Annotated in this window: 58 protein-coding genes (2 of these 58 running past the window's edge); 19 read left to right on the top strand and 39 right to left on the bottom strand. The window is 54.3% G+C overall.

Going from position 1 to position 56,841, the window contains the following annotated elements:
* The 4 genes from VH86_RS14430 to VH86_RS14415 form a co-directional block, all read right to left on the bottom strand.
* Positions 1-138 carry the beginning of an LLM class flavin-dependent oxidoreductase gene (locus tag VH86_RS14430; RefSeq protein WP_045833299.1) on the bottom strand. The gene continues 1,224 nt to the left of window position 1, outside the view, so the window shows 138 of its 1,362 coding nt (coding positions 1-138); its start codon is at positions 136-138; its stop codon lies beyond the left edge, outside the window.
* Positions 135-1,337 carry an SfnB family sulfur acquisition oxidoreductase gene (locus VH86_RS14425; protein ID WP_045833298.1) on the bottom strand — a complete coding sequence of 401 codons (1,203 nt, stop codon included), beginning with the start codon at positions 1,335-1,337 and terminating at the stop codon, positions 135-137. The genes VH86_RS14430 and VH86_RS14425 overlap by 4 nt, the downstream gene beginning before the upstream one ends.
* A 9-nt stretch (positions 1,338-1,346) precedes the next feature.
* On the bottom strand, positions 1,347-2,552 hold the full coding sequence (locus tag VH86_RS14420) for an SfnB family sulfur acquisition oxidoreductase (protein WP_045833297.1): 1,206 nt from the start codon (positions 2,550-2,552) through the stop codon (positions 1,347-1,349).
* 333 nt (positions 2,553-2,885) lie between these two features.
* A complete protein-coding gene (locus VH86_RS14415) occupies positions 2,886-4,307 on the bottom strand; it encodes a hypothetical protein (protein ID WP_045833296.1) in 1,422 nt (473 codons plus the stop codon).
* A gap of 226 nt (positions 4,308-4,533) precedes the next feature.
* On the opposite strand from VH86_RS14415, the gene VH86_RS14410 reads away from it, so the two are divergent.
* Together VH86_RS14410 and VH86_RS14405 are read left to right on the top strand one after the other, a co-directional pair.
* Positions 4,534-5,928, top strand: a complete 1,395-nt coding sequence (locus VH86_RS14410) for an amidase (protein ID WP_045833295.1) — start codon at positions 4,534-4,536, stop codon at positions 5,926-5,928.
* 118 nt (positions 5,929-6,046) lie between these two features.
* Complete coding sequence (locus VH86_RS14405; protein WP_045833294.1) at positions 6,047-6,988, top strand: helix-turn-helix domain-containing protein; 942 nt, start codon at positions 6,047-6,049, stop codon at positions 6,986-6,988.
* 40 nt (positions 6,989-7,028) lie between these two features.
* On the opposite strand, the gene VH86_RS14400 is transcribed toward VH86_RS14405, so the two are convergent.
* From VH86_RS14400 to VH86_RS14375, 6 genes are all read right to left on the bottom strand, one after another.
* Positions 7,029-7,619: an ANTAR domain-containing response regulator gene (locus tag VH86_RS14400; RefSeq protein ID WP_045833293.1), complete on the bottom strand. Its 591-nt coding sequence runs from the start codon at positions 7,617-7,619 to the stop codon at positions 7,029-7,031.
* A 148-nt stretch (positions 7,620-7,767) separates the two neighbouring features.
* Positions 7,768-8,472, bottom strand: coding sequence for an ABC transporter ATP-binding protein (locus tag VH86_RS14395; protein WP_045816696.1), 705 nt, complete (start codon positions 8,470-8,472; stop codon positions 7,768-7,770).
* Entirely contained in the window at positions 8,465-9,196 is a 732-nt protein-coding gene (locus tag VH86_RS14390) for an ATP-binding cassette domain-containing protein (RefSeq protein ID WP_045833292.1), read from the bottom strand. The genes VH86_RS14395 and VH86_RS14390 overlap by 8 nt, the downstream gene beginning before the upstream one ends.
* Positions 9,193-10,224, bottom strand: a complete 1,032-nt coding sequence (locus VH86_RS14385; protein WP_045833291.1) for a branched-chain amino acid ABC transporter permease — start codon at positions 10,222-10,224, stop codon at positions 9,193-9,195. Before VH86_RS14385 ends, VH86_RS14390 begins: the two co-directional genes overlap by 4 nt.
* Positions 10,224-11,093, bottom strand: a complete 870-nt coding sequence (locus tag VH86_RS14380; protein ID WP_045816693.1) for a branched-chain amino acid ABC transporter permease — start codon at positions 11,091-11,093, stop codon at positions 10,224-10,226. Before VH86_RS14380 ends, VH86_RS14385 begins: the two co-directional genes overlap by 1 nt.
* Positions 11,094-11,105: 12 nt before the next feature.
* On the bottom strand, positions 11,106-12,341 hold the full coding sequence (locus VH86_RS14375; RefSeq protein WP_045833290.1) for an ABC transporter substrate-binding protein: 1,236 nt from the start codon (positions 12,339-12,341) through the stop codon (positions 11,106-11,108).
* Between the two features lie 466 nt (positions 12,342-12,807).
* Between VH86_RS14375 and nthA the strand changes: the two genes are divergently transcribed.
* The 6 genes from nthA (at position 12,808) to VH86_RS14345 (ending at position 16,633) form a co-directional block, all read left to right on the top strand.
* The gene (gene nthA, locus VH86_RS14370; protein WP_045833289.1) at positions 12,808-13,392 is read left to right on the top strand and encodes a nitrile hydratase subunit alpha; all 585 of its coding nucleotides are present in this window, start codon (positions 12,808-12,810) and stop codon (positions 13,390-13,392) included.
* Positions 13,393-13,405: 13 nt separating this feature from the next.
* Complete coding sequence (locus tag VH86_RS26365) at positions 13,406-13,708, top strand: SH3-like domain-containing protein (protein ID WP_045816691.1); 303 nt, start codon at positions 13,406-13,408, stop codon at positions 13,706-13,708.
* 6 nt (positions 13,709-13,714) lie between these two features.
* Positions 13,715-14,086, top strand: coding sequence for an SH3-like domain-containing protein (locus tag VH86_RS26360; protein ID WP_082082864.1), 372 nt, complete (start codon positions 13,715-13,717; stop codon positions 14,084-14,086).
* Positions 14,079-14,537, top strand: coding sequence for a nitrile hydratase accessory protein (locus VH86_RS14355; protein WP_045816690.1), 459 nt, complete (start codon positions 14,079-14,081; stop codon positions 14,535-14,537). Before VH86_RS26360 ends, VH86_RS14355 begins: the two co-directional genes overlap by 8 nt.
* A 17-nt stretch (positions 14,538-14,554) precedes the next feature.
* Positions 14,555-15,541: a HoxN/HupN/NixA family nickel/cobalt transporter gene (locus tag VH86_RS14350; protein WP_052696616.1), complete on the top strand. Its 987-nt coding sequence runs from the start codon at positions 14,555-14,557 to the stop codon at positions 15,539-15,541.
* Between the two features lie 192 nt (positions 15,542-15,733).
* A complete protein-coding gene (locus VH86_RS14345) occupies positions 15,734-16,633 on the top strand; it encodes an alpha/beta hydrolase (RefSeq protein ID WP_045833288.1) in 900 nt (299 codons plus the stop codon).
* A gap of 41 nt (positions 16,634-16,674) precedes the next feature.
* Here the strand turns inward: VH86_RS14345 and VH86_RS14340 are convergent, their stop codons facing one another.
* The 8 genes from VH86_RS14340 to VH86_RS14305 form a co-directional block, all read right to left on the bottom strand.
* Positions 16,675-17,784, bottom strand: a complete 1,110-nt coding sequence (locus tag VH86_RS14340; RefSeq protein WP_045833287.1) for a lactonase family protein — start codon at positions 17,782-17,784, stop codon at positions 16,675-16,677.
* A 195-nt stretch (positions 17,785-17,979) separates the two neighbouring features.
* Positions 17,980-18,999, bottom strand: coding sequence for an acyl-CoA--6-aminopenicillanic acid acyl-transferase (locus VH86_RS14335; protein ID WP_045833322.1), 1,020 nt, complete (start codon positions 18,997-18,999; stop codon positions 17,980-17,982).
* Positions 19,000-19,020: 21 nt separating this feature from the next.
* Positions 19,021-19,743: a glutamine ABC transporter ATP-binding protein GlnQ gene (glnQ, locus tag VH86_RS14330; RefSeq protein ID WP_045833321.1), complete on the bottom strand. Its 723-nt coding sequence runs from the start codon at positions 19,741-19,743 to the stop codon at positions 19,021-19,023.
* Between the two features lie 2 nt (positions 19,744-19,745).
* The gene (gene glnP, locus VH86_RS14325; RefSeq protein ID WP_045816687.1) at positions 19,746-20,402 is read right to left on the bottom strand and encodes a glutamine ABC transporter permease GlnP; all 657 of its coding nucleotides are present in this window, start codon (positions 20,400-20,402) and stop codon (positions 19,746-19,748) included.
* A gap of 51 nt (positions 20,403-20,453) precedes the next feature.
* The gene (gene glnH / locus VH86_RS14320) at positions 20,454-21,206 is read right to left on the bottom strand and encodes a glutamine ABC transporter substrate-binding protein GlnH (RefSeq protein WP_045833286.1); all 753 of its coding nucleotides are present in this window, start codon (positions 21,204-21,206) and stop codon (positions 20,454-20,456) included.
* A 129-nt stretch (positions 21,207-21,335) separates the two neighbouring features.
* Positions 21,336-21,890, bottom strand: a complete 555-nt coding sequence (locus VH86_RS14315) for a carboxymuconolactone decarboxylase family protein (protein ID WP_197080219.1) — start codon at positions 21,888-21,890, stop codon at positions 21,336-21,338.
* Positions 21,887-23,215: an aspartate aminotransferase family protein gene (locus tag VH86_RS14310; RefSeq protein ID WP_045833285.1), complete on the bottom strand. Its 1,329-nt coding sequence runs from the start codon at positions 23,213-23,215 to the stop codon at positions 21,887-21,889. Before VH86_RS14310 ends, VH86_RS14315 begins: the two co-directional genes overlap by 4 nt.
* Positions 23,216-23,343: 128 nt before the next feature.
* Complete coding sequence (locus tag VH86_RS14305) at positions 23,344-24,201, bottom strand: MurR/RpiR family transcriptional regulator (RefSeq protein WP_045833284.1); 858 nt, start codon at positions 24,199-24,201, stop codon at positions 23,344-23,346.
* 195 nt (positions 24,202-24,396) lie between these two features.
* Here VH86_RS14305 and VH86_RS14300 point away from each other — a divergent pair, with 195 nt between their 5' ends.
* On the top strand, positions 24,397-25,035 hold the full coding sequence (locus tag VH86_RS14300; RefSeq protein ID WP_045833283.1) for a LysE family translocator: 639 nt from the start codon (positions 24,397-24,399) through the stop codon (positions 25,033-25,035).
* Here VH86_RS14300 and VH86_RS14295 read toward each other — a convergent pair.
* The 5 genes from VH86_RS14295 to VH86_RS14275 all read right to left on the bottom strand — a co-directional run bounded on the left by VH86_RS14295 (position 25,006) and on the right by VH86_RS14275 (position 31,207).
* Entirely contained in the window at positions 25,006-25,806 is an 801-nt protein-coding gene (locus tag VH86_RS14295) for an AraC family transcriptional regulator (RefSeq protein ID WP_045833282.1), read from the bottom strand. The two genes, VH86_RS14300 and VH86_RS14295, sit on opposite strands and share 30 nt — an antisense overlap.
* Before the next feature lie 158 nt (positions 25,807-25,964).
* Entirely contained in the window at positions 25,965-26,765 is an 801-nt protein-coding gene (locus VH86_RS14290) for an inositol monophosphatase family protein (RefSeq protein ID WP_045833281.1), read from the bottom strand.
* Positions 26,766-26,779: 14 nt separating this feature from the next.
* Positions 26,780-27,841 carry an ABC transporter ATP-binding protein gene (locus VH86_RS14285; protein WP_045833280.1) on the bottom strand — a complete coding sequence of 354 codons (1,062 nt, stop codon included), beginning with the start codon at positions 27,839-27,841 and terminating at the stop codon, positions 26,780-26,782.
* Positions 27,838-30,060, bottom strand: coding sequence for an iron ABC transporter permease (locus tag VH86_RS14280; protein ID WP_045833279.1), 2,223 nt, complete (start codon positions 30,058-30,060; stop codon positions 27,838-27,840). The genes VH86_RS14285 and VH86_RS14280 overlap by 4 nt, the downstream gene beginning before the upstream one ends.
* A 118-nt stretch (positions 30,061-30,178) precedes the next feature.
* Positions 30,179-31,207 carry an ABC transporter substrate-binding protein gene (locus VH86_RS14275; RefSeq protein WP_045833278.1) on the bottom strand — a complete coding sequence of 343 codons (1,029 nt, stop codon included), beginning with the start codon at positions 31,205-31,207 and terminating at the stop codon, positions 30,179-30,181.
* A gap of 215 nt (positions 31,208-31,422) precedes the next feature.
* Between VH86_RS14275 and VH86_RS14270 the strand changes: the two genes are divergently transcribed.
* A complete protein-coding gene (locus tag VH86_RS14270; RefSeq protein ID WP_045833277.1) occupies positions 31,423-32,457 on the top strand; it encodes a LacI family DNA-binding transcriptional regulator in 1,035 nt (344 codons plus the stop codon).
* A 60-nt stretch (positions 32,458-32,517) separates the two neighbouring features.
* Complete coding sequence (locus VH86_RS14265; protein WP_045833276.1) at positions 32,518-33,801, top strand: histidine-type phosphatase; 1,284 nt, start codon at positions 32,518-32,520, stop codon at positions 33,799-33,801.
* Here VH86_RS14265 and VH86_RS14260 read toward each other — a convergent pair.
* Entirely contained in the window at positions 33,776-34,696 is a 921-nt protein-coding gene (locus VH86_RS14260) for a LysR family transcriptional regulator (protein ID WP_045833275.1), read from the bottom strand. The two genes, VH86_RS14265 and VH86_RS14260, sit on opposite strands and share 26 nt — an antisense overlap.
* Before the next feature lie 133 nt (positions 34,697-34,829).
* Between VH86_RS14260 and VH86_RS14255 the strand changes: the two genes are divergently transcribed.
* Positions 34,830-35,510 (top strand): SDR family NAD(P)-dependent oxidoreductase, encoded by a 681-nt coding sequence (locus VH86_RS14255; RefSeq protein WP_045833274.1) that lies wholly within the window; start codon positions 34,830-34,832, stop codon positions 35,508-35,510.
* A gap of 90 nt (positions 35,511-35,600) precedes the next feature.
* Here VH86_RS14255 and VH86_RS14250 read toward each other — a convergent pair whose 3' ends face one another.
* Positions 35,601-36,524 (bottom strand): LysR family transcriptional regulator, encoded by a 924-nt coding sequence (locus VH86_RS14250; protein WP_045833273.1) that lies wholly within the window; start codon positions 36,522-36,524, stop codon positions 35,601-35,603.
* A gap of 102 nt (positions 36,525-36,626) precedes the next feature.
* On the opposite strand from VH86_RS14250, the gene VH86_RS14245 reads away from it, so the two are divergent.
* Positions 36,627-37,448, top strand: coding sequence for an MBL fold metallo-hydrolase (locus tag VH86_RS14245; RefSeq protein ID WP_045833272.1), 822 nt, complete (start codon positions 36,627-36,629; stop codon positions 37,446-37,448).
* A 4-nt stretch (positions 37,449-37,452) separates the two neighbouring features.
* On the top strand, positions 37,453-38,796 hold the full coding sequence (locus VH86_RS14240) for an amidase (RefSeq protein ID WP_045833271.1): 1,344 nt from the start codon (positions 37,453-37,455) through the stop codon (positions 38,794-38,796).
* 27 nt (positions 38,797-38,823) lie between these two features.
* Here the strand turns inward: VH86_RS14240 and VH86_RS14235 are convergent, their stop codons facing one another.
* The 4 genes from VH86_RS14235 to VH86_RS14220 all read right to left on the bottom strand — a co-directional run bounded on the left by VH86_RS14235 (position 38,824) and on the right by VH86_RS14220 (position 42,447).
* Complete coding sequence (locus VH86_RS14235) at positions 38,824-39,231, bottom strand: DUF2000 family protein (protein WP_045833270.1); 408 nt, start codon at positions 39,229-39,231, stop codon at positions 38,824-38,826.
* 34 nt (positions 39,232-39,265) lie between these two features.
* Positions 39,266-40,123: an AraC family transcriptional regulator gene (locus VH86_RS14230; RefSeq protein ID WP_045833269.1), complete on the bottom strand. Its 858-nt coding sequence runs from the start codon at positions 40,121-40,123 to the stop codon at positions 39,266-39,268.
* Between the two features lie 35 nt (positions 40,124-40,158).
* Positions 40,159-41,445: an SLC13 family permease gene (locus VH86_RS14225; RefSeq protein ID WP_045833268.1), complete on the bottom strand. Its 1,287-nt coding sequence runs from the start codon at positions 41,443-41,445 to the stop codon at positions 40,159-40,161.
* Positions 41,446-41,547: 102 nt separating this feature from the next.
* Positions 41,548-42,447 (bottom strand): LysR substrate-binding domain-containing protein, encoded by a 900-nt coding sequence (locus VH86_RS14220; protein WP_045833267.1) that lies wholly within the window; start codon positions 42,445-42,447, stop codon positions 41,548-41,550.
* 98 nt (positions 42,448-42,545) lie between these two features.
* Between VH86_RS14220 and VH86_RS14215 the strand changes: the two genes are divergently transcribed.
* On the top strand, positions 42,546-43,316 hold the full coding sequence (locus VH86_RS14215) for a 2OG-Fe(II) oxygenase (protein WP_045833266.1): 771 nt from the start codon (positions 42,546-42,548) through the stop codon (positions 43,314-43,316).
* Here VH86_RS14215 and VH86_RS14210 read toward each other — a convergent pair.
* The 8 genes from VH86_RS14210 to VH86_RS14175 form a co-directional block, all read right to left on the bottom strand.
* Positions 43,301-44,389: a DUF2817 domain-containing protein gene (locus VH86_RS14210; protein ID WP_045833265.1), complete on the bottom strand. Its 1,089-nt coding sequence runs from the start codon at positions 44,387-44,389 to the stop codon at positions 43,301-43,303. The two genes, VH86_RS14215 and VH86_RS14210, sit on opposite strands and share 16 nt — an antisense overlap.
* Positions 44,390-44,413: 24 nt before the next feature.
* Positions 44,414-45,184: an ABC transporter substrate-binding protein gene (locus tag VH86_RS14205; RefSeq protein ID WP_045833264.1), complete on the bottom strand. Its 771-nt coding sequence runs from the start codon at positions 45,182-45,184 to the stop codon at positions 44,414-44,416.
* Between the two features lie 181 nt (positions 45,185-45,365).
* Positions 45,366-46,229 (bottom strand): PfkB family carbohydrate kinase, encoded by an 864-nt coding sequence (locus tag VH86_RS14200; protein ID WP_045833263.1) that lies wholly within the window; start codon positions 46,227-46,229, stop codon positions 45,366-45,368.
* Positions 46,230-46,231: 2 nt separating this feature from the next.
* The gene (locus VH86_RS14195; RefSeq protein ID WP_045816843.1) at positions 46,232-47,089 is read right to left on the bottom strand and encodes a MurR/RpiR family transcriptional regulator; all 858 of its coding nucleotides are present in this window, start codon (positions 47,087-47,089) and stop codon (positions 46,232-46,234) included.
* Positions 47,089-48,060 carry an ABC transporter permease gene (locus tag VH86_RS14190; protein WP_045833262.1) on the bottom strand — a complete coding sequence of 324 codons (972 nt, stop codon included), beginning with the start codon at positions 48,058-48,060 and terminating at the stop codon, positions 47,089-47,091. Before VH86_RS14190 ends, VH86_RS14195 begins: the two co-directional genes overlap by 1 nt.
* A gap of 33 nt (positions 48,061-48,093) precedes the next feature.
* On the bottom strand, positions 48,094-49,596 hold the full coding sequence (locus VH86_RS14185; RefSeq protein WP_045833261.1) for a sugar ABC transporter ATP-binding protein: 1,503 nt from the start codon (positions 49,594-49,596) through the stop codon (positions 48,094-48,096).
* Positions 49,597-49,612: 16 nt separating this feature from the next.
* On the bottom strand, positions 49,613-50,653 hold the full coding sequence (locus VH86_RS14180) for a substrate-binding domain-containing protein (protein WP_045833260.1): 1,041 nt from the start codon (positions 50,651-50,653) through the stop codon (positions 49,613-49,615).
* Between the two features lie 50 nt (positions 50,654-50,703).
* On the bottom strand, positions 50,704-51,684 hold the full coding sequence (locus tag VH86_RS14175) for a TIM barrel protein (protein ID WP_045833259.1): 981 nt from the start codon (positions 51,682-51,684) through the stop codon (positions 50,704-50,706).
* A 251-nt stretch (positions 51,685-51,935) separates the two neighbouring features.
* Here VH86_RS14175 and VH86_RS14170 point away from each other — a divergent pair, with 251 nt between their 5' ends.
* The 3 genes from VH86_RS14170 to VH86_RS14160 are packed head-to-tail and all read left to right on the top strand — an operon-like array spanning position 51,936 to position 54,774.
* Positions 51,936-52,697, top strand: coding sequence for an alpha/beta hydrolase (locus VH86_RS14170; RefSeq protein ID WP_045833258.1), 762 nt, complete (start codon positions 51,936-51,938; stop codon positions 52,695-52,697).
* Positions 52,698-52,723: 26 nt separating this feature from the next.
* Positions 52,724-53,398: a heavy metal response regulator transcription factor gene (locus VH86_RS14165; protein WP_045833257.1), complete on the top strand. Its 675-nt coding sequence runs from the start codon at positions 52,724-52,726 to the stop codon at positions 53,396-53,398.
* Positions 53,395-54,774, top strand: a complete 1,380-nt coding sequence (locus tag VH86_RS14160; RefSeq protein WP_045833256.1) for a heavy metal sensor histidine kinase — start codon at positions 53,395-53,397, stop codon at positions 54,772-54,774. The genes VH86_RS14165 and VH86_RS14160 overlap by 4 nt, the downstream gene beginning before the upstream one ends.
* A 145-nt stretch (positions 54,775-54,919) precedes the next feature.
* Here VH86_RS14160 and VH86_RS14155 read toward each other — a convergent pair whose 3' ends face one another.
* The gene (locus tag VH86_RS14155; RefSeq protein WP_045833255.1) at positions 54,920-55,573 is read right to left on the bottom strand and encodes an oxygen-insensitive NAD(P)H-dependent nitroreductase NfsB; all 654 of its coding nucleotides are present in this window, start codon (positions 55,571-55,573) and stop codon (positions 54,920-54,922) included.
* A gap of 87 nt (positions 55,574-55,660) precedes the next feature.
* The gene (locus VH86_RS14150) at positions 55,661-56,662 is read right to left on the bottom strand and encodes a zinc-binding alcohol dehydrogenase family protein (RefSeq protein ID WP_045833254.1); all 1,002 of its coding nucleotides are present in this window, start codon (positions 56,660-56,662) and stop codon (positions 55,661-55,663) included.
* A gap of 143 nt (positions 56,663-56,805) precedes the next feature.
* On the opposite strand from VH86_RS14150, the gene VH86_RS14145 reads away from it, so the two are divergent.
* Positions 56,806-56,841, top strand: partial view of a LysR family transcriptional regulator gene (locus VH86_RS14145; protein WP_045833253.1) — the 5' end (the start) only. Its footprint extends 870 nt past the window's final position; only the first 36 of its 906 coding nucleotides appear in the window; its start codon is at positions 56,806-56,808; its stop codon lies beyond the right edge, outside the window.

Here is a 56,841-nt window from a genome sequence, read left to right as displayed (position 1 = left end):
CAATCGCGCCAAATCCAGCCAATAGGACAGCGAATTGAAATCCACGGAGCGATCTTGTGGATGCGTCCACATGCCATGATGGATGTGCCCAACACAGTTCATGTTAAAAGCATTAAGTAAGATCTGCTTCTGACTCATATTGTCCCCCGACGCGGCGGCAGTACGCCGTTAAGCAGATAGTTGCCGATCGCCGGATATTTCCAACGCACCGGATCGTGTAGCGTATGAGTTCGCGCATTACGCCAATGGCGATCCAGATTGTGCTCACGCAAGCTGGATCGCGATCCGCCCAACTCGAACAGTAAATTTCCCGCTTCCAGCGACACCTCTGTGGTCCAGGCCCGTGCTTTCGCTACCTCCACCGAGGCAAGCGCAACGTTTTCAGCACTGCTGTCGCGCTGTGCGGCATCGACGGCATCTCCGGCGATTGCCAGGAGCGCATCACCCGCGCTGAGTCGTGCCGCCAGACGACCAATGCGATCCAGCGTGAGCGGATCCTCGCTGGCTTTCTCTAGCCCGCTGTCCGGCCACGGCCGCGCGCGTTCACGGACAAAACGGAGTAGGTCGTTAAACGCCTCGCGCGCGATTCCCTGATCAACCGCGGCATGCATGATCTGCGCAAACGGGCCAACGGTCGTCGGGCGTTCAAACGCCGTCTGGAATGGCACCACATCTTCTGCCGCAATCACGACCTCACGGAACTGCACGCTGCCGCTGCCCGTGGTTCGCTGACCAAAACCGCTCCAGTCATCAATCACCACAACGCCCGCTTGCTGTCGCGGCACAAACACCAGTTGCTCTTTACCGTCATCGGCTAGCGCTAGCGTAGGGATTCGATCGGCAAACAGCGCGCCAGTGGCATAAAACTTATCGCCATTGAGGCGCAGTCCCTCAGCTTGTTGCGCGATCGCCGTGGTGCGTTGGTGCGCGGAGGGCGAGCTAAACTCCGCTAAGGCATTGCCCAGATGCACTCCGGCTAATACTTCAGCGTACAGTCGCTGCTGTTGCGCCTCGCTGCCGTTAATCCGCAGCACTTCCAGCGCATAAAAATGATTCTGAGGTACCTGCCCAATTGATCCATCCGCCGCGCTGAGTATCACAAATATCTCAGCCAGTTCGGCCGAAGAGATAGCAATGCCACCATAGGCTCGAGGCACGGTGATCGCGCCGAGCCCTGACTGGAAATAGAGCTGCAACTCTGCATGCGGCAATTCCCGTGCATGGTCGCGCTGGGCTGAACCGCTGCGAAAGCGTGTTGCCAGTTGCTGCGCCACATCCAGCGCCTGTGCCGCACTGCTGATGCGCTGTGCCAGCTGCTTTGGGGAAACCTGCGTCATGTTGACTCCTTAAATCCAGGCATGACGCGCAGGTAGCACGTCGTTGAGGTAGTAGTTACCGATGGCGTGATGTTTCCAGCGGACGGGATCGTGCAACGTATGGGTGCGCGCATTACGCCAATGGCGATCGAGGCCATGACGCAGTAGCGTGGCGCGGCTGCCACCCCATTCCAGCAATTTCTCGCTGGCGCTCAGTGCGATTTCTGTTGTGAGCACTTTGGCTTCTGCTACCGCAATCGAGGCGCGCGCGCAGTTTTCAGCGGTGAGTGACTGCTGGTCAACGCTGTCAATCACGCGAGCGGCGCGTTTAAGCAGGGCATTCGCTGCGCTTAGCTCGGTGCTAATGCGCCCGACATCGGCGAGAATATAAGGATCGTCGGCATTGCGACTCACTCCCGCATCGACCCATGGACGGGAACTGCTGCGCACAAACGCCAGTGCCTCATCCAGTGCACCTTGTGCGATCCCGGCATCAATCGCAGCCTGAATCAGCTGAGACACCGCACCGCGCAGCGTGGGTTTATCAGTGACAGGCAGCGGCATGGTCAGCGCCGCATCCGCCCTGACCTGCTGCAATTTCACCGTGCCGCTGGCGGTGGTGCGCTGTCCGATACCTGACCAGTCATCAATAATTTCCACCCCTTCAGCGGGCAGTGGAATAAACGCCATTACCGCCTGTTCGCCGTGAATAGCGGTGGTAGCAAGGACGTCCGCAAACAGCGCGCCGGTGGAATAGAACTTTTCGCCTGTCAGCTGCAAACCCTGTGACGTTGCCACCAGTTGTGCCTGTACATCTCGCGTGTGTTTGGTGTTTTTCTCCGGCCCGCCATTACCCAAACGTTTACCCAGTACCACTTCGCTCAGTAAAAACTGCTGCTGTTCTGCGCTACCTTCGCCGAGAATGAATTGAATTAAGCCAAAATGATTTTGTGGAATTTGACCCAGTGAGGGATCGCTGGCCGAGATCACACGAAAAACTTCTGCCACGGTCTGGAACGACAATCCGCCGCCGCCAAACTCGCGCGGCACGCTGATACTGCCCAGCCCCATCTGGGTGAACTGATTAAGGAGTTCTCGCGGATAAATGCGCTGCTGGTCGCGATCTACCGCACCCGCCAGCGCTTGTTCGGCCAGATGCTTTGCGGCTGCGATGGCTTCGGCATCCGAGGTTATCACCGCAGCATGTGGCTCATAGACGTGACTTTTTTGCGTCATGGTTGATTTCACTTCTTTATCGCTCAGTGAACAACAAGCCCGCGTTTAAATATGCAGCGAGCCGTAGAATTAATAACGAATTGATCGCGATAATAATCAGCGGGAATAAAGCAAGTAAATAGCGGGGTTATGCTATATCCAGCAATCCGTTTTCATTAATCAGATATGGAAAAAGGAAGGCTTGAAGAAGGGCGAAATAGAATGTGAGTGGCTGATAGTTAGCCAGAAAAAACTGAAAATAACCTTAATAGCAATTAACGCTATGTATGGTTAAAAAACGCATTAAGTTAAATTAATGCCCAACGCCGATATAGAGTACGCTGGGCATCCTGCTTAATTCTCTCGCTCAAACAGCGCACGAGCGTAGTTCAGCGAAGAGACCTTTTTTTCGCTGTGTGGTATTTCGATACTGTCGATCAGCTTCGCCTGCTGATAGCTTTTTACCGTTTCATGCTGGGTGAGTTGCTGCGTGGTTTGCGCTGTCAGCTCCCCCTTTTTGTTCTGCGAAACCGCGGTCTGGCTACGCTCTTCATCGTCAATCAGATGGTAGCGGTAATTCTGTGATGACTTAAGTGCAGTCAGTTTCGCTGCCCCGTCAGAATCGAGTGCGGTGTGGAAACTGGCTTTGAGTTTGAACAGCGTATCCTGTGTCAAATCCTGGGTATCAGTATGCTGCTGCGAGCGAGTTTGCTGCGCAACCTCTAATGAAAAAGTGTCCTGCTCTTCCGGCTTATAGGGATTATCAGAGCGTGGCGTCTGCTGATAGCTGGCAGAGAAATCGGCTAACCCGCTAATGGCACCGTTTTTAGCAGCATTGGCATCAATGGCGATCACTCGCTGCGTGTTTATGCTGTGGCTTGCCTGTCCTTCCGTGGTATTCAGTGCGCGGAAACTGGCCTTAAAGAGGTCCAGCATGTCGCGATCGCCGTGCCCACGCGCTGCTGCCTGATCAAATTTGGCGGACCACTGATCGAGTGCGGCCGCCTGCTGTTCGGCGCTGCCTGCCTGAGTCAGCTTTGACACATCAGTATCGAGTTTGATACTGACATCCCCATTGTGAAAACCGAGCCAGCGCTCTTTATCGTCCGCGTGAAGGTTGAGTGATTGCGTCACATTGTTGCCATTGCGCAGATCGGTCTTCAGATCGACGCTTTTCAATTGCGCGCTATCAAACTTCATCAGGTCGCTGATATCTAATTGCGTGTTCCCTGCATCCAAACCGTCCAGCGCTTTTTGCAAGCCGTCGGAGAGCTGGCTGATGGCTGCAGCTTCATCACGGTTGAGTTTACCCCCGCTGGTATTCAGCTCCACCACCAATCCGCCCTGTTGGCGCGTCATTTGCAGACTCACCTCAATCCCCGATTGTGTGGTGACAGTGAGTGCCACTGCACTCTGGCTGCTGCTGGCGACGCTGGTCGCTGCGGTAGCGGGCACACTCAAAGTGACGTTGTCACTACTCTGTTTTAAGCCCTTGAGCAAACTGCTGCCGATACCACTCATGCCAACGCCACCCGACTGCGACGCCGCGTTGAGTTGCGCCTGTAAATTGCTGCTCAAAGCCCCACTGTTCTGCACCTGTGCCGGCACAATTTTATAAATTGCCGCTATTGCTTCACTTACCTCACTGAAGGTGACTTTAGTCGATGCCTCTGCCTGCAAGTGACTTTGTGCTGCTGTACTGTTCGCGGTGGTGTTTACGTTTGAACCTACGGAAATCAGGTTGCGTAATACGCTGTTGCCAATCCCATTTAGCATTAAAATAATCCTTCTTGTGAACTATTCCTTAGGGTTATCGGCACCACTTTTCCAGGCTTTAATCTCCATTCCATCCGCTTAACGTCAGCAGCCGAATATGCCGCTGGCACTTCTGGCACAGCATCTGTCTGCTTAAACACAGCCGAGCCCGTAAGTCTGATTTAGGTTGTTGATCAACACATTGTCTGCTTTACAGGCAGCCCTTTTCCCCGGAGGAACGGTCGCGATGAACAACCTGCACTACAAAAGCTTGCTGGAAATTGGACGCCTGATTCAATCAGGTGACATCACCTCAGTGGCAGTCACGGAAGCGATGCTGGCGCGTATCGATATGCTTGATAGTGATCTGCACAGCTTCTTCTATGTCATGCGAGACAGCGCGTTGAAACAAGCCGCAGAAGCAGATAAAGAAATTGCCGCCGGACAAATGCGCGGCCCGCTGCATGGCGTTCCCATTGCCTTGAAGGATCTGATTTGGACCAAAGATGCGCCCACCAGCCACGGCATGATCATCCATAAAGATCATTACCCGGCAGAAGACTCAACGGTGGTTGATCGTTTTCGTGCTGCCGGAGCCGTGATCCTCGGCAAACTCACGCAAACAGAAAGTGCCTTTGCCGATCACCATCCCGACATCACTCGCCCGAACAACCCATGGGGGAGCGCACTCTGGACGGGCGTCTCTTCAAGCGGTTCTGGCGTGGCAACCGCCGCTGGCCTGTGCTTTGGTTCGATCGGAACGGATACCGGTGGTTCAATTCGCTTTCCTTCCAACGCCAACGGCCTGACCGGCATCAAACCGACCTGGGGGCGCGTCACGCGCCACGGTGCCTGTGAACTGGCTGCCTCGCTTGACCATATTGGGCCAATGGCGCGATCAGCCGCCGATGCGGCGGCCATGCTGCAGGCTATCGCCGGGCGTGATGACAAAGATCCCACCTCGAGCAGCGAACCCGTGCCCGATTATCTGGCGATGATGACACGCGGCGTCAGCAAAATGCGCATCGGCATCGATAAAAACTGGGCGCTGGAGAAGGTGGATGCGGAAACACGCACCGCACTGGAGTCAGCGATTGCGACTCTGACGTCACTGGGTGCGACCATGGTAGAAATCACCGTGCCGGATACCGAAAAGGCCGCAGCCGAGTGGAGCGCCCTTTGTGCAGTCGAAACCGCGCTGGCGCATGAAGAAACGTATCCCGCGCAGAAAGAGAAATACGGTCCAGGTTTGTCGGGTCTGCTCGATCTAGGTCATCAGGTGACCGCGCTGGAGTATCAACGCCTGCTATTAAGCCGTGCCGCGCTGCGTGGTGATATTTCCGCCCTGTTTACACAGGTTGATTTGATCCTGGCACCGGCCACCGCTTACGCCGGATTAACCTGGGATACCATGACCCGTTTTGGTACCGATCAGGCACTGTTTAATGGCGTGTTGCGCTATACCAGTGCATTTGACGCCAGCGGGCATCCCACCATCACATTGCCCTGTGGCATGACGGCGGCGGGTGCACCGATTGGCTTCCAGTTAGTCGCCGCGCATTTCGATGAAACCGCGATGATTCAGGGGGCCTGGGCGTACCAGCAAGTGACTGAATGGCATAAAAAACATCCTGCCCTGTAACACTCCCCGCGCCAGCCGCGTTGATTAATCAACGCGGCTTTTTTATGTGGTTATGGCCTGAAATTTGCTTGATTTGTCCTGATTTCGCCCTTTTTCGCCAGGTTTAGGGGACGTAACTATGAAAGAAACTTTCACCACCGATCATCTGGATAATCGCCATCGTTTTGATGCCTGGCGCGATGCTGTCTGTTCGCGCCTGATTAAAGCAGAAGCACGGCAGACCCACGCAGGTGCATTCTCCGGTAGCTTTAGTTACTCCATGCTGGGTCATGTCGATATCGCCCATCACGTGTCACAAACCGCACTGGTGTGGCAACGAACACCAGAGTGCATTCGTCGCCATCCTAACCATGACTTTTATCTTGGCTATGTCCGTTCTGGAAGTGGCACGTTGCGTCAGAATGAAAATCAATCGCGCGTCAGCGCGGGTGATGTTGTGATCTACGATGCCGCCACACCCTTTGATTTCACCATGGATAACGTGGCAATCAATATTGTGCATCTTCCACGACAAATGATTGAAAAAGAGGCACCCGCCATCACCCGGTTGGCAGGGAAAACGCTGGATCTGCAACGCCCCGGCATGACATCGCTTAAGCAACTGTTGCAGGAAGCTTTTATTTTCAACGCCGAATGTGAAAATGGCTTTCTTGCCGAGCAGTTCGCTAACACGTTGATCAATATGATCTCGGTTAGCGTCAATCTGCAGAAAGGGGATGATGCGCTGAAGCCGGATCTCTATTCGCGGGTTGTGAGCTATCTGCGGCAGAATCTGCACGAAGCCGAGCTTACAATGGCGCAAATTGCCAATGCACACCATGTTTCCCCACGCACCATCAGTCGGGTATTTGCCGCGCACGGTACGACGCCGATGAATTTCGTCTGGCAGGAGCGCTTACTGTCATGCCGCAGAGCACTGGCAGAGGGTAAAGCGCGTAACATCACGCAGGTGGCTTTGGATCATGGCTTTAGCGACATGTCGCATTTCAGTCTGGCGTTTCGCAAAGCCTTTGGTTATACCCCCAGCAGCCTTTTACGCCAGACTGAAGCGTCACGATAAGCTGTCGGATGCGGCCTTCAGGCCGCAAGTCCCACCAGCCTTACCCTTTTTCAAGCTGATTAATCACGCGCTCGGCCGTGAATTCCAGGCTGCTGCGTGTGTTCATCGCTTCGGTGCGCATCAACCGATAGGCGCCGGATTCATCCAAACCAAAATTTTGCATCAGCACGCCTTTGGCCTGCGCCAGGCGTTCATTTCTTGCCGTGCGCTGTTGTCGTGCCAGCAGTTCATGACGCAATTGCACCTGTTGCTGCGCGGATTGCCAGGTACCAATCATCTGCACAATCAGAGCAAACGGATTGAGTTCTCGCTCAGCAATCGCCATGGGTTGTAACGTTAATAACAGCGGAAACAACCGTGCATCATGGCAATTCGCCAAAGCAATGGTCGGTATGTGAGAGTGCTTCAGTGCGCTAAACAGGCGCGTCAGCACCGCTTCATGATGATTTTCAATCGCCACCAGCAAAAGCTGCCTATCCGCCGGAAGATCTGCCACCGGCGGCCAGCTTTGCTGTGCATGACAGCCGAGTTGTGCCAGAGAGGCGCAAAAGGCCCGCACGCTCTGTGAGTCAGGATGGAAAATATGCAATCGGACACCTGCAAGAGAGGTCAGCAGTGATGACTCATTCATGTTTCACCTGTGTGCATCCTGAAAGAGGAAGCATCACGTTAAATGAGTCAATGCGGTGGTGCTGTGTTGTCACTGCCGGATGTTGTGTCGATAGCGACAGCGGAGGCGAATCCGCTCACCCGCACAGCCCGTGCAGGTGAGCAAACCCTTAAACATGAAACCCTAAATATTGCTCGGCAACAGCCGCACTTGGTTGGGTGCGCGGATCAATCTGCTGCACAATCTGACCTTTTTCAATCACATGGATCCGATCCGAGAGCGCATACAGAAACTCAATATCCTGCTCCACCAGAATGATCGAGATATCCATTTCATGCCTCAGCCGTTGCAGCGTCTCGATGATCTCCTCACAAATATTCGGTTGAATGCCTTCGGTGGGTTCATCCAGCAACACCAGTTGTGGCTGCCCGCAGAGACAGCGCGCCAAAGCCAGCAACTGCTGCTCGCCGCCAGACAACGCGCCGCCCGGTTGGGCCAGTAAACGTTTCAGACGCGGAAAAATCTCCAGCATCTGTTCGATGATCTGACCCGCGCGGGAAAAATGCTTCACGCAGCCCATGCGCAGATTCTCCTCCACTGTCAACAGCGGAAAAATTTGCCGCCCCTGCGGCACAAATCCAATGCCCGCCGACGCCCGTTGGTGCGCCTGATAGCGCGTGATATCAATGCCGTTGAGCGCAAGGGTCCCTTGCCAGGCCGGGAGTTCTCCCATAATGGTGCGTAACAACGTGGTTTTTCCCATGCCATTTCGCCCTAACACGCCGGTGAAGGATTTCGCCCCAACAAACAACTCGGACAGGTGCAACACCGGAATTTTGTTATAGCCCGAGACCATCTCTTTAATTTCAAGCATGTTTAATCTCCAGATTGCCGAGATACGCCTCTTTCACCAATGGATTCTGCGTCACTTCGCGGAAGCTCCCTTCTGCCAGTACCGCGCCCTGATTAAATACCGTGACCTGTTGCGCGATCATGCTGATGAACTCCATATCGTGCTCCACCACCACCACGGTGCTCTGCTGATTGATGGCTTTAATCAGTTGCGCGGTTTTGCGTACTTCCTGATGTGTCATGCCGGCGGCGGGTTCATCCAGCAGCACCAACTGAGGACGTGAAATCAGGATCATCCCTAATTCCACCCACTGACGCTGCCCGTGCGCCAGCTCAGAAAGCACGGCATCCTGATGATCCTGCAGTCCGATATCGTGCAACACCTGATCAATCGCGGCGGGTAGCGCCGCTTTCGCCAGCTTGTTCGCCGCTGCTTGCCAGAGATTCTCCCGTACGCTTAACCCTTCAAATACGCTTGGCACCTGAGTTTTGATGCCGATGCCCAGCCGTGCGATATCCCAGGGGCGTTTACCGGAGATCACCTGATCGCGGTAGCGGCATTCCCCGCGCGTGGCCGTCACCTGGCCGCTGAGCATTTTGAAAAAGGTGCTCTTCCCCGCACCGTTAGGGCCAATCAGACAGCGCAGCTCTCCCTCATGCAGAGTGAAATCCACTGCTTTAACGGCATGCACACCGCCAAAACTGACGCCCATTTTGCGGGTTTCTAACAGGACTGTTGCCGTCATTGTTTCACCTCACTCACCTGCGTGCGGGATGGGGTTGACGTGGTCAGGCGCTTACGCCGCCCCAATCGTTGTAGGGTCGGCAAAATGCCTCCGGGGATCAGCAGCACAAACACCGCCAGAATGACGCCCAATACCAGATTGACGTCCACCGTCTGCTGCGCTCCCAGCCGCGTCACCATCCACTGCAACAGCACACAGCTGATCACCGGACCGATCAGCGTGCCGCGCCCTCCGACAATCACCCAAATGATGATCTGTGCCGACTGGCTGATACTAAACACGCCGGGGCTGACAAAGGCACCCCAGTTGACGTAGAGGCATCCCGCTAACCCGGCCATTGCCGCGCCAATGGCAAAGGTGACGAGCTTATGAGCCGGCACGTTGTAGCCGAGCAGACCCGCGCGCTGTTCGTTTTCCCGAATGGCCACCACCGTTTTGCCAAAGCGGCTGAGCAGCACAAACTTCAGCAGCGCATAGCAGAGCGCCAACGCACCAGCCGTCACCATAAAGATCGCCTCCGGTGACAAAATGGCATCTGGCTGGAATGGCAAGTTAAGTGTCGGCACTGACGGAATACCATTGAATCCACCCAGTAGCGCTTCGCCAATGTGGTACTCACTGCCCGAGGTGGAGTTCACCCAGTTAAACAGCACCAGGCTCACGGCTAACGTGATCGCGCCGAGGTACACATCACTGACGCCGCCGTAGAAGATCACGTAACCAAGCAGCAGCGAGAACAGCGTGGGCAAAAAGATCGCCATCACCACCGCCCAGGTGGAATCACCCCAGTTAATGGCGCAAATGGCGTAGGTATACGCCCCCAGGCCAAAAAATGCCGCCTGACCAAAACAGAGGATGCCGCCGTAACCCCAAATAAAGGCCAGGCTCAGTGACAACAAACCCATCACCAGAAACACCGTGATAGAGAGCAAGGTGTAAAGCTCAATCACGCCAGAGAGCCAAAATGCCAGCAGGATCAGCATCAGCGCACTCAGCACGATGCGCACTTTTTCTGAGAACAGTTTCATTAAAGCGATCTCCTGAAGAAGCGGCCGGTGATGCCCTGCGGCAGCAGACGCAGCAGTACGATGGCACTTAACAACAACGCCACCGCTCCAAACACGGGTGTGGAGAGATAGGTGACCAATTGCGAAATGGTGCCGAACAGCGTGGAGGATGAAAGCGTGCCGGCAATAATGGCACTCCCTCCACCAATCACCGTAATAAAGGCTTTGGCGATAAAGCTGACACCAATCGTCGGGATCACCCCGGTGATCGGTGCCAGCAACGCGCCACCCAACCCCGAAAGTGCCGCGCCAAGGCCAAATGTCAGGCTGTAAATTTTGCCGGGATTACTGCCGAGTGCCGCCGCCATACGTGCATTTTGCATCGTGGCACGCGCGCATAAACCCAGCGTGGTAAAACGCAGCAGCAGCCACAATGCCGCCACCAGACACAGCGCAAACACAATCATAAATAGTGAATAGCCGCTGGTACTGTAGCTGCCGACACTGACGCTCGGCAGCGGCGAACTGATACCCAGCGTGGTATTGCCAAACAGCATAGTGGCAGCGCCAATCAGCGCCAGGCTCAAACCCCAGGTGGCCAGCATGGTGTCGATCATCCGGCCATACAGATGGCGAATAATGACGCGCTCAATCACGATGCCAAAAACCCCGACGCTGAGAGGTGCAATCACCAGCATCGAAATCCAGATCGGCACGCCAAAGTGGTTGGTAGCCATGATTGCGCTATAGCCGCCCAGCATCATAAATTCGCCGTGCGCCATATTGACGATCTTCATCATGCCAAAGACCACCGCCAGGCCCAGGCTCATAATCACCAGTACCGCGATGGCATTCAGCACTTCAATGCCATAGATAATCGACAGATCCATACAGGGCTCCCGTTACAACTCGATCTGATACTGTTTGGTATCGCGTGGGTTTTTCTTCAGGTCGCACACCATTGCCGTATCAACCGGTGCCTGATTGGTGAAGGTTTCCAGAATTTTCATCTGATGGTTCTCTACCTCGGCAATGTGCACATCCAGCGAGCAGTGATGCGTGGTGGGGTCGACCGTTAACTGGCCGCTTGGAGACGTCAATGTGACGCCTGATTCCAGTGCCTCGATCACTTTCATGCGGTCAATATCACCCGCCTTACGCACCCCTTCGGCCCAAATCAACATGCCCTGATACGCGCCCATCGCCAGGTCGCTGATGTACATGTCGCCGTAACGTGCATGGAATTTATCCACGAAGGCTTTATTCTCAGCAGACGGGATCTCTTGCATGTAATTTGCCGCCACCAGAATGCCGTTGCTCTCTTCAGGTGACAGGATGATGTGTTCATTACCGCCGCCAAACACCGTGGAAGCGATGGGGATTTTGTTGCTCATACCTGCGGCGTGCCACTGGCGATAAAAGGAGATATGCGCACCACCGACCAGGGCTGACCACACCATGTCAGGTTTAGCGCTCTGGATTTTTGAAATCGCGGCACCAAAGTCAGTCACATCCAGCGGGAAGAACTCCACCGTCATCACTTCCCCGCCGTTATCACGTACCGACTTCTTCACCCACGATGAAACAATCTGGCCGTAGTTATAATCCGCTGCCACTACATAGACTTTTTTGCCCCACTTTTTCATCGCATAAGGCACCAGTTTTTCCACGGTCTGCGCAGGTGTGGAGCCGGATGAGAAGTAGTTGCGGTCACACACACCGCCTTCATACTGCGCAGGATAAAAATAGAGGGAACGGAAACGATCCAATACCGGACGAATCACTTCGCGCGATGCGGAAGTAATGCCGCCGTGCACCACCGCCACTTTGTCTTTCAGCGCGGCCTGCTGGGCGTATTGCGCGTAGAGCTGCATGTTGGATTGCGCATCGTAATTGATGATTTGCAGCGGTCGGCCTAATAATCCTCCAGCGGCGTTAATCTCATCCGCGGCCAGATTGATGGCGTTGGACATGGGTTTGCCGTAAATATCCAGTCCGCCCGAGAGGTCAAGAATGCTCGCCACTTTGATAGCGTCTTTGCTGTCAGCGGCTAAGGTGAATGTTGGTGCAACCCCTGCTGCCAGGCCTAATGCCGATACGGCAGATCCCTGAAGAAATGAACGACGACTAATAGCCATAGCACCCTCGCAATGAAGTTATTGGAATGAATAGAGATGGAGTATTCCGGGAACCGGAAGAAACAGAGATGAGCAGCAGACTGCACTGTCTGCATAAATGGAAATCAAGAGCCACAGCATTGGGGCATGTCATTGAGATTAGCAATAACCGGGCCAGAAATTAAAAATGAATGCCCAGGTTATTTATATACTGGCTCCACTGGCCACCAGCGAGTTCAGAGCTGGGCTTAATCCGCCAGCCACTTTAAAGAGCACAATCAAATAGCGACATTTTATTTATTCACTGACTTGTTTAATGCACTTAAACACAGCAACAGGCACTCTTTCGGTGCAAATAAAATTCAGTCACTGACGCTGTCCGATAAAACACAGCAGATGGCGGTCTGAACAAAGATGTAATTTACAGATGGATTACCGTTTTAAATCCTGATCGTCCTCACCCCTATCATCTTATTGAGGAGTCACAATGTCGGACCATTCCGTATTACCATCTGATGCTGCGTTAAAGATCCGTGCTATTCAGTCCCTCTTGTCAGAAAAAGGTTTCCTGAGCCAGGACGTGACTGACACCATCGTGGACTATTTCGAAACCAAAGTCGGCCCACGCAATGGCGCGCAGGTGGTAGCAAAAGCCTGGTGCGATCCCGCGTTCAAAGCACGTTTGCTGGAAAACGGTCGCGATGCAGTTAACGAACTGGGCTTTGCCGGGTTTGAAGGGGCCACACTGCATGTGCTGGAAAACACAGATAGCGTGCACAACATTGTGGTTTGCACACTGTGCTCCTGCTACCCATGGCCGGTACTGGGTTTGCCTCCCATCTGGTTTAAATCCACGCCTTATCGCTCGCGCGTAGTCATCGACCCGCGTGGAGTCTTAGCGGAATTTGGTACGGATATCCCCGCCAGCAAAGAGATTCGCGTCTGGGACAGCAACGCAGAAATCCGTTATTTCGTCCTGCCACAGCCGCCTGCTCACAGTGAGGGGCTGGATGAAAACGCCTTAGCCCAATTAGTCACCCGGGATTCAATGATCGGTACACGTATTCTTTAAGCGGGGAGCAGCCATGAATAATATCCACGATTGCGGCGGCATGCAGAATTTAGGCCCCATTGAAATGGAGGCCAACGAACCTAATTTTCACAGCCAGTGGGAAAAAGATATTTTCGCCACCACGCTGGTCTTTTTCATGAGCGGAAAGATCGTATTGGATGATTTTCGCTATGAAATCGAAAAAATGCCGGTGACCGAATATTTGCAGTCGAGCTATTACGAGCACTGGTTGTTTGCGATTGAACAGTTGATGTGTAAGACAGGTGTATTTACCGAGCAGGAATTACAACAGCGTCTCACTGAACTCTCTGCCTGAGGACTTATGATGAACACCTATTCACCGCAAGGCTATCTCGATTTAATCACCACGCCACCTAATTATCATCGTCCGGTAGATGTCGCTCCTGAATATCAACCCGGCGACACCATTATTACGCAGAATCTGAATCCGCTCAGTCATACACGTTTGCCTCGCTATGCGCGCGGTAAAAAAGGGGTGATTGTCGCGAACTACGGTGCCTGCGTGTTTCCCGATGCACTGGTCGCGCATCAGCAGGAAAAGCCGCAGTATGTCTATCTGGTGAAATTCAGCGCCGCTGAATTATGGGGAGAGACCAACGATAATTTCAGTGTTCATCTCAGCGTCTGGTCCGACTATATTCAGGGCAAAACTGAGGAGGCGACGCATGGATGAGTTGCATGCCATCATCGCTCAAGTCACAGAAGCCGATCCTGCTTTCGCACAACCGTGGGAAGCCGATGCCTTTGTTATCGCGGTGGCGCTATCACAGCGCGGCTATTTTAGTTGGCCGCAATGGGTGGAACAATTTGCGCAGGAGATTCATCACGCTCCACAACGCAGCGATGAAAGTGCTCACACCGCTTACTATCGGCAATGGCTGAGTTGCCTGGAAAAGATCTTGTCCCAGCATCATCTGATCCCGCGGTCCGAATTATTGAGTCGTGAAGAGCAATGGCGTCAGGCGTTCCTCAACACCCCTCACGGCAGCCCGGTGGATCTCGCCGCCGCCAGCTGTCCGCCCGACCATTTACATGACCATGATCATCATCATCACCACCATCATGATCACCACGCAATGCCGCCATCAATCCAGCCGCTGCGGGTCTTCGCCGCCGTTGGATAATCATTTGGGGAGCATCTATGAAAGTGCTGAGTAATAAGCAGAAAGGCATGGCGGTGATAAGCGGCGCGATGCTGTTCAACTTGCTGGTGATCGGCACGGCGTTGGTGACGTTTCAGCATTCACCCGCCGCGCTCAGCGTAGCGCTGTTGGCGTATCTGTTTGGGTTACGCCATGCCGTCGATGCCGACCATATTGCCGCCATCGATAATGCCACGCGCAAGCTGAGCAATGAGGGGAAGAGCCCTTTCACGGCGGGAATGTGGTTTTCGCTGGGGCATGCCTCCGTGGTGCTGATCGCCTGCCTGATATTCGCCTTAACCACTCGACCGCTGCAACAGATGTTTCCGGGCGTCAAGGAAGTCGGCGGTATGATCAGCACGCTGATCTCCGGCGCGTTTCTGTTGTTGCTCGCCTGGGCTAACAGCCGAACGCTGTGGCAATGTTTTCGTCAACGTCAGAGGTTGCTGCGCGGCGATGCAACCCCTGTTCCGCAGGCAAGCCATCACCATGGCGTGTTGACCCGGCTGTGCGCCCCGCTGTTTCGCATGGTGAGCAAAAGCCATCATCTGTTCCTGATTGGATTTCTGTTTGGCATTGGTTTTGATACCGCCACCGAAGTGGCGATTTTCGGCATGTCGGCCAATCATGCTGCGGGCGGCGAAGCGATACTCCACATTATGTTGATGCCGCTATTGTTCACCGCGGGCATGATGCTCATCGATACCACTGATGGCGTCATGATGTTGAAGCTGTATCGCTGGTCGCAGTTCGATCCAATGCGCAGTCTCAATTATACCCTCGCCATTTCGTCGCTTTCGATTGTGGTGGCTTTTGCGATTGGCTGTTACGAAGTGTCAACGGTGTTGCAGCTCAACACGCTGATCTCTCCTGCACTGGACGGCATTATGGAGGCAGTGATCAGCCAGATGGGTTGGGTGCTGATCGTCACTTCGATGGGCGTATGGCTGGTGTTTTTCCAGCGGGCAAAGCGTCGTACGTTATAGAACGGTGGCGGCTTCGTGCCGCCCTGTTGATTGGAACTGATCGAATGAATTCCTACCGATAATGACAGACCTTCCTGTCAAAACATCCCTACTGACACATACTGCTGAGAGTTAAAAATCATTGAAATTAATAATCATTCTCATTATGGTGCGGAGTGATGTGCACCAACAAATCAGATTATTAGGATTTCAATGCCTTATAGATTTTCAGCGATAAACCGTTCCATTGGCCTGCTGTTATTGTTACTTGGCAGTGTCGCCACCAGCGTTGTTGCACGCCCCAATATGACGCCACTCGGCCCCAATATCGCCGACAAGGGCTCCGCTTTTTACCAGTTCTCTCTTCGCGGATTTGATTCGGCGGATGGCCTGCGGCATTACAAGGTTTGGACTGCCGTGCCAGATAAAGCCCCTCCACCTTCGGGCTATCCAGTCATCGCGATGCTGGATGGCAACGCGGTGATGGACAGACTCAGTGACCCGCTGCTGCAAAAACTCTCGTCAGGTAACCCGCCGGTTTTGGTGGTGGTTGGGTATCAAACCACCCTGCCGTTTGATGTCAACGCGCGAACTTTCGATTACACCCCGCCTGATAAAGAACATGGCGATGCAGGATACACCTTCAGCCGCGGTCGCAAGGGCGGCGGAAGCATCGCATTCCGCGAATTGCTTGAGCAGCGTATTTTGCCCGCAGCGGAGAAAGGTTTGCATATCAATCATCAGCAACGTGCGCTGTGGGGACACTCCTACGGCGGGTTGTTTGTACTCGACAGCTACCTCTCCTCTCCGGTGTTTACGCGTTATTTCGCTGCCAGCCCGTCGATCGGCCAGGGGTACCATTCTTTATTAGGTGAGATGCAGACCCGAAAAGCCAGTGATAAGCAGATCACTCTGATGGAAGGGAATGGCGACCGCCGCAGCGATAGCAACACGGCAGAGCCTGAAGTGTTGCGCGCAGTACGCACCACTATCGAGGATATGGCAGAGAACGGCGCGGTTGCACGCTACCAACTCTTTCCAGGACTTTCCCACGGACAAATGTTTGGTGCTTCAATGGAAGAGGCGCTGCTGGAAATGTCGCAGATAAAATAACATGACGAAGTGGGCGCAAAACAATGCGCCCACTTCGTGGCTTAATTAAAAAACTTGATATCCGTGGGCGTGGATATTTTCGCTGCATCGCCCGCCGCTTTCAGCGCACCGCTAGTCGCATCGAAATGGAATAGAGAAATATTGTTGGTGAACACGTTTGTGACATAAAGATATTTTCCGCTGGCATCAAATGAGAACGCCCGAGGTTCGATACCATTCGCTTTATAACTGACCGGCTTGCCTAACTGGCCATCTGTCTCAATTTTAAACACCAATAGTTTATTATCTGAGCCACGATTCGCCGCAATCACATATTTACCGTTCGGACTAAGAATAATTCCGCCGCCGCTACGGTATTCAGCACTGTTATTTTCAGTGTTCAGTTTCACAGTAGCGCTGCGATCAAGGCGATCATCTTTCACGGTAAACACCGCGATCTCACCGGCCATTTCCGTGGTGACATAGGCATGTTTGCCATCCGGTGAGAACACCATATGACGCGGGCCAGAACCTGCGGTAAAGATTACGTCACGCGCGTTGTCCGCTTCCAGTGGCTCAGACTGAGTGGCGTGATAACGGTAGGCATGGAGTTTGTCACCGCCGAGATCGGCAGCGTACAAATATTTGCCGTCGTGGGTAAAGGTGGTTGAGTGCGCGTGGCCACCATCCTGACGCCCTTTCACCGCGCCCGTGCCCTGATCAAAGGCAAAGTGCTGCACCTGCTCACCCAGTTTACCGTCATGATGAATCGGGAACACCGACACGCTCGCGCCGCCTTTCGCCACCGAATAGTTGGCGACAAACAGGAATTTTCCATCCGGGCTGATGGTGGCATGCGTCGGCTGCTGGCCATGGCTATCCACCACGTTCAGCACCTTCACCTGACCGTTTTTATCAACGGACAGTGCGGTGACGGCCCCAGCGTTTTCTTCATTGGTGGTATAAGCAAAGCGTCCATCTTTGGATTTTACAATCCATGACGGGCTTTTCATTTTGATCACATCAAGTGGCGTTAAGGTGCCATCAGCATTCACCTTGAGCCGATACAATCCTTCGCTAGGGTGATCCGGTTTTTGCTCTAATGGCGCATCCGGAATTGACGTCCAGGTACCCACTAAAGCGATTTGATGATGTTCCGCGGCATTTGCCATAGCGCTCCCCGCCAGTGAAAAAACAGCTAGCGATAATGCCACGGTTATGTTTGATGCTAAACCGCTGAATGCGGCTTTTTTATTTCTATTCATTTTAGTACCCCACCATAATCGGAATGTTTAACGACTATAGTGGGATTAAATTGAATAGCGCCCGGCCATGGTGACCGGGTTCACAATATAGCAGAATAGTTTTTAGGAAATCGTGCCTTTAAATTCTGGCTCATCACGATTCAAGGTAAATATCTGCCAGTCAACCTGTTTGGCATGCAAGGTAAATACTGCTGTTGCCAGGGTGTTCTCTTCATCCGGATCGTTCGGCGAGAGGCGATAAATCGGCAGTTCCGCATCATGCTGGTCAGAGAGAATCGCGATAGCTGCATCCCCATCCAGCTGCGTTTGTGTCTCCAGCCATGCCATTAAACGCTGCTGGCGTGAGCCGGAACTGGCCGTAATCACCTGTTCGACGTCATCAAGCTGCGGATGAATCAGATGATTAGCATGGGCAAACACTGCGGTCAGTGGCGTCACCGAGCAACCCGAACCCGTGGCTTCCACGCTAAACAAACGGCTGTCGCCCATTTGTCCCAACGTATGATGGAAAGCCCCTGCGCGCGGTGATGTGGTGAGAATGCTGATGGCCTCATCCAGCGTGGCCGCATTCAACGCGGCGCGAGCCAGAATCTGACGCGGCACGCCTTCAGGACGATGCAGCGCACGAATATTATTCACCGTATTCACCACGCCCCGATCATTAACGGCAACGGTATGACCGCAAATCGAACCCGGATAAGCAAAGCTGGTAAACCCCATCCCGCTATCCGGACGGATGCTCACGATGGCACAGTCATTTCGTAATTGCGGGAAGCCATCTTCATTGTGCGCGATGATCAGCACACCATCAGCACGCTGCCCCGCCACGGTAGTGCAGCCATCCGAAGTTGAACGCACTAAGTCACCGCGACAGTTCCAGGCAAACACCTCCTCAATCGGTGCCTGTAAACCTGAGGCCAGCCCTTCCAGCTCTTGCCAGATCAGTGGATAGCGCGTCTCGACCAACGCGCGCAGGGTCAACGTTTGATCGGCGTCTTTCATGCCGGTCACCGTTTGCCAAAGGGTGGTGAGCTTCAGTTTTTGGTGCCACGCCTCACGGCCAAATTCACCCAGTTGCTGACCGATTTCAAAGGCGGAACCACGGATTGCGAGTTTTTTCATGTTGTTATCGTTCACTTCTGTTCAGGAGACGTGCTGCAAGAATTCTTTCAGACGCGGATTGCTGCTGGCTGTCAGCAGCATATCAGGTGGGCCATCTTCGGCAATGGTTCCGCCATCAATAAAGATCAGACGTGAGGCCACATCACGCGCAAAACCGATTTCATGTGTCACGATCACCATTGTCATGCCTTCATCCGCCAACGAGCGCATCACTTTCAGCACTTCATGACGTAATTCAGGGTCCAGTGCCGAGGTGGGTTCATCAAACAGCATCATCTTCGGCTTGACGGCCAGTGCACGCGCAATCGCCACTCGCTGCTGCTGGCCGCCAGAGAGTTCGGAAGGATAGTGATTGGCGCGCTCACGCAAACCCACACGATCCAACAGTGCCATCGCCTGTTCACGAGCCGCGGATTTGCTCAGCTTGCGCACACGAATTGGACCAAACATCACGTTTTCCAACGCGGTGAGATGGGGGAACAGATGGAACTGCTGAAACACCATACCCGCCTCGCGGCGAATATCGCACTCATTGGCGTGCGGATCGGTAATGTGCATGCCTGCCACCAACAGCGTACCAGAGGAGATCTCTTCGAGTTTATTGATGCAGCGTAACAGCGTCGACTTACCGGAGCCTGATGGCCCAATAATCACCACCACTTCACCGCTTTCAATCTTTAAATTGATGTCGTGCAGTACCTGAGTGGTGCCGAAATTTTTCGACACCGCGTTAAATTCAACCATGCTCATAGAATATGAATCCTTTTCTCCAGTTGTTTCAACAGGAAACTCAGGCACAACGTCACCAGCAGATAAATCATTGCCACTGCTGTCCAGACTTCCAATGCACGGAAGTTACCGGCAATAATCTCCTGGCCCTGGCGAGTTAATTCCGCCACACCAATAACGATAAATAATGAGGTGTCTTTGATGCTGATAATCCACTGATTACCCAACGCGGGGATCATACGACGTAGCGCCAGCGGCATGATAACGTGCCATACGGTACTGCGTTGTGATAATCCCATGGCCAGGCTGGCTTCTTTAAAACCTTTATTAATGGAAAGAATCGCACCGCGTGTAATCTCCGCAATATAGGCGCCAGAGTTAATGACAATGGTCACAATCGCAGCCGTGACCGGATCGATACGGATCGGCATGACCATCGGCAGTGCAAAATAAATGAACATCACCTGCACCATAATCGGCGTTCCGCGAATTAACTCAACGAAAATCAGTGAGAGTGTTTTTGATATTCTACCGCCCAATGCACGACAGGTGCCCGCCAACAAACCAATAATAAAACCACCCAGCAATCCTGATAGCGAAATAATCAGCGTTAACTGTAATCCCTGTAACAGCAGTGGCAGGGACTCCCAAATATATTTACTTTCGAAATTCATCTTTCAACCCGTAAAAGCGAAACGAGGCCGATTCTCACCGGCCTGGCGGGATTATTTTGGCTGCTTAGCAAACCATTTCACGTAGATTTTGTTATAGGTGCCATCCGCGCGCAGTGCCTGCAACGCAGCATTCACTTTTGGCGTTAAGCTGCTGTTCTTCTGCATCGCAAAGCCATACTGCTGTGGCAAAATGCTATCGGTTTCACCGGTGGACTTCACTTTGCCATCGCCTGCCGTTTTCACGTAATAGAGCACGTTAGGTGAGTCATGCACCACGGCGTCGAGGTTGCCGGCTTGCAGATCAAGATAGGCATTATCGATGTTCGGAAATTCGACGTAGTTTGCTTTATATTTGCTTTTCATAAAGCTGGCAGCGGCTGTGCCTTGCTTCAGGCCCACTTTTTTGCCAGATAAATCGCTAAATTTAGTGATGGAATTATCAGCGCTTTTCACCGCCATCAATAAATCGGCGTCATAATATCCTTCACTGAAATCGACAACTTGTTTACGCGCATCGGTAATGGTAATGCCCGCCATTGCCACATCCAGATTACGCGATTGCAAGCCAGGAATTAAACCACCAAAATCCATTGGGCGTAATTCGTAGCTGACGTGCATTTTCTTAGCAATGGCATCCCATAAATCGATATCAAAGCCTACATACTTGTCGCCTTGTTTAAATTCAAACGGTACAAATGCGGTATCCACACCGACGGTTAATTTATCTTGTGCTGCTGCAACAAAACTGGCTGAACAAGCAACCAATGCTAACGTAACTTTTAATTTAGAGAATAATGCAGACATAATAACCCTCAGCGTCAGTGAAATAGTGTGCGATAAATGTCACCCAGCGAAATATTTCGGCGGGAGTAAGAAGATAAATCCATTTGATATTCAGGGCGCATCCGATCACGCCCTGATAAAAACGACGGCTTATGCCGGGATAATAACATCCCGTGTTTCGGGTACCGGCGTCTGTGCGCCGTTCATGATCATCGAGAGGAAACTGTAATAACCATTGATGCCAATTAGATCGACCACGCCCTTTTCGCCCCATAAATCGATGGCTTGTTGCCAGGTGGCGTCAGAGACTTTTTGCTGTTGATGCAGCTGCTGACAAAAGTGGTAGATCACCCACTCATCGGTCAGCAAGTCATCGGGCAGACGTTTTTCATTAATGGCCTGTACGGCAGCGGCGGATATGCCCTTTTCACGGGCGATGGGCGCATGAATCGCCCACTCCACCGGCTGCGACCAGTGCCGGGCGGTCATAAGAATCGCCAGTTCCGATAAGCGCTGACCGAGCGCACTCCGGTAACGCAGGTATTCCCCCATGCGCTGCGCGTGCGCCATCAACTCCGGACTGCGCAGTAGAGGTTCAAAGGGTGGAAGCAGCGCACCACGTGGCCCGTTTATGATCTCTTCTGCCAGTGGACGTTGCTGCTCATCCCACTCATGCTCCGCCAGCGGCGGCAAACGATTGATCATAATTTACTGATCTCTTCGAGAATAACAGTGGCCAGCGTATCCACCACAAAATCGAGCTGGCTAGGGGTGATGATAAAGGGCGGTGCAATCAGGATATGATCGCCATACTGCCCGTCAATCGTGCCGCCCATCGGATAGACCATCAGGCCGCGAGCCATGCAGTTGGCTTTGATACCGGCATGCAATTTCAGCGCGGGATCGAACGGGGTTTTACTCTCTTTATCACGCACCAGCTCCACGCCTGCAAATAAGCCGCGTCCACGCGTGTCACCCACATGGGGTATTGCTCCGAGCACTTCACGCAGTGCATTTTGCAGGTAAGCGCCCTGCTGCTTCACGGCATCCAGCAGGTTATCGCGTTCAATAACCTGCTGCACCGCCAATGCCGCTGAAGCCGCCGTCGCGTGGCAGATGTAAGTATGACCATGCTGGAAAAGACCACTGCCCGACTGGAGTGCTGAAACGATCTTTTCACTGGCCAACACGGCGCCAATTGGCTGATAACCCCCGCCCAACCCTTTGGCGATAGTGACCAAATCCGGCACCACATCATCTTGTTCAAAGGCGTGCAACGTCCCGGTGCGGCCCATACCGCACATCACTTCATCAGCGATATACAGGATGCCGTATTTATCACACAGCGCGCGCACGCCTTTCAGATAGCCCGGCGTTGGCGGTGTCGCGCCGGTGGTGGCCCCCACCACCGTTTCAGCACAGAAGCCAATAATAGTTTCAGGGCCTGCATCAATGATCGCCTGTTCCAGTTCATTGATCAGACGTGTGGTGTATTGCTGTTGTGTTTCATCAGCACGACGATCGCGATATTCATTACAGGCTGACACGCGAATCACGTCGATCAGTAACGGGGCAAACTGACGACGACGCCACTCATTGCCGCCGACGGCCAGCGCGCCCAGCGTATTGCCGTGATAGCTCTGTTTGCGCGCAATAAATTTGGTGCGTGACGGTTGGCCGATTTCAACGAAATACTGACGTGCTAATTTCAGCGCGGTTTCCACGGCTTCCGAGCCGCCGGACACGAAATAGGTATAGTTGAGATCGCCAGGCGCCGTGCGCGTCAGCTGTTCGGCAAGCTGTTCTACGGTATCGCTAGTGAAGAAGCTGGTGTGAGCGTAAGCCAGTTGGTCAATTTGACGATGCATGGCCGCTAACACATCAGGATGTGCATGGCCTAAGCAGGAAACGGCGGCACCACCGCAGGCATCAAGATACGGCTTTCCTTGTTTATCGAAGATGTACGCCCCTTCGGCGCGTGCGGCTACGGCGGGCGTGCTACGCAAACTGCGGTGAATAATGTGGCTCATACTGGGTACTGCTCCTGAATACGCGACGGTCATTAAGCGCATCTTGCAGGATTCATTTGGATCACGTCAACGCAATAATGATTCACATGCATTCTATTTTCTTATGACGGATGCAAATGAATCATTTATCAGGATTTGCCTGGCACCACATAAGCGCCCGATTCGATCAGATAGCGTTCGGCATTTTCGATTTTATGCACGGCATCACGGCCATGGCGCGCCACCAGCATTGCCAGTAAGCACTCTGCCAGCCCCATGCCAGAGACCACAGAAGGGAAGAACGACGGGCTGTCGATAGAGAATAACAGGGTGCAGTCGGCGGCCTGTGCCAGCGGGGAAACCGGTGAATCGGTAATCGCGATAATCTTCGCGCCAGCCTGCTGCGCGGCGTGCAGCACATCCAATGACTCGCGGGAATAAGGCGCAAAGCTGGTCAGCAGCACGCAATCCTGCTCGGTGAGTTCACGGGTAAACACTTCAATATTGCTGGCAAGGCCATCAATCAGTGAGACCTGGCGATTGAAGAGTCGGTAAACATAAAACAGTGACCAGGCGATGGGAAAACTGGCACGAAAACCACAGATGTAAACGTTGTCAGCGGCATCGAGTAAAGCGACAGCCTGCTCCATTTCTGACTGGTTTTCGTTTTGCGTGTAGGCCAGATTGGCCTGATGCGCGTTGAACACCTCATCATACAGCTGCGGCTGGGTGCCTTTCGCAATCAGTTTTTCGGCTTTGGATACGTATGTATCATTACGCAGGCCGATATCATCAATAAAAGCATCTTTCAGTTCGCCCCAGCCTTGATAGCCCAAACGTTGCGCCAGGCGTAACAGGGTTGCGGGTTTGACGCCGGCTTCCACCGCAAATGCGCGCATCGATTGCACCACCAGTTGATTGGCGTTTTGCAGTGCGAATTCGGCGGCGCGCTGCAGTTCCGGTGACAGCTCACTGAACTGACTGACAATTTTTTCCCGAAGATTCATAACGTTTGGTCGTTGATGGCAGATGGATGCATATAACCATAATTGCAACGATGAGAAAACCAGGCGCGATGACGATTCCTCATGTTGCTATCTCCCCGGTAGAGCAGCCACGAAGGCGCAATTCTTTCCAATACAGTTGATCCTTGCCGTGGTTTAATCACGCCCACAGAAAAAAATAAGGACAGGCTCGTTGCTATGCTGCAGTTTTCAAATGGCTTTTTGCTGAGTTTATCGCTGTGCCTTGATATTGGATTGGCCAATATCGCCATGATTACCCTCGCGATGCAGCGCGGCTATTTTCACGGCTTTTGGCTGGGAATAGGCACCTGTATTGGCGACCTGATTTATGCGCTGCTGGCGCTGGCAGGCATGGCAGTGGTATTGCAGTTTACCGCGGTACGCTGGGTGTTGTGGATTGGTGGCGGAGTTTTACTGCTGTGGTTCGCGGGTAAAATGCTGATCGCCGCACTGCGTAAAGACGCGCCGTTACCTACCGCAGAGCAACAGCCTTATCGCTCATTGTTGCGCGAGTTTAGTCGAGGCGTCGTGCTGGCGATGTCATCGCCCACCGCGATTTTGTGGTTTGCCAGCGTGGGCGGCGCACTGATTGCTCGTATGGGGCACGGCAGCGTCAAGGCCACCTCCTCTTTCCTCGGCGGATTCTTTATCGCGGGAGTGGTCTGGACTTGTGTGCTGTGCCTGGTAGGCAGCATGGGCGGTAAGCTGCTGGGTCAGCGCCTGTTGAAATACTCTTACCTCGCCTCCGCACTGATCTTCTGTTACTTCGCCGCCTATGTGATGGTGTCAGGCTATCGGGAGTTTGTGCTGGGCTGAAGCAATTTGCTGGGCGTAATGGTGTGGCGTGGTACCCATCACTTTGCGAAAGGCATTAATGAAGTGGCTCTGATCGTAAAAACCGAGTTGCAGCGCGGCTTCCTGCGGATGTATCCGACGACGCAACAGTTCCCGCGCCTGCTGTAGCCGCAGTTGCATATGATATTGCAGCGGCGGCAGCCCGGTGAGCTGGGTAAAACGGCGCACCAGATGATATTTACTCAGCCCCGCCCGTTGCGCCAGCGCATCCAGTTGCGGCTTCTCGTGCAAGTGTTCACCAAGAAACTGCTTCACCTGCTCGATAATCTGCACTTCCCCCTGATGCACGCTCTCTTTGTCGTCGAGGAGTTCACCACACAGCCACAGCAACTGTTGTTCCAGCAGTAACTCATCTCCTGCGCGCGCGGCCTGGTCGAATTCAGTGATCGCTTGAAACAATCGCGCGTCCTGGAACACTCCTTCGCGCAAAGCTGGCGCAGCGGTGCTGCCAAACATTTCGGTTAAGATCGCCTGCGGCAAGTGGATGCTGATAAAACTCACCGGATCATTGCTGAACAAAGATGATTGAACCGCGACGGGATTATAAATCGTCACCTGCCCGGCAAACACGTCAGAGACCTTGCCATCGAGCCAAATCTCTTCACGCCCGCTGAGATTAGCGCAAATCACATATTCGTCATGCAGATGACGCGGAAAGCGGCTGCCAGTGGCGTTAACGAGCGAACATTCAATGCCATTGCGGCTGAACCATTCAGATGAGGAGAGGGACACATGATGCTCTGGTGAATAGGATGATGCGTTATAACAGCATCGCCAGTTTTGAATTGCAATGCTACCGGTTTGTTGCGGACTGATTAGCTTTAGTGGCGTTTTAAAGTGTTTGCCGGGAGCGGCGTAGCAACAACGGCTCCCGACAAAGAAGGCAGCGTTTAAATTCCCGCAATCCGTTTCAAATCAGCTTCAGCCCCAGGCGCTACCGCCAGCACCTGAGCGCCTTTCAGCAAACGTTCACCTTCGGTATTAAACGGGTGATACCACCCGCCTGCCTCTTTCACCAGACAATAACCCGCCAGGCAATCCCATGCGTGCATATAGGGTTCGTAGTAGCCCACCACCCGACCCGCCGCCACCCACGCCAGCATTAATGCGCCGGAACCGATACGGATGAAGTTACCCCCGGCTTCCAGCAATGAGGCCAGAATTTTACCCACTTCAGCAGGGCTAACGTGGCTGTTAGCACCAAAGCCTGTGACATGGTTTTGTAGCGTGCGGCTTGGATCAACCTGCAAGCGGCGACCATTTAAAGTCGCGCCTTGCCCCAGCGCCGCCACATAGCACTCCTGATAAGTGGGGGCAAAAATCACGCCAATCACCGGCACGCCGTCATGCAGTACCGCCACTGACACGCACCAGTTAGGCATGCCATTGAGGAACGGGCTGGTGCCATCAATCGGATCCACCACCCAGGTGTATCCCGATGTGCCTTCCTGCAATCCGTACTCTTCCCCCAGAATACCGTCATCGGCAAACTGATCGCGAATCTGCTGGTCGATCATCTGCTCGACTTCGCGGTCAGCGCGCGACACCACATCCTGCAGGTCATACTTGGTCTCGACCACCAGCGTGTCGCGATGATGGAAATACTCCAGCGCCTTTTCGCCCCCTGCGCGTGCCACTTTCTCTGCCAAAATCAAACGTGATAGCAGTGCGTCATTTACGGTGTCACTCATTATCTGTCCTTACATTAACCGGCAATCAGGGCTAATCCCTGAGGTTTAAAATCAATCGCCACGGCAGCAGCCAGCGGCAGACGCTGCTCCATCTGCGCATCAACGATAAACAAGGAACCGAGCGGCGTGGCCACTTCATATTCGATGTGATCACCCAGCCATGTGCTGTGGGTCACTTCGCCTTGCAAGGCTCCCTGCCCATCGCTATGCAACGTAATAAACTGTGGACGCACCGACAATTGGGCCGCGCCGGTTGGCACGCCGTTACCGCGCACGCGATAACGCAGATTTCCCAGCCGCACCAGCGCATCGTTGCCCTCCACCTGCTCGACTTCGCACGGCAGGATGTTGGCTTCCCCCATAAAATCAGCGATGAACACCGAATTCGGCGCGTGGTAGAGGCTTTCAGGTGCGCCCTGCTGGGCAATATCCCCCTCTTTCATGACAATAATTTTATCAGACACCGCCAGCGCTTCTTCCTGATCGTGCGTGACGTAGACGGCAGTAAAGCCAAGTCTTTGTTGTAATTCACGAATATCTGTACGGACACGGCGGCGCAAACGTTCATCGAGGTTAGATAACGGCTCATCCAGCAGTAGCACCTGGGGTTCCAGCACCAGTGCACGCGCCACGGCGATGCGCTGTTGCTGACCGCCTGAAAGCTCGGATGGCAATCGTTGCCCCTGGTTTTCCAGCCCAACCAATTTCAACCCTTCGCGGGCACGATCCAGCGCTTCTCGCTTGTTCATTCCCGAGGACTGAAGCCCATACATAATGTTGTCGAGGGCGCTCATATGCGGAAACAGCGCGTAAGACTGGAACACCATTGCCACATCGCGCTCGTTGGCAGGCAGATGCGTCACATCTTTACCGCCAATCAGAATGCGCCCGGAGGTGGGATGTTCCAACCCCGCCAGCAAGCGCAGTGTGGTGGTTTTGCCGCAGCCAGAGGGGCCAAGCAGCGTGACCAGCGTACCGGGTTCCACCGTCAGCGACAGATCCGGCAAGGCGTTGAAACCCGCAAAACGTTTGGTGACATGCTCAAATACCACGGAACCCGCATTGATACTGGTCATACGGTTCTCTCCTGAGTTAACGAAGTTGAAGAAGGCTGCATGGCGATATCAACAGGGCGGGCAGCGCGGCGCAGTTTTCGCTCACCGACCAGCCACTGAAACACGCCAATGATCAGCAGCATCACCACAATCAATACAGTGGAGTAAGCAATCGCCACGCCGTACTCACCGTTTTCCACCAGCCCGACAATGTAGGAGGTCGCCATGTTGTACTGCGCACTGACAAGGAAGATCACGGCACTAATGGAAGTAATAGCGCGAACGAAGGCATACACTAACGCGGCGCTGATCGCCGGTTTGAGCAACGGCAACACCACTTTGCGCAGCGTGCGGAAACTGTTGGCACCCAGCGTCAGTGAGGCTTCATCAAGGCTTTTATCCAGTTGGCTCATGGCCGCAATGCCCCCGCGCACCCCCACCGGCATATTACGAAACACAAAGCAGGCAATCAGAATCAGAGCCGTACCGGTGATCTCCAGCGGCGGCAGGTTGTAGGCCATCACATAGCTCACACCGATCACCGTGCCCGGAATAGCGAAACTCAGCATCAGCAAGAATTCAAACGTCTGACGGCCGGCAAACTTCTGCCGCACAATCAGCCAGGCGGTGAGCAAGCCGACAATCGCGGTGAGCGGCGCAGCAATCAGTGCAATCTCCAGCGTGGTCCAGAACGAGTTCCACGCCACGCCGGTCCACAACAGATGCCCGTCACTGACGCTGACACGGAAGGCCCGCACATAATGCTCGACAGTGAGGGCGTCATTTAGCCCCCATGACTGCACAAACCCACCGACGACGATCATGCCGTAAATCACCAACGTGAAGAGCCCCCACGGAATCACCATGCCGTACACGCCGTAGCGTAACAGTCTGGGCAGTTGACCATGTTTGCCACCATCGCCCTTACCGGTGACGGTGGCGAAGTTTTTGCCGCCCAACCACCAACGCTGCAGTACGAACGCCGCCAGAGTGAAACTGAGTAAAATCATCGCCAGCACCGCCGCCCGACTGGGATCATTCTGCGCTCCTACTACCGAGAAGAAGATTTCGGTGGAGAGCACACCGTGACTGCCACCCAGCACCATCGGGTTACCAAAATCAGCCATGCTTTCGATAAAGCTGATCAGGAAAGCGTTGGCCAGGCCGGGCGCCATTAACGGCAGAGAAATACGACTAAAGGTGCGCCAGCGGTTAGCGCGCAGCGTTTGTGAGGCTTCTTCCAGTGAGGGGCTTACCCCCTCGACCACACCAATCAGCACCAGAAACGCGATAGGCGTGAATGACAGCACCTGCGCAATCCAGATGCCGGTTAAACCATACAGCCATCTTCCGGGTTCGATGCCAAACAGTGCCGCCAGATATTCCGTGACCACGCCTGAACGGCCAAACAGCAGAATCAGCGCCAGACCAATGACAAACGGCGGCGTGATAATCGGCAAAATGGTCAGCATACGCAGCGCTTTTTTACAGGGCAGTGGCGTGCGCGTGGCGGCCAGCGCAAAGGCCAGCCCCAATAACGTTGAACCAGAGGCCGTCATCAGCGCCAGCCACAGCGTACGCCAGGCGGTGCCGCAGGTGCCGCCTTTCAGACAGGCCAGACTCCAGATCGAAGGGTCCTGAATGTTGCTGATCAGTCCGTCGGGTTTAAAACTGCCATCAACATCCTGTACCGATACCACAAACATGCTGAGTACCGGATAGAGCACAAATATGCTGACCAGCGCGGTCAGTAATACCAGGGAGGCCACCACAAAGGCATCGCCTTTCAGCACGCCCCGCTCGGCCAGCGCAAAAGAGAACAGCAGTAAAAAGGTGGTCAGCATCAGCAACGCACCCGCGCCCATCGCCGGTTGGCCCTGATCCAGTGGCCCGAAGCGATTTTCCAGCCACAGCCAACTCCAGCCGCTGTAACCTATGGCATGGCCTTCAATCACCAGAAAAATGACGCCCAGTGCGCTAAATAACAGCATCAGGCGGCTGCGCGCGCCAGATGGAAGTAATCCACACGCGGCACACAGCGCGAACAAGGTCAGCGCAATCGCCAGCCACGGATGTGAGCTGACCTGCCATAAGGCGGGTGCATTGGCTGGGTCGCTCCACAGATTGAACAGCCAGCCGCCATCAAAAAAGCCGGCTTCCAGGCTGTACCAAGGCAGCAAGAGTAGTGATGCCAGGCCGATCAACAGTGCGCCGGTAAGCCGACGATTATTTGCATGCATAAAACACCTCAAGAGGGAGAGTCTGGCTCTCCGGCTCGCAGTGGAATGATGTGTTGAAAGGCGCCACGGCAAGGAGAGGATCTCGCAGGGTGTGGCGCGGGTTCACGTAGTCAGGCCATCACTGTGCGCTGGCACCAATCTCTTTATCCCAGCGGCTGAGGAGCGCTTTGCGTTTGGCTGAGTCGCCATAAGTTTTGAAGTCGTAATCGATCAGCTTGATGTTCTCGAAGCGCGGGGCGTATTCCGAGACTTCTGCGTAACGATTTGACGGCAGCTGGAAGGATTTCGCTTCCTTCATATGAGACTGCGCCTCTGCGCTGAGCGCCCAGTCGTACCAGACTTTGGCATTCGCCAGGTTGCGTGCCCCTTTCACAATCGACATTGAGCCAATCTCATAGCCTGTACCTTCACAGGGCGCCACGGTTTTGATCGGGAAGCCATCCACCTGCATTGCAACGGCATCATGCATGAACACGATACCGACCGTGGTTTCACCTCGCGCCGTGGCTTTTACCGGTGCAGAGCCAGACTTGGTGTATTGCGAGACGTTGGCATTGAGTTTTTTCAGGTAGTCGAAGGCCTGATCTTCCCCCATGATTTGCACCAGGGTGGCCAGCGTGTTGTAGGCGGTACCGGAAGAGTTAGGGTTGGCGATTTGGATTTCCCCCTTAAAACCGGGATCCAGCAAGTCCTTCCAGCAGAGGGGTTCTTTCAGTTTTTTATCAGCTAACAGTTTGGTGTTATAGCCCCAGCCCAGTGCTCCCGCGTAAATTCCCACCGTGCGATAGCCCGAGTTTTCAGCCTGTTTTTGTGCCCAATCCTGCTGCTGGTCAAGCAGCGGTGATTTATACACTTGCGTTAACCCCTCATCGGCCGCCTGCATATGCGGATCGCCGGTTCCAGCCCACCAGATATCGGTACGCGGATTACGCGCTTCGCTGCGCAAACGCGCATACGCTTCCCCCGCCGACAAACGCACCATACTGACTTTGATATCCGGATGGCTCTGGCTGAAGATGCGTGTCATATGCTCACACACCACCACGTCAGCGGAACATACCATGTTGAGATTGCCCGCCGCAGAGGCAGCAAAGGGCAGTGCTGTACAAGAGAGGGATAGTGCGACGGCGATTGAGGTAGCTCGCATGGTGTTCTCCTTGGATTGTAGGGTGGTGCTTCACCGGCACCTTTTTGCACATCTGTGCAAAGTAGTAATGAACAAAAAAACAGCTGTCAAACAGCTTGCAATGCAATTGACAGGTTGTGTCACAAAAATGCAACAAATTAGATCCCGAACGGTTTGCACAGCTTTGCAATTTGAGGCAGACTCTTTTTCAACCGATGTTTGCGCAGGAGTTAAGCATGCAGAGTGAGAAAACCGTGGTCAGTGCGCAGGATGTGGCAGAACGCGCTGGCGTATCACGCTCAGCGGTATCACGCGTGTTTACACCGGGTGCCAGCGTGTCCCCTGCCATGCGAATCCGCGTCATGAAAGCCGCGCAAGAACTGGGCTATCACGTCAACCATCTGGCGCGCGGTCTGGTGCGTAATCGCAGTGGAATTGTGTGCTTGATTGTCTCGGAAATCGCCACACCCTATCGCGCCAGCCTGGTGCGCTGGCTGACCCAGTTCCTGCAGGAAGCGGGAAAAATTGCCATGCTGATCAATACGGATCGTTCCGACAACAGCGTGTCAGCCGCGTTACAGCAGGCGATTAACTTCCGTGCGGACGCCTCGATCATCCTTTCCGGTATGCCGGATCGCACCATCACGCGCCAGTGTTATCAGCATGGTCAGCGCATCATTTTGATTAACCGCGATGAAGCATTACCCGGTTCACTCAGCATCAATCTGGATGCACAACGAGCCGCTGCCACAGCGGTGATGGCGTTTCAGCGCGCCGGCTGTCAACACCTCGCCTTCGCTAACTCCCTGGCGGGCACACCCAGCCTGATGAAACGCGAAGCGGCGTTTGTTGCCGAAGCGCAGCGCATTGGGATGACGGTTACCGTTGAGCGCTTTGGCTCCACCTCTTACGAAAGCGGGCAGATTCTGGCCCACCGATTGCTGACTCAGCATCAACGACCCGACGCCGTGTTTTGCGTGACCGACCTGGTTGCTTGTGGATTTATGGATGAAGCACGCCACCGTTTTGCCCTGCGCGTGCCCGAGGACTTATGTCTGATCGGCTACGACAATATCGCGCAAGCGGGTTGGTCTTCTTACCATCTCACCACCTTTGCCCAGCCGGTTGAGCAATTTGCACGCGATGCCGTGAACTGGCTGATGCAAACCGAGGCCGATGAGACCGGCTTTACTCCGCAAACTGAGCAACAGCATGACAGCTTGCTGTACCAGGCCGATGTGGTGTGGCGTGGATCCGTGCGCGGTGCCTAAGAACAGCGTGTTATCTCATCCGGTTGTGCATAAGCGCCCTATTTTCATATAAGGATCACGATGAACCTTCGTAGAAATCTGTTTGCCGCCAACCTGTTGATTGCCGGTGCGTCCTGGTTAAGCGCCCTACCGGCGCACGCGGAAGCGCAGTATCAACTGGAAAAGGTGGTGGAATTGAGCCGTCATGGTATTCGCCCACCCACGCCTGGCAACCGTAAAGAGATTGAAGCAGCGACTCAGCGCCCGTGGACAATCTGGACCACACACGATGGCGAGTTGACCGGGCACGGCTACGCTGCCGTCGTGAACAAGGGACGTTGGGAAGGCGATCACTATCGTCAGCTGGGTTTATTGACGTCAGGCTGTCCACAGGCACAGGAGGTGTATGTTCGCGCCAGCCCGTTGCAACGCACCCGCGCCACTGCCCAGGCGCTGATGGATGGTGCCTTTCCAGGCTGTGGCGTAACCGTGCATCACGTGGCGGGTGAAGATGATCCCCTGTTCCAGACCGAAGCCTTTCCGGCTACCGATACCGATCCGGCACAACAACTTGCCGCCGTAACAGCAACGACGGGGGATCTGGTGGCTCGCCAGCAGACGCTACAACCTGCTGTGCAGGCATTAAAGAGTGCTGTCTGTCAGCCAGGCAGCGATTGCTCGTTCTTTGACAATCCGTGGCAGATCAAGCAGAGCAAGAGCGGCAAGACCTATGTGCAGGGATTGAGTGTCCTTGCCAACATGGTGGAGACGTTGCGTCTGGGCTGGAGTGAGAACCTGCCGGCAGATCAACTGGCCTGGGGCAATATCACCCACTCCGCGCAGATTACCGCTGTATTACCATTGTTAACCGCTAATTACGATCTCAGTAACGACGTGCTGTATACGGCGAAAAAGCGTGGCTCCATTCTGCTGAATGAAATGATTCAGGGTGTTGAACAGGGTGTCAGCCCTGTTTCAGATGCCGTGCCGGATGCACGCTGGCTGCTGTTCGTCGCACATGACACCAATATCGCGATGGTGCGCACTTTGATGGGCTTCACCTGGACTTTGCCGGGCTATACGCGCGGCAACATTCCCCCCGGCAGCAGCCTGGTGTTTGAACGCTGGCGCGATAAGCAGAGCGGCAAGCATTGGCTGCATGTTTATTTCCAGGCACAAAGCCTCGACGATCTGCGTAATCTGCACTCCGTGGATCAATCGCACCCGCTGCTGCGTGAAGAGTGGCGAGCGCCAGATTGTCGGGTCACCGGGATCGGCACGCTCTGTCCAATGGCATCCACGTTAGCGGTATTGGGTCAGCAGCTTGATCCCACTGCCATTACGCCGGTGAGTTACGCGCCATAACGCACACCTGTTTCACCACGCCGCGCAACCAGCGATGCGCGGCATCATTTTCCAGTCGTGGATGCCACATTTGTGACACTGTCATTTCTGGCGTGGTAAAGGGCAACGCAAGCATCACCAACGCCTGGCTGTGCACGATCAATGGGTGATGCTCAACCAGCGAACGAGGTACCAGCGCCACCCAATCCGAATTCACCACCAACGCCACGGCGGCGGAGAACGCGGGCACGACAGCGACAATCTTGCGCTGCAATCCGGCGTGCTCAATCGCCTCACAGATTGGTCCACCCCGCTCTTCTCGACGAGACGCCACAATGTGGCCAAATCGGGCCAATTGGTTGATGTCCATCTGCTGTGTCAAAGGATGGCCCGCACGCACCACGCCGACAAAACGATCGCGAAACAGCGCCTGCAAGCGGATTTCAGGCCCCATATTGCCGAGCACGCCAATCTCTATATCGATGCTGCCATCACGCAACTCACGATCGCTTTTCTCCGGTTTTGCCACAAAGACCAACTCGACATTCGGTGCCTGCGCGGTCACAGCCGCAATCAGCGCGCTGCCAAACGCTTCAACAAAGCCTTCATTGGTGCGCAGCCTGAAACAGCGATTCAGCTGTGCCAAATCCAGCGTTTCAGCATCCGGGCTGAGCACAGCATGCGCTTCCCGCAACGTACGCTGCGTCCGTTCTCGTATCGCTTCTGCATAAGGGGTCAGCACCATCTGCCGGCCGGCGCGTACCAATAACGCATCGCCCGTCACCTTGCGCAGGCGGCCCAGCGTACGGCTCATCGCGGATTCGCTCAGGTTGAGCTGGCGTGCCGCGCCCACCACGCTGCCCGTGGTGAGCAGCGCGTCGAGTGCCGTGAGTAAATTCAGATCGGTGGTGTTCATGTTCAATATCCTGCTGGATGTCACGCTGCATAACAAGGCGTTTGATGCAGGTTATCACTGCATAGGCTGCGTGTTCCGCCTCCCCTTGTCACGCGCTAGACTTTCCCCATCAACGCTTACTGAGGAACAAATGATGAAAACATTATTGATTGGCGCATCACGCGGGCTGGGATTCGCACTGGCAGAAACCATGCTGCAGCGAGGCTATCAGGTTGTGGCCACCGGGCGAGCCCATTCTACCGATAAACTGGTGCAACTGGCTGCACGCTATCCGCAACAGCTGACGGTGGAAACGGTGGATATTACAGCACCCGACCAGGTTCACGCCCTGCATCAACGCCTGACCGGGAGGGAGTTTGACATGTTGTTCGTCAATGCCGGGGTGAAAAATGACGATCGGGAAACCATCGCCGATGTTTCAACCGAGGAGTTCACCCGTGTGATGGTGACCAACGCGCTCAGCCCATTACGCGTGATCGAGACATTCAAAGATCGGGTCAGCATCAGCGGCACGATTGCCGTGATGTCTTCCGGTCAGGGCAGTCTGACCAATAACACCAATGGCAACTACGAGGTGTATCGCGGTAGCAAAGCAGCCTTGAACATGTTTATGCGCAGCTTTGCCGCCCGTCATCAGGATGCGCGTACATTGCTGTTGATGGCGCCGGGTTGGGTGCAAACCGATATGGGCGGGCCGGAAGCTCGCCTGACCATCGACGAAAGTATCCCGAACCTGCTCAACACTGTGGAGGCGTATGCGGGTCGCACCGGGCTGCATTATCTCGATTATCTGGGTCGCATCGTGCCGTGGTGAAGTCAAAGGGACGCACCGTATGCGGAAGGCTGTGAGCTGTGAGCTGTGAGCTGTGAGCTGTGAGCTGTGAGCTGTGAGCTGTGAGCCAGATTATATCTTCCGCTGCAGAAGATTTCGCAAAATCCCCCGCAGCCAGCGGTTTGCCGGATCGTCTTGCTGCGCGTTGTGCCACAATAAAGACAGCTCATAATCCGGCATTTCAACCGGCACCGGCGCAGCATTTAAGCCATAGCGTTGGCACCACGCGGGAGCCAGCCCCTGCGGTACCGTGGCGAACAGCGGCATCTGCTGGAGTAGCAGCGGTAAGCTGGAAAAGTGCGGCGTGACATAGCGTACACGTCTGGATTTTCCCAGGCGCTGCAGAGCATGGTCAAGGGCACTTTCGCTGGCACCGCGATAAGAGACCAGCGCATGCTGATGACGGACAAACTGCGCCAGCGTAAGGCGTTCCAGTGCAATTTGCTGGCGGCTCCACACAGTGCGAAAACCCGCCGGGCCGATTTTCTCGCGAGTTAAGTCACGACTCACTTCATTCCCGACGGTGATTACCACATCCGCCTGCTGCTGCTCCATTAATGGAATCGCCTGCCAGGGATCGGCAGCAACGACATGAATATCCACACCGGGCGCGTCGGTGGCGAGTTCCGCTAACAAATCAGGCATCAACCACTGTTCCAGCCAATCGCTGATGCCGATACGAAAACGACGGTTATCATGCTGCGCATCAAACGCATCCGGCGTGAAGATCACCCGATGCAGATCCTGCATCAGCGGTGCGAACTGCTCTACTAATTGTGCCGCGCGTGGCGTTGGCGTCATGCCCTGTGATGTGCGGATAAACAGCGCATCCTTAAACATCTCGCGCAACCTTTTCAGCGCAGCACTCACGGCTGGCTGACCCAGATAGAGGCGATTGGCGGCCTGCGTGACGCTGCGTACCTCGTACATCACCATCAACACAATCAGCAGATTAAGATCGACGCGAGAGAAATCATTTTCATTGATGTTGTTCATGATTTTAATCGATTTAAATAATGATCTGCGCCTCAGTATAGTGACTTTCAACTGACTGTCACGGACGCCGTTGAGCGCGTCTTCTATCAAGTGGAGCACAACATGAAGATTCAGGTGGGCGAGTGCCAGGTTGAAAAAATCACAGAACAGCGCGCAGCCTTTCCATTCGGTGCGTTATTTAAAGCACATCGCAGTGAGATGAGTGACGCCTTTGCCGAACAGCCTGCGGAGGTCTCGATTCACAGTTGGCTGGTGCGCACCGCTGAACACACCATCCTGATTGATACCGCAACCGGCAATGGGCGCAATCGGGATAACAAACCGTTATTCCATCTGCTGAATACGCCTTATGTCGAGAATCTGGCACGGGCGGGCGTTGATCCTGCTGAAGTGACGCTGGTATTGATGACGCACATCCATACCGATCACGTTGGCTGGAATACGCACTGGGTGGAAGGTGAGTGGCAACCCCTGTTCCCCAACGCGCGTTATGTGTGCTCGGCGGTGGAATTGCAGCACTGTCAGGACAACCCCGCCCATCAGGAATTGTATCGCGACAGTATTCTGCCGCTGCTCGAACGCGGCCAGTTGCAGACCATCAATGTAACGGATTCCCCGCTGTTCGCCGGGGTGCTGCGCTACATTCCCACACCGGGTCACAGCATCGATCACGCGTCGATTGTGCTGGAGAGCCAGGGCGAGTATGCGATATTCCCGGGTGATGTCATGCACCATCCGGTGCAATTTCAACACCCACACTGGAACTCGCTGTTCTGTGAAAACCTCCCACTCGCGATGGCCTCGCGTCAACGCGTTATAGACTGGTGCCAGCAACATCAGGCAATCTGGTTCAGTTCCCATTTTCATAGCCGTTCTGTTGGGCGCGTTGCGTCTGATGGGCAATGGAGTCCACTCGAGGATTGACCGGATGCAATACGCTGACTATCTCACCGCGTCGCTGAGCGACTTAAACCAGGCACTGCAACGCGGCGAAGTCACCGCGCGCCAGCTGGCCGACTACGCCCTACAGCGCATTGGCGAGGCAGACCAGCCGCGCTACAACGCCATCACCTGGCTGTTTGCTGATGAGGCGCGTGCAGCAGCAGAACAGAGTGATAAACGCCGTCAACGTGGTGAGGCGTGGGGTCCGCTGGACGGCGTACCGGTGCTGATTAAAGACAATATTGAAGTCCGGGGCTGGCCCACCAGCGCGGGCTCGGTGATGTTGCGCGGCGTCATCGCTGATAACGATGCTCCGCTGGTCACCACACTGCGCCATCAAGGCGCGATTTTGATCGGCAAAACGGCGATGCATGAACTGGCAGCGGGCATTACTGGCGCCTCATCACTGAGCGGCTTTACCCACAATTTCTGGCAGCAAGGACGTTCACCAGGCGGTTCAAGTAGCGGTTCCGCGGTTGCCGTTGCCGCCGGTTATGTGCCGCTCGCCATCGGCAGTGACACGGCAGGTTCGGTGCGTATTCCCGCCGCGTTCAATGGTCTGTTGGGTTTACGCATGACGCGCGGTGCGCTTAGCACGGCCGGAATTGTGCCGCTGTCACCCAGTCAGGATATCCCCGGCCCGCTGGTGCGCAGCACGGCCGATCTGCGCATCGCCAGCGAAATACTCAGCGGCAAGACGTTTGCTATTGAGGGAGAAGCCTTGCGGGTCGGTATCTGGCAGGAAGGATTCGCCGCCGATGAAGATGAGATTAACCAGGCGGTACAAGCCGCCGTCGCCGGGTTCGCACCCGCAGCACTGAGCTGGCCAGAATTAGAGACGTTAGCGGCTGATGCCAATATCATCGGCTATGAATTTGCTGAAGCGCTGGCGGAGTATTTAGCCGATAAACCCCAGGCACAGTTCCATTCCTTGCCTGAGATCGCCGCGTCCGGGTTGTATCATCCCCAGCTCGAAACCGTGTTTAAGACCCGCGCAGTTCATCCAGGTACGGCTAGCGAAGCTTATGCTCAGGTGCAGCAACGTCAGCGCGATCTTTATCAGCAGCTGGTGGCGATGTTCGACCAGCACAACATTAACCTGCTGGCCTACCCGGTGGTGCGCAGTCCCCCAGTCAAACAGGGTGAGATGCAGGAAGGCAGCAATGCGCTGGTTTCAGCGGTGACTGGCGCGCCAGCGATTTCGATTCCGGCTGGCCTGAGTGATGACGGGGTGCCGATTGGTGTCGAATTGCTGGCGCTGCGAGGTCGGGAAGATTTGTTGCTGCGCGCAGCTGAAGCCATCGAGCTGCGCATATCGCTGAATAAATAAAAGCGTCGCCGCTTGGGGCGACCGCATTTATCCGTGCAGTGACAGCCCTTTAATCGCCTTATCCACTGCTTTCTTTGGCCCACGAATCGCGATGCCGACCAGGTTCAGGTTGTCGGCATCTTCAGCCATAAATACCTCGCGGTTGGCGGCATCATGCCCGGTGGCGAACATCGCTTCCACATACGGGATCACCGTCAACTCCCGTTCCAAACCCTGGCGATGAGCCCGTTGTAATCCCGTGACATCACCCGCAAACACCAGCATCGGCTGGCCTGCCATATTGCCATATTGGCGCCCCTTCGCATCCACGTAGGGTTCGCCCATCATGTCAGGCGCGGCAGAAGCAATGCCGGTGGCGAGAAAGGCCACCACATTCAGGCGCTGCCAGGTGGCTAAATCATCACGAACAATCAGGGCGATTTTGGTATCAAACATCTGTCACTACTCTCCGATGGGGTCTAAAACAGCATCATCTAAGAGTCGCGGGGGTGGGATATAGAACGTTTGTGCACTGTCGTTGATAGGAGGCCGGTGTCATGCGGTAGGCGCGTTGGAACCAACGCCCTAAATGACTCTGATCGGCAAAACCAACCTGTGCGGCAACCTGCACCGGCTCAATGCCCTGCGCCAGCAGCACGCGTGCGCTGCGCAACCTCAGTCGAACCAGGTAGGCATGCGGTGACTGACCAAACGCCTGCTTAAACTGACGCGTCAGCTTAAAGCGATCGATGCCCGCCAGGCGTGACAGCTCATCCAGCCCGATATCCTGCGCCATAAAATCATGCAGGTAATCGCGTAACCGCTGCATTTGCTGCGTCGCTGCGCCTGATTGCGCACTGGATCTGGTTTCAAGATGGCGGGACAGCATCGTCATCAGATGATCGAGGCTCTGGTCGCGCGCCAGTCGCCCTTCACTGTGATGCACTGAAAACCACGCCTGCTGGATGGCACTGGCCAGCAGCGCATCATCATTCAGCGTATGACGGAACGCCCCTTCAATGTGGGAGATATCACCCAGACCGCGTCGCTGCATCATCTCTGCCACCCAACGCTGCGGCAGATAGAGCATGGTATAGGTGAAACCTTCTTCGTTAGGCGCGTGGCCGTCATGTACCGCGCCCGGCTCAATCAATATGGCGCGGCCCGGCGTGCTGGTGTGCAATGCGCGATGGCAGTTGAAACGTTGTAAGCCCTGCTGCGTCACGCCCACCAATAATTCGTCGTGATCGTGCGGATCGTAGGCGTGTCCGCGAAAATGCGCGTTGACGCTTTCGATACCGGTTTCGTCATCGCGACGAAAATCGACCCAATCATTATTGGCTGGCATGACGGCAATCTCAGTGCTCGGGGTGTGAGGGAAAGTCAGGCATAGCCTAGCAGCCTGAACCAGAGATAATCCAGTGGTAACAGCAGCAGCACGCTGAAGATAAACACCAGCACGCACAGCTGCAAGCCCGCTTTGGCTGGCACGTTGCCCAGCCCCATTGCCACCACCACTGGCGAAGCCTGATAGGGCAAAAGTGGCGTCGCGTAGGCAAATACCTGCATCATCACTACGCTCATCAGAGAAAAGCCGGATGCGTTTGCCAGCTCCTGCGCGATCGGCGTCACCATCGCTGGCACGCCGTTGGCGGTTAGCACAAAGTTCAGCAGCGAGACCAGCGAGTTAAGCACCGCGAAATTACCGAACGAAGCGTGATCCTGCAGAGGCAGCACACTCAGTAACAGATTGGCGATCAGTCGGCCAAGCCCTGAATCCACCACCACTGTCGCCACCCCGAGAATACCCGCGATATAGATACAGGTGCGGAAATTAACCCCGCTGGCGAAATCATCTCCTGAAAGAAAGCCAATGCGCGGCAGCAGACAAATACAGGCCGCCGCCAGCCCAACCCATGCGGCAGGCAAGCCGTGCAGGCTGTCCGTCATCCACAGCAACAGGGTGATTGCCAGCAGCCCCATCAGCCGCCATTCGCTACGGCTGAGCGGTTGAAGTTGATCGCGATGGCGCACAGGCTGAGGTTGTGCGCGAAACAGAAACAGAATCGAGGCGGCAAGCACCACTCCCTTGCCGATCCCCACCACCGGCATATGCAACAGCCACCAGGGCAGCCACTGAAGATGGATCTGGTAAGCGTTTTCGGCAGCACCGCTGAGCACCAGGTTAGGCACGTTAGCCGGTAAGATGCTGGCGGAGAGCTGGAAAGTGCCAAATCCCACGGCTAAGGCCAGACCAATGCTGCCGCGACTTCCCGCTTTAATGCCTGCACGCTCACCCATCGCCAGCACCACAGGCATTAACAGCGCAATACGTCCCATATTCGATGGCATCACCAGCGCCAACAGATAGGTCAGCACCAGCGTCCCCACCACCATGCGCGGCCAGCTCTGGCTGAACGGCACCACCAGATAGTTAGCCCAGCGCTGAGCAAGCCCGACTTTGCGGATCGCCGCGCCTAGCACAAAACCACTCAATACCAACCAGAAGGCTGAAGAGGCAAAGCCGCTGAAGATGGTGCTGGCGGGGGCGATGTTGAATAACGTGGCAGCAGCAAAAAACAGCAGCGCGGTAAGATATTCGGGCAAGCGAGCACTCGCCCACAGCAAAATGGTGATGGCTATAATCAGCGTGGTAAGCCAGAAATGCATATCTGAAGTCACTGACTGAACTCCCTGTCTACAATCCGTCGCACAAAGCGGATAAGCATAGTGCAATCCACGGTGTGCAACGCTGAGTCAGTTAACAGTTTGTTAAATTGCTAGCTGTCCGAGCCAGTTTATTAACGCTTCGCTGCCCGGCTGGCTCCGCGAACGCTGGGGCCATGCAAGAAAATAAGGTTTACTTAACGGCAGGCTTAACGCATCAACCATAACCAAATCGCCTCGTGCCAGCTCTGCGGCGATAAGCCTTTTCTGCCCTAATAACAAACCCGCGCCGGCTACCGCAGCATCAATCGCCAGAGAGGTGAGATTAAAACTTAATGCGGGCTGTGACGCGGGTTCCGCCATCCCTTTCGCCTGATACCAACTGCGCCAGTCAGGCAAAAAGCGCCCTTCGTTACCCCAATCAAGATGGATCAATGGCGCCTGTTGCAACACGTTGTCTAACGGAAACTGCTGTAGGAGCGCAGGACTCACCACTGGCACCACCTCATCCAAAAACAGACGCTGCTTATCGAGCTGAGGGTAGCGATCTTCACCAAAACAGATGACAAAATCGGCTGGCGTGGCATTAAAATCCACCTGCGCATGGGTACCATGCAGCGATAGGTCAATATCAGGGCAGTGAATACGCCACTGCGCAATGTTTGGCAGCAACCACTTTGAGGCCAGCGCGGGCAGTGAATAGAGCGTTAACTTGGGCATCGTCGCCACATGACGCAGGTTTTGCTGCCCGAGATGCAAAATATCAAAGGCCTCCGTGACGTAGCGCAGATACTCCTTGCCGGTTTCGGTGAGCATGACCCCACTCTGCGTGCGCACAAACAGCGCGCTGCCCAGCTGTTCTTCCAGCTGGCGGATCTGCTGACTCACCGCCGCAGGCGTCAGGGCCAGTTGCGCGGCGGCTTTTGCCAGGCTGCCTAATTCCGCCGCCACCTTAAATGACTGGATAACGCTGATTTTCGGTAAACGCGGTGACTGTGCGGGCATTAAAGTTTCCTTAGCAGGGCATTAAATTTATATCGTTACGCACTAACATATCAGTGAGTTACTGTGATAACACACCTGTCACAATGAGAACTGTTGCTATGTCTGCATTGATTCGTTTCGATCTGCATCCGCTGGCCAACGCCGACTGGCGACGTGAGTGCCGTGAACAGCTCAACCAGCATGGCGCGCTGGTCCTGCGTCAGTTTTTACAACCCAACGCGCTGCAAAGCATCATTGCCGAAGGAGATGCTCAGCGCCATCTGGCGTATCACACCCTCAGCAAACATAACGTCTATCTGATGAAGAAAGACGAAGCGTACGACGCTGACCATCCGCGCAATCGTGATGTCATCAGCACCAAAGGCTGTATTACCGACGACGTGATCGCCGCTGAATCGCCGCTGCGCCAGCTGTATAACGACGAACTGTTCAAAAGCTTCCTGTGTGATGTGCTGGGTGAAACCGCGCTCTATCCTTATGCCGATCCGCTCTCTTCCATCAATTTGCATTACGCCCCCGATGGTCAGGAACTCGGTTGGCACTTTGATAACTCTTCTTTTGCCATCACCCTGCTGGTGCAGAAACCTCGTGCGGGCGGTGTATTCCAGTATGTGAAAGATCTGCGCGATGCCGATGCCGGGGAGATGAACTTTGACGGCGTTGCCGCGGTATTGGATCAGCGCCAGCCGGTGGACGCGCTGGCGATTGAAGCGGGTGATTTGGTGCTGTTCCGTGGTCGAAATTCACTGCATCGCGTGACGCCAACCGAAGGTGACATCACCCGCATGCTGGCAGTGCTGGCGTACAACACGCAACCTGGCATCGCCCTGTCGGAAACGGCGCGCATGACATTCTATGGTCGCTTGTGATCGGCGTTTAACAAACCTTGCCAGCCGCGGACAAAAATCTGCTGAGTACGAAACGCCACCAGATCGCGCCAGTCGCGGTCTGCTGGCCAGAAGCCTTCCACCAGCTGTTGCTTGAGTGCACGCCCCGCCTCACTGGCCGGATCGCCCTGCAAATGCAGCCAATGATCGTCTCGCACGCGACGGTGCATCTCTTCGCCGGGATAAGTCCCGCATTCCACCACCAGCGGTAAGATGTGCGTCTGCGGCAGCGACTCCAGCAGGAACTGCGACAGATAGCCCGTTGCAGTGGCGGTCACGCCTGTGACGCTGTCACGACCCGCCCCCGTAAACAGTAGCGTCAACCACTCGCCATACAGCGATTTCCCCCACTGATGCGCAGTGACCTGTTGTTCAGCGATGGAGAGCAGCATAGGGTGGCCCCAGGCCCCGGCACCGGTATGCAAATCGAAACTCAGGATGGTTTTCGCCTGCGACAAATGTTCCGCGATGATGGTTTGCATGGTGTGATAAGACCAGCTTGGCTGCTGCCCACCGAAGAAGAAGCCGTCCGCAAATTGGTATTGCCCGGCTTCGACCACCCGCTTCATCGCCAGCCAGCCTGCGCCGTTAAGGGTTTCGGTTAATCGCTCATCAGCTTGCGTCCGATCGCCGTGGTAAATGTTATGCCAGGACGGGTATTCCAGATTGGCGGGCGCGGGCTGAGCGAAATCGATGAAATTGCGATTAATATCGATGTTGTCTTCGTTGACGCGCCGCAAATGGGCTGCGCCCCAGGGGTTCAACAAGTGTAGCAGTACAATCGCGGTGTCTTCGGGTAAGGCCGTGAGGCTAAAGCGATTAAGCCACTCGATCTGGCTGTCCGAACCGTAATAGCCTTCCACTCCGTGCGTGCCAGAGATGATCAGCATCAGTTTGCTGGCTGCGGGATCGCCAATGACGGCGACATCAGTATAAAGCGTTTCACCTTGTGGGCCCGGCAGCGGATGCGGATACGAAGTCAGAGCGCCGTGCTGGCGCTCGACTGCCGCGAGGAAACGGGCACGTTGGGACGGGTAATGCGGCAATTCTGACATGCTGTTTCCTGTAAATAATGGCGCTTATGGATAGACCTTGAACTTGAAATATTTCTTCGCGAGCTGATCGTAAGTGCCGTTGCTATGCAGTTCGGCCAGCGCATCATTGATCAGCTTCAGATGCACGGTATCGCCTTTGCGCAGACCAATTCCCACGCCATTGCCCAGCAGTTCTTTATCCACCAGTGTCGCTTTGATGACGTAATCTTTGCCTTCCGGCGTATTCAGAAAACCCTGATCCGCTGACACCGCATTTGCCAGTGTGCCATCCAGCCTCCCCGCCACCAGATCGGGATAGATCTCCATCTGATTCGGATAGGAAACCACATTCACGCCCTGCGCAGCCCATTTCGCTTTGGCGTAAGTTTCCTGGATGGTGCCTTGTGCGACGCCGATGTTCTTGCCGCGCAGCGTGCTGATATCTTCGGTCAGTGTGCTGCTTTTCGGCGTCAACAGTGCGCTTGGAGTGATGTACAGCATGTTGCTGAAATCAACCTGCTCGCGACGTTTTTCGGTCATCGACATCGCCGACAGAATGGCATCGAACTTCTTCGCCTGCAGCGCCGGGATGCTGCCATCAAAGCCAATCTGCACCCACTGGCATTTTACTTTTGCCTGAGCACAAATGGCGTTACCCAAATCGATATCAAATCCTTTGAGCGAGCCATCGCTGGCCTTGGATTCAAACGGTGGGAAAGTCGGATCCACACCAAAACGCAACGTCTGCTCAGCAAACGATAAGGTGCTGAAAGCGCCCAGTGAAAGCAGTAATACGAAGGACAAACTTTTATTCATTGTTATCTCCAGCAGGCAGGTAAATTCACGACGGCATGCAGAGTTAATAACATGGCGCAAACATTACCACCACTAAAATAACGGAAATAATACAGAGGGAATTCTTATTAAACAGAAGGAGTTAAGTGATTTTATCTCCGGCAGTAAGAGAATCTTAATGCCGGAGATGTGAGGTGAGTTGTTAGGCGATGGCAGGACGAGAAACGTGTTCTGCGGCTGCCTGATTCGCTTTCTCTGCCGCCGCAAGCAGGGAGGAGCCGCACATCAGTGCCTGGCTCAGCACACCGACAAAACAGTCGCCTGCGCCATGGGAGCTGATCAGCTTCACCGGGATGGCGGAGAGGCTCTGTACCGGCTCACCCGACTGACACACCGCCAGACCGTGCTCACCCGCCGTCACAATCACCTGCGCGAAATCTTCCGCCAGTTTTTGTGCCGCCCGTTCTGCAGAGGTCAAATCAGTAACCTCGATCTGGCACATGTCGCGCGCTTCTACCGCATTCACAATCAGCAGATCAATGCAGGATGCCAGCGCCGGTTCAATTTCTCGCGCTGGTGCGGCATTGATACACACCGCAATCCCCTTTTGCCGGGCCTGCTGCGCCAGTTGCAGGTTCACGCTGGCGGGCACTTCATTTTGTAACACCAGCAAGCCAGCACTCTGCCACAGCGAATCAGGTAGCTTAGCCACATCGATATGCAGATTCGCGTTGGACACCACCACGGCTCCGTAATCGCCTTCCGCATCACTGATTGCCACGCTCATTCCTGAAGGCATATCCGGCAAAATCGCTACTGCATCGGTGTTAACGCCTGCATCACGCAGCGCTGTAAGCAGAAACTCGCCCTGCACATCGGCACCTACCGCGCCAATAAAGTGCACCGCGGCACCTGCGCGAGCTGCCGCTACCGCCTGGTTGCCCCCTTTACCGCCAAATTTATAGCTACAGCCGCTGCCCATGACGGTTTCGCCCTTTTCCGGGCGATGGTGGGCCGCCAGCATAATGTCGTAATGCAGGCTACCGGCGACGATAATTTTGTTCATGTCTAAAAGTCCCGCAGATCCTGAACCGCACGCTGGGTTTTCATCAGATTTTTTTCCGCCAACTTTAAATCTTTTTTGGCGATTGCCACAAACAGCGCATCGAGAATATTTAATTGCGCGATACGTGCAGCCGCATTTTCCCCAAGCAGATGCGATCCCTGAGAGGTTGATGTCAATACCACATGCGCATTACGCGCAATAGGCGACTCGGCATAATTGGTAATAACGATAATCTTTGCGCCATTTCGTGCCGCCAGTTTAATGGGATCGTTTACTGCTCGCGTCGCACCTGAATGACTGATTGCAATCACCACATCATCATCCGATAACACGGCTGCAGACATCAGCATAATATGCGCATCGTCGTAAGGCGTGGACTTAATCCCAATCTTTAGCAGCTTGTGCGATAAATCCCGTGCCACCGTGGCGGAACCACCAACAGCATACAGATCGATGTGGCGCGCTTTAAATAAAATATCGGCAGCACGATTAAACTCAGAAATATCAAGAATCGATAATGACTCTTCAATCGCCTGAATTGAAGTTCTGAATACTTTGGCCAGTAATTGTTCCGATGAGTCGTCCGGCTCAATTTCCGCATGCAAACCCGCCACTTCAGATTGATTATAATAAATCAGTCCAGTGCGAAAATTACGGAAGCCGGTAAAATTGAGCTTCTTAGTGATTTTCACAATCATCGCCTGGGAAACATTATTCTCTTCGGCAATTTCTTGCAGCGAGGTCTGTTCATTAATGTCGGTTCTGGCGATGATGGCTTCGGCAACACGCCGCTCCAGCGGCGTGAGTTGCGGTAGTCGCATACGTATTTGAGCGCCAATGGCTCGCGGATCTTGCTTCATTACCTGCCTCTTGTCGCCCGGTCAATCAACATCGCTATGATAATGATTAGGCCAGTAGCAAGCAATTGATAAAAGGCCTGAATATTCAGCAGAGTCAAGCCATTACGTAACGCACCAAGAATGATGGCGCCGATGATGGTGCCGACAATACTGCCTTTTCCGCCCATCAGTGAGGCACCACCAATCGCCGCGGCGGCAATTGCGTCCAGTTCCCATAAATTGCCGATAGTCGGCTCAGCCGCGCCTAACCGCCCAATCAGAATGAGCGATGCCAGTGACGCTAAGGTGCCTGAGATAATGAACACCGTCACTTTGGTGCGTTTAACTGGTACGCCAGCCACACGAGCTGCTTCTTCATTACCGCCCACCGCCAAAATATATTCACCCAACGGCGTTTTATTCATCACCAGCCACAGCGCCAGCGCAATCACCGCAACAATGATGATCGGGGTTGGAATACCGAACACATCACTGTTAATAATGCTGCGAAACTCCATCGGGATGCCAAACACCGGATTACCGCCGGTATAAATCAGCGCGATGGCGCGGAACAGCGAAAGTCCTCCCAGCGTGACGATAAACGGTTGCAGTCCTGCATAGGCCACCAGCATCCCGCTGAACACCCCGCACAACGCACCGATACCAAGTGTGGCAAGAATCGCTACCGGCACCGGCACACCGGCCACCATCAGGGTAGCGCCCAATACCGCAGAGAGCGCAGCGGTCGGCCCAACGGATAAATCAATACCGCCGGAAATAATCACTAGCGTCATCCCCAATGCAATCAGCGCATTGATGGAAGATTGTTGTAAAATATTCAACAAGTTTGGCACGGTAAAAAATACCGGTGACAAAAATGAAAATGTCACCACGATAATTAACAGCCCGATTAACGTACCGGCATCGCGGAGATTGAATTTAAATTTTGCCGACGGCGCAGCCGCTGGCTGTGTGTTTGTTTGCGTCATCATAGTTATGCCTATTTATGGAGTGCAGATTAAGTGCTAGACGGCTTCTTTAATGTCTTTTATGGCAAAGCGTGCGATATTCTCTTCGGTAATGTCATCACCTGTTAATTCACGCGTAATTTTTCCCTCGCGCATCACCAGCACACGGTCGGAAACACGTAAAATTTCTGTCATCTCTGACGAAACGACGACAATCGCTTTGCCTTGCTGGGCCAGTTTCTCAATGAGATTATATATTTCAGCTTTGGCCCCAATATCAATTCCCCGGGTTGGCTCATCAAATAAAAACACTTCAGCATCCGCTGCCACCCAGCGCCCAATAATCACTTTCTGCTGATTACCGCCACTCAGCGTGCCAATCGGTTTTTCGATATTAAGCGGACGCAGTTTTAAGTCTGACATCACCTGTTGCGCCACCGTGTCCAGTTTCACTTTACGAATGACGCCCGCGAGCGTGAAGTTGCGCATCGACGGCAGCGCCATATTCACTTTCACCGCACGCGCTTTGATGATGCCCTCTTTCTTACGATCTTCCGGCACCAGACCAATACCGGCACGAATTGCCGCGCTGACGTTGTGATTGCGCACTGACTGACCATTAACGCGCACTTCACCCGCACTACGTTTGTCGATACCGGCAATCAGTTTAAGTAATTCGGTACGGCCTGCACCCACCAGACCCGCCACGCCCAACACTTCCCCGGCGCAAACGCTGAAACTGGCCGGTTTGATTTCCGTTCCGCGCGTCACATTCTCAACCTGTAGCACCTCACGATCGGTGGCCCAGGATTGGTGCGCTTGCTTATCGATTTTGCGCCCTACCATCTTCGCGACGATGCTCTCTTCAGTTTCATCGCAGATGTTCACCACCCCGACCTGACGACCATCGCGCATGATGGTGGCGCGATCGCAGACCTGGAAGATTTCATTCATCTTATGTGATACGTAAATCAGTGAGACGCCGGTGGATTTCAAATCTGCTATCAACTCCGCCAGACGCTCAAATTCACGCGGCGTCAGGCTGGATGTTGGCTCATCCATGGCGATGATTTTTGCCTCGTCCAGCAGTGCACGCGCAATTTCCACAATCTGCTGCTGCGATACCTTTAGATTCTTGATCGGCTCAGCGGGATTAATGCTGGGATCAAGCTGCTTCAGGATATGTGTAGCACGTGCCAGCTGAGCGCGTTTATCAACAAACAAACCGTTCAGGGTGGTCATGGGGCGCCCCAGAAACATATTCTGGGCAACAGAGAGCTCAGGAACATGCTGCAACTCCTGATGAATCATCGCAATGCCCGCATGGCGCGCACTGAGCGGATTTTTCATCTGCACTAACTCGCCGTTGACGTGGATGTCACCAATATCCGCCGGGCGCACGCCAGAGAGAATGTTCAGCAGCGTGGATTTGCCTGCCCCATTCTCACCGATCAGCGCGTGCACTTCGCCCGGTCGCACCATAAAGTCCACATCCTGTAGCGCGATGGCGCTACCGTAGGTTTTATTGATGCCGCGCATCATTAAGCGATACTGTTCCATACGCTCTCCGCCTGTATTACTGCTGAGCCAGCAACTGGCGCAATTTGTCGTTGTCTTTGGTAGAGAAGGCATCGGCATTCTCTTTGGTGATCAGCGCCTGTGGCGTCGCAATCACACGCGACAGTTTCTGCCCATTCACAAGACGCAGCATCACTTCCATGGCCACTTCCCCGGTCAGGATCGGGAAGCTATCGACCGTGCCGGTCAGTTCACCGCGCTTAATCGAAGCATAGGCATCAGAAATACCATCGGTACCAAATACTGCGGTTTGTTTGGCTTTATTTAGCGAACGTACCGCTTCCACCACGCCCAGCGCCATGGTGTCGTTGTTGGCGTAGAAACCAATCAGATCCGGATGTTGCTGCAGAATAGTCGATGCGGCGTTAAAGGCCTGCTCGCGACTCCAGTTCGCTGGCACGCTGGCGACAATGTTGAACTTGCCATTCGCCTGCAACGTCTCTTTAAAGCCTGCGGTGCGCTGTCCGGCCGCGTACACGCCCGGCTGGCCTTCAATCACCGCCACTTTGCCGCCCTGCGGATAGTGCTGAATAAACCATTTGGCGACGCGCACGCCGTTGTCTTTCTGCACGTTACCAACATAGTACTGGGCGCTTGGCACCACGGCATCGTTGACGTTCACCACTGGAATGCCTTTGCTGCTGGCGCTTTCCAATGCCGGCTCAAGGTTAATATCTGTCTGAGGTGACACCAGTAAGCCATTAAAGCCCTGCGCAATGAGGGTTTCAGCGATGGACAGCTGGCCCATTTGATCATCTTCATTGGCGGCAGCCTGGTAAGCGACGGTGAAACCATACTTCTTCGCTACGTTTTGATAGCCCTCGCCGAGTGAACGCCAGTACTCATTGGTCAGCGTTTTCGATACGCCACCAATTTTTAGCTTGCTGTCGACTTTGGGCATCGGGCCGTATTTGCTTTCCAGCTGCGTCCAGTCCGTGCGATCAGGTTCTGAGTCAGATTTCAGGGGAGCCAAGTTAGCAGCGTGCACGCTGGAGCACAGCAATGCGGAGGTCAGTACAGAGAGTAAGAGCTTTTTCATGGTGGTAGCCTTTTTATCGTTTTATTTGAGGTGCAGGGTTATTTGCTTGCTTATTGTGCAAGCATGATGTCATTCACAATTTGTTGTGAGGCCACCGCATCCTGACGGCTGATTGCTTCTTCCAATGCTGGGTTATTGTTGAGTTTTTCACTCAACTTCAGCAGTCGCTTCACAGTAACAATGTTAATTTCCGCTTCACGGATTGGGTCGAGGCCGCTGGCATCCGGGAAGGTGTCGAAGTAGTAAGCCCCCTGATAGCCATCCCGCTGCATCTGCCACAAGAATTCCAGCGTGGCGCGTGGATTCACTGAGCCCGCCATCAAACCATCATCGCGCTTGCCCCAGCCATCATTCAGGTCCAGTCCTAACAAGCGTGAACGACGTGCCACCATGGCAGCCGCAAACGCAGGCACTTCATTGGCAAACAGCACGTGGGCAAAATCCAGCGTGATGCCGAGATTGGCGCACCCTGCTTCTTCCACGGCCAGCAAGCAGGTGGTGGCATTAGGGAAGATGCTGTAAGCACGTGGCTCATTCGGTTTGTATTCAATGCTGACGTCGATTTCGGGCGCATATTCAGCCACTTCTCTCACCGCGCTGACTGCGTCTTCCCACATCTTTTTATAGTCGGCCTGGAAGCAATAATCGAAACCGTCCTGACCCATCCACAAGGTCATTAGGCTTGAGCCAAACTCGCGGCCCGCGTCAATACCGCGCTTAGTTAATTCAATGGCTTCGCGACGAATTTTGGCGTCTGGGTTAGTAAAAGCACCAATTTTGAATTGGGGAGCATCCCAGCGCATCTGCATGCCGTTGACCGCCAGACCCGCATCCGCAATTGCCTGACGCATGGTGGGGATGTCGCTGGTCATATGCTGCGGATAGTTAAGATCCAGATGTGTCAGACCATTGACCTTTCCGGCACGAGCAATCATTTGTAATACAGAAGGTTTTCCCTGGATGTTAGGCCAGTATAGGTGCGCCCCAGAGGCGAAAGAGTTCAAACGTGTAGCAAACTTTAATTCTGACATGAGGAAGGATCCTTCAGTGACAAGTTGTAATGTACTTTCCTTCTTCACGATTATTTGTGAAGTTATGGCATAAATTACACAAGCCAATTTGTTTAGCAAGACAGCATCGTTGCAATTTGCGAGCACGTTCACGAAATCCAGTGTTCGACCAAGTTAAAACCCCTGTCATTCTTTTGTCATAACTCACTCACCCTGCTGTCAGAGCCGTTTTCATATCCTGTGCCCGAACCTTCCTTATCTGGAGCACAAACATGAAACTGAAAAAACTGACGTTAGCGGCGGGCATTTTATTGGCGATGGCAGGCGGCGCGGCACACGCCAAAGCGCAGCCGGTGAAGAATATTGTGTTAGTACACGGTGCATTTGTGGGGGGTGCAGGATGGCGTCCGGTGTATGACCGCCTGACACATGATGGCTATAAAGTGACGCTGGTACAGGAACCGCTGACCGGTTTCCCGGAAGATGTCACCGCCACAAGCCGCATCATCGATCAGCAGAACGGGCCAGTGATTCTGGTCGGCCACAGCTATGGCGGCGCGATCATTACCGAAGCCGGAAACGACAGCAAAGTGGTAGGTCTGGTGTATATCGCCGCTCACGCACTGGACAATGGTGAAACCGAAGCGATCAACGGCAAGAAATTCCCGAACAGCGCGCATCCGTTTGCTAAATCGACTGATGGCTATCTGACCATCGCGCCAGAAAATTATCACAGCGATTTCGCCGCGGATTTACCGGCGGCCCAGGCGGATTTTGAAGCCCACGCGCAGATGCCAACCAACGCCGCTGTATTCACCGCCAATATTCCAGACCCGGCGTGGAAGACCAAGCCTAGCTGGTACATGGTGGCGAAAGCTGACAAAATCATAAACCCTGATCTGGAGCGGATGTACGCCAAACGCGCGCACAGCCACACCGTTGAAGTCGCCGGCGCCAGTCACTCGGTGTATGAATCTCATCCTGATGAGGTCGCGAAACTGATTGAACAGGCTGCTCAGCAGGCACAACCCTAACCCCCTCATCCCGCCCGGAGATGCGCATGAAAATTTTGGTGATTGAAGATGAAGCCAAAGCGCGCGATTACATGCGCAAAGGATTAACCGAAGCGGGATTTATCGTGGATGTGGCGGAAAACGGACAAGATGGTTTGTTCTTTGCCCAGGAGCATCATTACGATCTGATTTTACTCGATGTGATGATGCCCGGCATGAGCGGCTGGGAGGTGATGGCCGCGCTGGATAAACAGATCCATACGCCGGTCATTTTCCTCACTGCTAAGGGCACGCTGGAAGATCGCATCAAAGGGCTGGAACTGGGAGCGGATGATTACCTGGTGAAGCCCTTCTCGTTTGCTGAACTGCTGGCGCGCGTACGCACCCAGTTAAGACGCGGCGGCCAACAGAAATTGCCCGATCTCTTGATCCTTGCCGATTTGCAACTCGATATCCTTAAACGCCGGGTTGAGCGCGCGGGTCAACGCATCGACCTCACCAATAAAGAGTTCAACCTGCTGCATCTGTTTATGCTGCATCCCGGCGAAGTGCTGACGCGCACCGTGATCGCCTCCCGCGTATGGGATATGAATTTTGATAGCGACACCAACGTGGTAGACGTGGCAGTAAAACGCCTGCGCCAGAAAATCGATGGTCCCTTTGCCCAACCGCTGATTCACACCGTGCACGGAGTTGGGTATCGCTGCGAAGCTGAAGCATGACGAAACTTTCGCTCGCCACCCGCTTATCCATGCTGCTCAGCATCACGGTGATCGTGATTTTTGCCCTGAGCGGCTTTGCGCTGTATCAGTCGCTGGCGAAGCAGATTGGTGTCCGCGATGACGCGGCCCTGCTGACGCGCATTGACCAGATACGTACGTTGCTGCGCGATGAAGACGCCATTACGCTAATACAGCAAAAACCGCGCTTGTTTGCCAATATGCTGGGCAACACAGAATCCTTGCTGGTGCTGCGCTTTCCCGGTCAAGCCCCACTGATTGTGGTCAATCCCGGCGCACGCCCCCTGCCGGACATCGCGCCCGTGCCCGTCGATCAGCCACTGAGCCTGGCCTCTGTACATCACCAGCAAGCAGAGGACGGCACGCCTTTTATTTCTGCCGCCGCTTTAGCCCCCACGCGTGATGGCAACGGGCAAATTGAGATCATGACTGGCCGCCTGATGAGCGATCGTACCCAAACGCTAAATAGCTATCGCGACCAGATCATTGTATCGACCGCATTGGCTGCGCTGCTGGTCGCAGCATTAAGTATCTGGCTGGTTCGGCGCGGCTTGTCGCCATTACGTCGGCTGGCAGCAGAAACCGATGCTATCGATGTGCGACGTTTATCACACCGCATCCAATTCAGCGATGCGCCGACTGAACTGCAACCGCTGGTCGCCGCCTTCAACCAGATGCTCAGTCGCCTGGAAATGGGCTATCAACAACTCAGCCAGGTTTCGGCAGATATGGCGCACGATCTGCGTACACCGATTGGTACCTTGATCGGCCAGACCGAAGTGGCGCTCAGTCAGCCGCGCAGCGTGGGCGATTATCAGGCGTTGCTGGGTTCCAACTATGAGGAGTTGGAGCGATTGGCGAAGATGATCGATAACATGCTGTTCCTCGCTAAAGCGGAAGACGCCAGCCAGTCGATGGATTGGCAGCTTATCGATTTGGCACAGCTGGGCGAGAAATTGCAGGACTATTTTGATGGCATGGCCGAAGAGCATGCGATGCGGTTGGAGATGCGCATGCAGGGAGAATTACGCGCCGCTCCGCAGCTGTTGCAGCGTGCACTGGCGAATCTCATGGCGAATGCCTTGCGCTATGGCGAGCGAGAATCAACCATTCGCGTGCTAAGTGCGGAGCGCGATCAGGGAATCGAATTGGTGGTGGAGAATGACGGTGCGCCCCTCAGTGTCGAGCAGCAGGCAAGAATGTTTGATCGCTTTTGGCGCGCCGATGCATCACGCCATCAAAGCAGCAGCGGGCTGGGGTTGTCGATTGTACGCAGCATCATGCGCTTGCATCACGGCAGTTGTGCGGTGAGCAGTGAAAACGGCGTCAACCGGTTTAGTTTGCTGTTTCCACGTTAAATCTGAATGGTGCGATGTTTGCCCGGCAGCAGCAGAAGGGGTCTACATGTACTTCGGTATTTTCAGCCAAACAAAAAGCTGCCACTTTTAACCGTGACAGCCTTTGCTATATGGCCTCAAGTAACGAGCCTTGCGCCGCAACAGCTTAAATAAAGGTGAAAATCTCTTCACGCGGTAAGCGTGATTTTGGCAACGCCGCATTGAAATCTTCGTCACTGCGATAACCCAACGATACCAGTACCACGCTGGTAAAGCCTTTCTCACGCAAGCCTAACGCCTGATCCAGCGCACGTTGATCAAAACCTTCCATCGGCGTCGCATCAATCCCTAACATCGCGGCACCCAACAACAAACCACCGAGCGCCAGGTAAACCTGTTTTTCCATCCACTGTGGGATATCACGCTGCTCATAACGGTGCATATCGACATAGCCACGACGGCTCTTATCCTGACCGGCTTTACCTTCGGGTTTGGCAAAACGGCCATCCTGCTCTTCCTGCGCCAGCACATTTTGCAGATGTGCGTCATCCAGATCGGTGCGCATGCACAGCGCGATCACATGGGAAGCATTGAGCACTTTCGGGCCGTTATAGACAAACGCACCGGTGGTGGATTGTGCTATCTGCTCACGTCCTTCCGGCGTGGAAGCCACCACAAAATGCCACGGCTGAGAGTTGACGGAAGACGGGCTGTTGCGCAGCACATTGAGCAGCGTTTCGATCTCTTCCTGCGGCAAGCTTTTACCACTGGCAAAGGCTTTTACGGTGTGGCGACGAGCCACTGCGTCATTAAGTGTCATGGTGTTCTCCTGAAGGGATAAGTGACAAATTGGCCATACCTTACCCGCCGCGCTTATACAGCGGTTAACGAATTGTGTTTCAAAGAGTTAAAAGCCGCTCAGCACGATTTTTCCGCGCGCGCGACCGCTTTCGATCAGCGCATGGGCTTTACGCAGATTCGCCGCGTTGATGGTGCCATGATGTTCACCTGCGGTCGTTTTCAGCGTCTGGTCATCGATCAGTTGGCTTACGCGCTGCAAGATGTCGTGCTGACGCTGCATGTCGCTGGTCTGGAACAGTGAGCGGGTAAACATCAGCTCCCAGTGTAGCGAGATGGCTTTGCGTTTCAGCGGCACCACGTCCAGCGTTTCCGGATCATCGATCAGTGCCAGTTTTCCCTGCGGGGCCAGCACGTCTACCAACTGTGCATAATAGCTATCAGTGTGCGTCAGTGATGCCACATAACGCACCTGTGGATAGCCAATCGCCGCCAGCTGTTCACCTAACGGCTGCTGGTGATTCACCACATGATGCGCACCCAGTGAACGCACCCAGTCTGCGGTTTCTGGACGCGAAGCCGTACCAATCACCGTGAGGTTGGTCAGTTTGCGCGCCAGCTGCGTCAGAATCGATCCCACGCCACCCCCGGCACCGATAATCAGTAAAGCCGCATTGTCTTCTGCCTGCACTTCCAGACGGTCAAACAGCAGTTCCCATGCGGTCAGCGACGTCAGGGGTAATGCAGCGGCATCGGCATCACTGAGGGTACGCGGTTTATGCCCGGCAATGCGTTCATCCACCAGCCCATACTCGGCATAACTGCCAGCACGCGTAATATCGCCCGCGTAAAACACTTCATCGCCCGGCTGGAACAGCGTAACCGCCTCGCCCACCGCTTCCACCACGCCGACGGCATCCCAACCCAGAATGCGCGGTTTATCCGTTGGCGCACCATTACGGACTTTGGTGTCCACCGGGTTGACGGCAATCGCGTGGATCTTCACCAGCAAATCGCGCGCGCCCGGCTGAGGTTGGGCAACATCCAGTTCATACAACGCATTTTCATCGGAAATCGGTAAACCATTTTGGCTATAAACAATTGCTTTCATCCAGCCGTTCCTCAATTCATCAGGGTGTTAGGTAAGTTGAAGTCAGCATAGCGGCCAGCGCGTTGAGGAAAAATGCCGATTGCACAGCAACACTTTCACTCTTAGAGTGAAAATCCCTGCGTGTTTTGACGATGAGTAAAGAAATGATCCGACTGGAAGATGTCACGCTGTTTGTGCGA

The organism is Pantoea sp. BL1 (assembly GCF_000963985.1).
GTDB lineage: Bacteria > Pseudomonadota > Gammaproteobacteria > Enterobacterales > Enterobacteriaceae > Pantoea > Pantoea rwandensis_B.
This window is presented reverse-complemented; position numbering and strand designations above follow the sequence as displayed.

Coding starts and splice junctions, on each gene's coding strand:
- VH86_RS14215 (WP_045833266.1), top strand. CDS start 42,546: ATGTCTGCATTGATTCGTTTCGATCTGCATCCGCTGGCCAACGCCGAC.
- VH86_RS14195 (WP_045816843.1), bottom strand. CDS start 47,089: ATGAAGCAAGATCCGCGAGCCATTGGCGCTCAAATACGTATGCGACTA.
- VH86_RS26360 (WP_082082864.1), top strand. CDS start 13,715: ATGATGAACACCTATTCACCGCAAGGCTATCTCGATTTAATCACCACG.
- VH86_RS14170 (WP_045833258.1), top strand. CDS start 51,936: ATGAAACTGAAAAAACTGACGTTAGCGGCGGGCATTTTATTGGCGATG.
- glnH (WP_045833286.1), bottom strand. CDS start 21,206: ATGTCTGCATTATTCTCTAAATTAAAAGTTACGTTAGCATTGGTTGCT.
- VH86_RS14165 (WP_045833257.1), top strand. CDS start 52,724: ATGAAAATTTTGGTGATTGAAGATGAAGCCAAAGCGCGCGATTACATG.
- VH86_RS14240 (WP_045833271.1), top strand. CDS start 37,453: ATGCAATACGCTGACTATCTCACCGCGTCGCTGAGCGACTTAAACCAG.
- VH86_RS14345 (WP_045833288.1), top strand. CDS start 15,734: ATGCCTTATAGATTTTCAGCGATAAACCGTTCCATTGGCCTGCTGTTA.
- VH86_RS14270 (WP_045833277.1), top strand. CDS start 31,423: ATGCAGAGTGAGAAAACCGTGGTCAGTGCGCAGGATGTGGCAGAACGC.
- nthA (WP_045833289.1), top strand. CDS start 12,808: ATGTCGGACCATTCCGTATTACCATCTGATGCTGCGTTAAAGATCCGT.
- VH86_RS14160 (WP_045833256.1), top strand. CDS start 53,395: ATGACGAAACTTTCGCTCGCCACCCGCTTATCCATGCTGCTCAGCATC.
- VH86_RS14230 (WP_045833269.1), bottom strand. CDS start 40,123: ATGCCAGCCAATAATGATTGGGTCGATTTTCGTCGCGATGACGAAACC.
- VH86_RS14350 (WP_052696616.1), top strand. CDS start 14,555: ATGAAAGTGCTGAGTAATAAGCAGAAAGGCATGGCGGTGATAAGCGGC.
- VH86_RS14260 (WP_045833275.1), bottom strand. CDS start 34,696: ATGAACACCACCGATCTGAATTTACTCACGGCACTCGACGCGCTGCTC.
- VH86_RS14250 (WP_045833273.1), bottom strand. CDS start 36,524: ATGAACAACATCAATGAAAATGATTTCTCTCGCGTCGATCTTAATCTG.
- VH86_RS14210 (WP_045833265.1), bottom strand. CDS start 44,389: ATGTCAGAATTGCCGCATTACCCGTCCCAACGTGCCCGTTTCCTCGCG.
- VH86_RS14225 (WP_045833268.1), bottom strand. CDS start 41,445: ATGCATTTCTGGCTTACCACGCTGATTATAGCCATCACCATTTTGCTG.
- VH86_RS14400 (WP_045833293.1), bottom strand. CDS start 7,619: ATGAATGAGTCATCACTGCTGACCTCTCTTGCAGGTGTCCGATTGCAT.
- VH86_RS14285 (WP_045833280.1), bottom strand. CDS start 27,841: ATGACCAGTATCAATGCGGGTTCCGTGGTATTTGAGCATGTCACCAAA.
- VH86_RS14415 (WP_045833296.1), bottom strand. CDS start 4,307: ATGCTAAATGGGATTGGCAACAGCGTATTACGCAACCTGATTTCCGTA.
- VH86_RS14190 (WP_045833262.1), bottom strand. CDS start 48,060: ATGATGACGCAAACAAACACACAGCCAGCGGCTGCGCCGTCGGCAAAA.
- VH86_RS14300 (WP_045833283.1), top strand. CDS start 24,397: ATGCTGCAGTTTTCAAATGGCTTTTTGCTGAGTTTATCGCTGTGCCTT.
- VH86_RS14235 (WP_045833270.1), bottom strand. CDS start 39,231: ATGTTTGATACCAAAATCGCCCTGATTGTTCGTGATGATTTAGCCACC.
- VH86_RS14375 (WP_045833290.1), bottom strand. CDS start 12,341: ATGGCTATTAGTCGTCGTTCATTTCTTCAGGGATCTGCCGTATCGGCA.
- VH86_RS14205 (WP_045833264.1), bottom strand. CDS start 45,184: ATGAATAAAAGTTTGTCCTTCGTATTACTGCTTTCACTGGGCGCTTTC.
- VH86_RS14310 (WP_045833285.1), bottom strand. CDS start 23,215: ATGAGCCACATTATTCACCGCAGTTTGCGTAGCACGCCCGCCGTAGCC.
- VH86_RS14245 (WP_045833272.1), top strand. CDS start 36,627: ATGAAGATTCAGGTGGGCGAGTGCCAGGTTGAAAAAATCACAGAACAG.
- VH86_RS14335 (WP_045833322.1), bottom strand. CDS start 18,999: ATGAAAAAACTCGCAATCCGTGGTTCCGCCTTTGAAATCGGTCAGCAA.
- VH86_RS14220 (WP_045833267.1), bottom strand. CDS start 42,447: ATGCCCGCACAGTCACCGCGTTTACCGAAAATCAGCGTTATCCAGTCA.
- VH86_RS26365 (WP_045816691.1), top strand. CDS start 13,406: ATGAATAATATCCACGATTGCGGCGGCATGCAGAATTTAGGCCCCATT.
- VH86_RS14355 (WP_045816690.1), top strand. CDS start 14,079: ATGGATGAGTTGCATGCCATCATCGCTCAAGTCACAGAAGCCGATCCT.
- VH86_RS14410 (WP_045833295.1), top strand. CDS start 4,534: ATGAACAACCTGCACTACAAAAGCTTGCTGGAAATTGGACGCCTGATT.
- VH86_RS14265 (WP_045833276.1), top strand. CDS start 32,518: ATGAACCTTCGTAGAAATCTGTTTGCCGCCAACCTGTTGATTGCCGGT.
- VH86_RS14280 (WP_045833279.1), bottom strand. CDS start 30,060: ATGCATGCAAATAATCGTCGGCTTACCGGCGCACTGTTGATCGGCCTG.
- VH86_RS14150 (WP_045833254.1), bottom strand. CDS start 56,662: ATGAAAGCAATTGTTTATAGCCAAAATGGTTTACCGATTTCCGATGAA.
- VH86_RS14305 (WP_045833284.1), bottom strand. CDS start 24,201: ATGAATCTTCGGGAAAAAATTGTCAGTCAGTTCAGTGAGCTGTCACCG.
- VH86_RS14275 (WP_045833278.1), bottom strand. CDS start 31,207: ATGCGAGCTACCTCAATCGCCGTCGCACTATCCCTCTCTTGTACAGCA.
- VH86_RS14290 (WP_045833281.1), bottom strand. CDS start 26,765: ATGAGTGACACCGTAAATGACGCACTGCTATCACGTTTGATTTTGGCA.
- VH86_RS14380 (WP_045816693.1), bottom strand. CDS start 11,093: ATGGATCTGTCGATTATCTATGGCATTGAAGTGCTGAATGCCATCGCG.
- VH86_RS14425 (WP_045833298.1), bottom strand. CDS start 1,337: ATGACGCAGGTTTCCCCAAAGCAGCTGGCACAGCGCATCAGCAGTGCG.
- VH86_RS14420 (WP_045833297.1), bottom strand. CDS start 2,552: ATGACGCAAAAAAGTCACGTCTATGAGCCACATGCTGCGGTGATAACC.
- VH86_RS14315 (WP_197080219.1), bottom strand. CDS start 21,890: ATGATCAATCGTTTGCCGCCGCTGGCGGAGCATGAGTGGGATGAGCAG.
- VH86_RS14405 (WP_045833294.1), top strand. CDS start 6,047: ATGAAAGAAACTTTCACCACCGATCATCTGGATAATCGCCATCGTTTT.
- VH86_RS14200 (WP_045833263.1), bottom strand. CDS start 46,229: ATGAACAAAATTATCGTCGCCGGTAGCCTGCATTACGACATTATGCTG.
- VH86_RS14175 (WP_045833259.1), bottom strand. CDS start 51,684: ATGTCAGAATTAAAGTTTGCTACACGTTTGAACTCTTTCGCCTCTGGG.
- VH86_RS14155 (WP_045833255.1), bottom strand. CDS start 55,573: ATGACACTTAATGACGCAGTGGCTCGTCGCCACACCGTAAAAGCCTTT.
- VH86_RS14255 (WP_045833274.1), top strand. CDS start 34,830: ATGAAAACATTATTGATTGGCGCATCACGCGGGCTGGGATTCGCACTG.
- VH86_RS14340 (WP_045833287.1), bottom strand. CDS start 17,784: ATGGCAAATGCCGCGGAACATCATCAAATCGCTTTAGTGGGTACCTGG.
- VH86_RS14395 (WP_045816696.1), bottom strand. CDS start 8,472: ATGCTTGAAATTAAAGAGATGGTCTCGGGCTATAACAAAATTCCGGTG.
- VH86_RS14180 (WP_045833260.1), bottom strand. CDS start 50,653: ATGAAAAAGCTCTTACTCTCTGTACTGACCTCCGCATTGCTGTGCTCC.
- VH86_RS14385 (WP_045833291.1), bottom strand. CDS start 10,224: ATGAAACTGTTCTCAGAAAAAGTGCGCATCGTGCTGAGTGCGCTGATG.
- VH86_RS14390 (WP_045833292.1), bottom strand. CDS start 9,196: ATGACGGCAACAGTCCTGTTAGAAACCCGCAAAATGGGCGTCAGTTTT.
- glnP (WP_045816687.1), bottom strand. CDS start 20,402: ATGAATTTCGAAAGTAAATATATTTGGGAGTCCCTGCCACTGCTGTTA.
- VH86_RS14185 (WP_045833261.1), bottom strand. CDS start 49,596: ATGGAACAGTATCGCTTAATGATGCGCGGCATCAATAAAACCTACGGT.
- glnQ (WP_045833321.1), bottom strand. CDS start 19,743: ATGGTTGAATTTAACGCGGTGTCGAAAAATTTCGGCACCACTCAGGTA.